This window comes from Spirosoma aerolatum, from assembly GCF_002056795.1.
In the GTDB taxonomy this organism is placed as follows: Bacteria; Bacteroidota; Bacteroidia; order Cytophagales; family Spirosomataceae; genus Spirosoma; species Spirosoma aerolatum.
In genome coordinates this window covers 7,800,075-7,857,745 of the sequence record NZ_CP020104.1, presented here as the reverse complement: position 1 = coordinate 7,857,745, position 57,671 = coordinate 7,800,075, and the positions used below count along the sequence as shown (strand labels likewise).

48 protein-coding genes (2 of these 48 cut by a window edge) are annotated in these 57,671 nt (G+C 47.9%); 18 read left to right on the top strand and 30 right to left on the bottom strand.

The genetic code is table 11. The annotated features are described in order from the left end of the window. The 7 genes from B5M13_RS32765 to fusA form a co-directional block, all read right to left on the bottom strand. A protein-coding gene (locus B5M13_RS32765) for an aspartate kinase (protein WP_080059654.1) crosses the window boundary here: on the bottom strand, nt 1–174 show its 5' portion. It extends 1,068 nt beyond the left edge of the window; only the first 174 of its 1,242 coding nucleotides appear in the window; it begins with the start codon at nt 172–174; its stop codon lies off the left edge, out of view. Nucleotides 175–324: 150 nt separating this feature from the next. Continuing rightward, nucleotides 325–2,259, bottom strand: a complete 1,935-nt coding sequence (gene dxs / locus B5M13_RS32760; RefSeq protein WP_080059653.1) for a 1-deoxy-D-xylulose-5-phosphate synthase — start codon at nt 2,257–2,259, stop codon at nt 325–327. A 224-nt stretch (nt 2,260–2,483) separates the two neighbouring features. Beyond that, complete coding sequence (locus B5M13_RS32755) at nt 2,484–3,404, bottom strand: rhomboid family intramembrane serine protease (protein WP_080059652.1); 921 nt, start codon at nt 3,402–3,404, stop codon at nt 2,484–2,486. Between the two features lie 2 nt (nt 3,405–3,406). Continuing rightward, entirely contained in the window at nt 3,407–4,186 is a 780-nt protein-coding gene (locus B5M13_RS32750) for a rhomboid family intramembrane serine protease (RefSeq protein WP_080059651.1), read from the bottom strand. Between the two features lie 36 nt (nt 4,187–4,222). Then, complete coding sequence (gene mutL, locus B5M13_RS32745; RefSeq protein ID WP_080059650.1) at nt 4,223–6,268, bottom strand: DNA mismatch repair endonuclease MutL; 2,046 nt, start codon at nt 6,266–6,268, stop codon at nt 4,223–4,225. Nucleotides 6,269–6,510: 242 nt separating this feature from the next. Then, a complete protein-coding gene (gene rpsJ / locus B5M13_RS32740) occupies nt 6,511–6,816 on the bottom strand; it encodes a 30S ribosomal protein S10 (RefSeq protein WP_020596417.1) in 306 nt (101 codons plus the stop codon). Nucleotides 6,817–6,926: 110 nt separating this feature from the next. Continuing rightward, entirely contained in the window at nt 6,927–9,044 is a 2,118-nt protein-coding gene (gene fusA, locus B5M13_RS32735) for an elongation factor G (RefSeq protein WP_080059649.1), read from the bottom strand. A 214-nt stretch (nt 9,045–9,258) separates the two neighbouring features. Between fusA and B5M13_RS32730 the strand changes: the two genes are divergently transcribed. Then, complete coding sequence (locus tag B5M13_RS32730; RefSeq protein ID WP_080059648.1) at nt 9,259–11,034, top strand: ABC transporter ATP-binding protein; 1,776 nt, start codon at nt 9,259–9,261, stop codon at nt 11,032–11,034. A gap of 72 nt (nt 11,035–11,106) precedes the next feature. Here B5M13_RS32730 and B5M13_RS32725 read toward each other — a convergent pair whose 3' ends face one another. Beyond that, on the bottom strand, nt 11,107–11,784 hold the full coding sequence (locus B5M13_RS32725; RefSeq protein WP_394334303.1) for a LexA family transcriptional regulator: 678 nt from the start codon (nt 11,782–11,784) through the stop codon (nt 11,107–11,109). A 156-nt stretch (nt 11,785–11,940) separates the two neighbouring features. Between B5M13_RS32725 and B5M13_RS32720 the strand changes: the two genes are divergently transcribed. Next, the gene (locus B5M13_RS32720) at nt 11,941–13,206 is read left to right on the top strand and encodes a DNA polymerase Y family protein (protein WP_080059646.1); all 1,266 of its coding nucleotides are present in this window, start codon (nt 11,941–11,943) and stop codon (nt 13,204–13,206) included. A gap of 119 nt (nt 13,207–13,325) precedes the next feature. On the opposite strand, the gene B5M13_RS32715 is transcribed toward B5M13_RS32720, so the two are convergent. Next, a complete protein-coding gene (locus tag B5M13_RS32715; protein ID WP_245859624.1) occupies nt 13,326–14,183 on the bottom strand; it encodes a pirin family protein in 858 nt (285 codons plus the stop codon). A gap of 53 nt (nt 14,184–14,236) precedes the next feature. Beyond that, a complete protein-coding gene (locus B5M13_RS32710; RefSeq protein WP_080059645.1) occupies nt 14,237–15,055 on the bottom strand; it encodes an Fpg/Nei family DNA glycosylase in 819 nt (272 codons plus the stop codon). A gap of 361 nt (nt 15,056–15,416) precedes the next feature. Here B5M13_RS32710 and B5M13_RS32705 point away from each other — a divergent pair, with 361 nt between their 5' ends. After that, nucleotides 15,417–16,352 (top strand): hypothetical protein, encoded by a 936-nt coding sequence (locus tag B5M13_RS32705; RefSeq protein WP_080059644.1) that lies wholly within the window; start codon nt 15,417–15,419, stop codon nt 16,350–16,352. 74 nt (nt 16,353–16,426) lie between these two features. Here B5M13_RS32705 and B5M13_RS32700 read toward each other — a convergent pair whose 3' ends face one another. Continuing rightward, nucleotides 16,427–18,979: a TonB-dependent receptor gene (locus B5M13_RS32700; RefSeq protein WP_080059643.1), complete on the bottom strand. Its 2,553-nt coding sequence runs from the start codon at nt 18,977–18,979 to the stop codon at nt 16,427–16,429. Nucleotides 18,980–19,121: 142 nt separating this feature from the next. Further along, nucleotides 19,122–19,841, bottom strand: a complete 720-nt coding sequence (locus tag B5M13_RS32695) for a hypothetical protein (RefSeq protein WP_155297373.1) — start codon at nt 19,839–19,841, stop codon at nt 19,122–19,124. Between the two features lie 409 nt (nt 19,842–20,250). Here B5M13_RS32695 and B5M13_RS32690 point away from each other — a divergent pair, with 409 nt between their 5' ends. From B5M13_RS32690 to B5M13_RS32680, 3 genes are all read left to right on the top strand, one after another. After that, complete coding sequence (locus B5M13_RS32690; protein ID WP_080059641.1) at nt 20,251–21,309, top strand: sensor histidine kinase; 1,059 nt, start codon at nt 20,251–20,253, stop codon at nt 21,307–21,309. A 53-nt stretch (nt 21,310–21,362) separates the two neighbouring features. Then, the gene (locus B5M13_RS32685) at nt 21,363–22,586 is read left to right on the top strand and encodes a PQQ-dependent sugar dehydrogenase (RefSeq protein ID WP_245859622.1); all 1,224 of its coding nucleotides are present in this window, start codon (nt 21,363–21,365) and stop codon (nt 22,584–22,586) included. A 69-nt stretch (nt 22,587–22,655) separates the two neighbouring features. Then, nucleotides 22,656–23,369: a LytR/AlgR family response regulator transcription factor gene (locus tag B5M13_RS32680; RefSeq protein WP_080059639.1), complete on the top strand. Its 714-nt coding sequence runs from the start codon at nt 22,656–22,658 to the stop codon at nt 23,367–23,369. Between the two features lie 26 nt (nt 23,370–23,395). Here B5M13_RS32680 and B5M13_RS32675 read toward each other — a convergent pair whose 3' ends face one another. From B5M13_RS32675 to B5M13_RS34560, 5 genes are all read right to left on the bottom strand, one after another. Then, nucleotides 23,396–23,830, bottom strand: coding sequence for a hypothetical protein (locus B5M13_RS32675; RefSeq protein WP_080059638.1), 435 nt, complete (start codon nt 23,828–23,830; stop codon nt 23,396–23,398). Then, nucleotides 23,827–24,699 carry a transglutaminase domain-containing protein gene (locus B5M13_RS32670; RefSeq protein ID WP_080059637.1) on the bottom strand — a complete coding sequence of 291 codons (873 nt, stop codon included), beginning with the start codon at nt 24,697–24,699 and terminating at the stop codon, nt 23,827–23,829. The genes B5M13_RS32675 and B5M13_RS32670 overlap by 4 nt, the downstream gene beginning before the upstream one ends. A 110-nt stretch (nt 24,700–24,809) precedes the next feature. Continuing rightward, the gene (locus B5M13_RS32665; protein WP_080060180.1) at nt 24,810–26,435 is read right to left on the bottom strand and encodes an OmpA family protein; all 1,626 of its coding nucleotides are present in this window, start codon (nt 26,433–26,435) and stop codon (nt 24,810–24,812) included. 133 nt (nt 26,436–26,568) lie between these two features. Further along, the gene (locus B5M13_RS32660) at nt 26,569–28,863 is read right to left on the bottom strand and encodes an ATP-dependent helicase (protein ID WP_080059636.1); all 2,295 of its coding nucleotides are present in this window, start codon (nt 28,861–28,863) and stop codon (nt 26,569–26,571) included. A gap of 126 nt (nt 28,864–28,989) precedes the next feature. Then, nucleotides 28,990–29,271 carry a hypothetical protein gene (locus tag B5M13_RS34560; RefSeq protein WP_317046966.1) on the bottom strand — a complete coding sequence of 94 codons (282 nt, stop codon included), beginning with the start codon at nt 29,269–29,271 and terminating at the stop codon, nt 28,990–28,992. Nucleotides 29,272–29,595: 324 nt separating this feature from the next. Between B5M13_RS34560 and B5M13_RS32650 the strand changes: the two genes are divergently transcribed. The 3 genes from B5M13_RS32650 to B5M13_RS32640 all read left to right on the top strand — a co-directional run bounded on the left by B5M13_RS32650 (nt 29,596) and on the right by B5M13_RS32640 (nt 31,910). After that, nucleotides 29,596–30,156 (top strand): RNA polymerase sigma factor, encoded by a 561-nt coding sequence (locus B5M13_RS32650; RefSeq protein WP_080059635.1) that lies wholly within the window; start codon nt 29,596–29,598, stop codon nt 30,154–30,156. Between the two features lie 88 nt (nt 30,157–30,244). Next, on the top strand, nt 30,245–30,862 hold the full coding sequence (locus tag B5M13_RS32645) for a hypothetical protein (protein WP_080059634.1): 618 nt from the start codon (nt 30,245–30,247) through the stop codon (nt 30,860–30,862). Continuing rightward, nucleotides 30,843–31,910 (top strand): hypothetical protein, encoded by a 1,068-nt coding sequence (locus tag B5M13_RS32640; RefSeq protein WP_080059633.1) that lies wholly within the window; start codon nt 30,843–30,845, stop codon nt 31,908–31,910. The genes B5M13_RS32645 and B5M13_RS32640 overlap by 20 nt, the downstream gene beginning before the upstream one ends. Here the strand turns inward: B5M13_RS32640 and B5M13_RS32635 are convergent, their stop codons facing one another. Both B5M13_RS32635 and tpiA read right to left on the bottom strand, forming a co-directional pair. Next, entirely contained in the window at nt 31,911–32,429 is a 519-nt protein-coding gene (locus tag B5M13_RS32635) for a cupin domain-containing protein (protein ID WP_080059632.1), read from the bottom strand. It lies immediately after the preceding gene. A gap of 95 nt (nt 32,430–32,524) precedes the next feature. Next, a complete protein-coding gene (tpiA, locus tag B5M13_RS32630) occupies nt 32,525–33,289 on the bottom strand; it encodes a triose-phosphate isomerase (protein WP_080059631.1) in 765 nt (254 codons plus the stop codon). 237 nt (nt 33,290–33,526) lie between these two features. Here tpiA and B5M13_RS32625 point away from each other — a divergent pair, with 237 nt between their 5' ends. Next, nucleotides 33,527–34,789, top strand: coding sequence for an aspartyl protease family protein (locus tag B5M13_RS32625; protein WP_080059630.1), 1,263 nt, complete (start codon nt 33,527–33,529; stop codon nt 34,787–34,789). Between the two features lie 4 nt (nt 34,790–34,793). Here B5M13_RS32625 and B5M13_RS32620 read toward each other — a convergent pair whose 3' ends face one another. Both B5M13_RS32620 and B5M13_RS32615 read right to left on the bottom strand, forming a co-directional pair. Then, nucleotides 34,794–35,831 (bottom strand): sensor histidine kinase, encoded by a 1,038-nt coding sequence (locus tag B5M13_RS32620; protein WP_080059629.1) that lies wholly within the window; start codon nt 35,829–35,831, stop codon nt 34,794–34,796. A gap of 97 nt (nt 35,832–35,928) precedes the next feature. Continuing rightward, nucleotides 35,929–36,636: a response regulator transcription factor gene (locus B5M13_RS32615; RefSeq protein WP_080059628.1), complete on the bottom strand. Its 708-nt coding sequence runs from the start codon at nt 36,634–36,636 to the stop codon at nt 35,929–35,931. A gap of 303 nt (nt 36,637–36,939) precedes the next feature. On the opposite strand from B5M13_RS32615, the gene B5M13_RS32610 reads away from it, so the two are divergent. Then, nucleotides 36,940–38,091 (top strand): AI-2E family transporter, encoded by a 1,152-nt coding sequence (locus B5M13_RS32610; RefSeq protein WP_080059627.1) that lies wholly within the window; start codon nt 36,940–36,942, stop codon nt 38,089–38,091. Between the two features lie 48 nt (nt 38,092–38,139). Here B5M13_RS32610 and B5M13_RS32605 read toward each other — a convergent pair whose 3' ends face one another. The 7 genes from B5M13_RS32605 to B5M13_RS32575 form a co-directional block, all read right to left on the bottom strand. Then, nucleotides 38,140–38,769, bottom strand: a complete 630-nt coding sequence (locus B5M13_RS32605) for an LON peptidase substrate-binding domain-containing protein (protein WP_080059626.1) — start codon at nt 38,767–38,769, stop codon at nt 38,140–38,142. Between the two features lie 21 nt (nt 38,770–38,790). Then, the gene (locus tag B5M13_RS32600) at nt 38,791–39,576 is read right to left on the bottom strand and encodes an isochorismatase family protein (RefSeq protein ID WP_080059625.1); all 786 of its coding nucleotides are present in this window, start codon (nt 39,574–39,576) and stop codon (nt 38,791–38,793) included. 65 nt (nt 39,577–39,641) lie between these two features. Next, nucleotides 39,642–40,388: a hypothetical protein gene (locus tag B5M13_RS32595; protein WP_080059624.1), complete on the bottom strand. Its 747-nt coding sequence runs from the start codon at nt 40,386–40,388 to the stop codon at nt 39,642–39,644. Between the two features lie 31 nt (nt 40,389–40,419). Next, nucleotides 40,420–41,088, bottom strand: a complete 669-nt coding sequence (locus B5M13_RS32590; RefSeq protein ID WP_080059623.1) for a hypothetical protein — start codon at nt 41,086–41,088, stop codon at nt 40,420–40,422. A 12-nt stretch (nt 41,089–41,100) separates the two neighbouring features. Beyond that, a complete protein-coding gene (locus B5M13_RS32585; RefSeq protein ID WP_080059622.1) occupies nt 41,101–42,057 on the bottom strand; it encodes a DUF4097 family beta strand repeat-containing protein in 957 nt (318 codons plus the stop codon). Further along, entirely contained in the window at nt 42,054–42,665 is a 612-nt protein-coding gene (locus B5M13_RS32580) for a hypothetical protein (RefSeq protein ID WP_080059621.1), read from the bottom strand. Before B5M13_RS32580 ends, B5M13_RS32585 begins: the two co-directional genes overlap by 4 nt. After that, the gene (locus tag B5M13_RS32575; protein WP_080059620.1) at nt 42,662–43,192 is read right to left on the bottom strand and encodes an RNA polymerase sigma factor; all 531 of its coding nucleotides are present in this window, start codon (nt 43,190–43,192) and stop codon (nt 42,662–42,664) included. Before B5M13_RS32575 ends, B5M13_RS32580 begins: the two co-directional genes overlap by 4 nt. Nucleotides 43,193–43,326: 134 nt before the next feature. On the opposite strand from B5M13_RS32575, the gene prmA reads away from it, so the two are divergent. The 4 genes from prmA to B5M13_RS32555 all read left to right on the top strand — a co-directional run bounded on the left by prmA (nt 43,327) and on the right by B5M13_RS32555 (nt 52,725). Then, entirely contained in the window at nt 43,327–44,157 is an 831-nt protein-coding gene (gene prmA / locus B5M13_RS32570) for a 50S ribosomal protein L11 methyltransferase (protein WP_080059619.1), read from the top strand. 29 nt (nt 44,158–44,186) lie between these two features. Then, a complete protein-coding gene (locus tag B5M13_RS32565) occupies nt 44,187–49,199 on the top strand; it encodes a hypothetical protein (protein ID WP_080060179.1) in 5,013 nt (1,670 codons plus the stop codon). A 156-nt stretch (nt 49,200–49,355) separates the two neighbouring features. After that, nucleotides 49,356–51,704, top strand: coding sequence for a PDZ domain-containing protein (locus B5M13_RS32560; RefSeq protein ID WP_080059618.1), 2,349 nt, complete (start codon nt 49,356–49,358; stop codon nt 51,702–51,704). Between the two features lie 85 nt (nt 51,705–51,789). Then, nucleotides 51,790–52,725 (top strand): CPBP family intramembrane glutamic endopeptidase, encoded by a 936-nt coding sequence (locus B5M13_RS32555; RefSeq protein ID WP_080059617.1) that lies wholly within the window; start codon nt 51,790–51,792, stop codon nt 52,723–52,725. 92 nt (nt 52,726–52,817) lie between these two features. Here B5M13_RS32555 and B5M13_RS32550 read toward each other — a convergent pair whose 3' ends face one another. Beyond that, nucleotides 52,818–53,207: a DUF1398 domain-containing protein gene (locus tag B5M13_RS32550; protein WP_080059616.1), complete on the bottom strand. Its 390-nt coding sequence runs from the start codon at nt 53,205–53,207 to the stop codon at nt 52,818–52,820. A gap of 90 nt (nt 53,208–53,297) precedes the next feature. Then, nucleotides 53,298–54,065, bottom strand: coding sequence for a response regulator transcription factor (locus B5M13_RS32545; protein WP_080060178.1), 768 nt, complete (start codon nt 54,063–54,065; stop codon nt 53,298–53,300). A 432-nt stretch (nt 54,066–54,497) separates the two neighbouring features. On the opposite strand from B5M13_RS32545, the gene B5M13_RS32540 reads away from it, so the two are divergent. From B5M13_RS32540 to B5M13_RS32530, 3 genes are all read left to right on the top strand, one after another. Next, nucleotides 54,498–56,231, top strand: coding sequence for a GMC oxidoreductase (locus B5M13_RS32540; RefSeq protein ID WP_080059615.1), 1,734 nt, complete (start codon nt 54,498–54,500; stop codon nt 56,229–56,231). Between the two features lie 104 nt (nt 56,232–56,335). Further along, nucleotides 56,336–57,502, top strand: coding sequence for an alpha/beta hydrolase family protein (locus B5M13_RS32535; protein ID WP_080059614.1), 1,167 nt, complete (start codon nt 56,336–56,338; stop codon nt 57,500–57,502). Between the two features lie 45 nt (nt 57,503–57,547). Further along, nucleotides 57,548–57,671 carry the start of a Gfo/Idh/MocA family protein gene (locus B5M13_RS32530; RefSeq protein WP_080059613.1) on the top strand. 1,253 nt of this gene lie beyond the right edge of the window, so 124 of the gene's 1,377 nt are visible here — the first part of the coding sequence; its start codon is at nt 57,548–57,550; its stop codon lies off the right edge, out of view.

Below are 57,671 nucleotides of genomic sequence, written 5' to 3'. Positions count from 1 at the left end.
TTGGTTATTGTGATTAACATAAGACCGAACGATGGTTTCGAGTGCATTTGTTGTTTTACCCATCGCCGATACCACAACAACTACATCGGCTGCCTGTGTCTTTACGATTTCGGCTAGATTGCGAACCCCGGCTGCATCTTTAACCGACGCTCCGCCAAATTTGAAAATTTTCATATTGGACCTATAAAGAGCGAAATCGGATCGCCGAAGTGGAGTGAATGAGTGAAAGAGTGAATCACCTACCGGACGATTAGTGCTGCCGGAGAGGTTTCGCTCTGTCACTCATTCACTCCACTTCGGCGGTCCGATTTCGCTCTTTTAAAACTAGACCGCTACTATACGGCCTGTAAAAAGTAATTCGCGAACCGCTTTAGCAATACCTTCCGGATCGAAACCGCATTCGCGATGAAGCTCAATTTGCTCGCCGTGTTCGATAACCTCATCGGGAATTCCGAGCCGTTTGACACGGGCCGAATAATCGTTGTTGGCCATGAATTCGAGCACAGCACTGCCGAAACCACCCATCAAGCACCCATCTTCAACCGTCAGGACGCGGTCGAAACGGCTAAAAATTTGGTGAAGCAACTCCTCGTCAAGCGGTTTTACGTAGCGCATGTCGAAGTGAGCAGGCCGGATACCTTCTTTTGCCAACAGTTGTGAGGCCTGAACCGCATAATTACCAATATGACCAAGGGTGAGAATAGCTACCTCTTCACCATCAGAAATCATGCGGCCTTTGCCGATTACCTGTTTTTCAAGGGGCGTTCGCCAGTTAGGCATAACGCCTTCGCCCCGAGGGTAGCGAATCGTAAAGGCGCGTTTACCCTGCTGGACTTCATCCGATTGGGCTGTATACATCATGTTGCGCAACTCCTGTTCATTCATTGGAGCTGCAATGATCATGTTCGGTACGCAACGCATATACGCTAAGTCGTAAGCACCATGATGGGTAGGGCCATCGGCACCGGCAAAGCCAGCCCGGTCCAGACAGAAAACAACGGGTAATTCCTGAATACAAACATCATGGATCACCTGATCGTAAGCCCGCTGCATGAAGGTTGAGTAGATGTTGCAGAACACTACTTCGCCCTGGGTTGCCATACCGGCCGAGAAGGTTACGGCATGCTGTTCGGCAATCCCTACATCGAAGGCACGCTTAGGCATTGCCTTCATCATAATGTTCATCGACGAACCCGACGGCATAGCCGGAGTTACGCCTACAATGCGCGGGTTTTGCTCGGCGAGTTCAACCAATGTATGGCCGAAAACATCCTGGTATTTTGGCGGCTGGGGTGTATCGTAAACTTTCTTCTGAATAACTCCCGTTACCTTATCGAACAAGCCGGGCGCATGCCATTTCGTCTGATCTTTTTCGGCCGGGCCATAACCTTTGCCTTTTACGGTCAGGATATGTAGCAGTTTAGGCCCTGGAATTTGTTTTAAATCGCTTAAAACGCTGACCAGATGATCAATATCATGCCCGTCGATAGGCCCGAAATAGCGCAGGTGTAACGACTCGAAGAGGTTACTCTGTTCCAGTAATGAACTTTTGATTCCCGACTGAACCTGCGAAACCAATTCCTGAGCCGTTTTGCCGAGCTTATCCATCTTGCCCAGCAGATTCCAGATCTCATCTTTAACCTTGTTATAGGTTTGTGAGGTGGTAATATCGGTCAGGTATTCGCGCAGAGCACCCACGTTGGGGTCTATACTCATGCAGTTATCGTTCAGCACAATGAGTAGGTTACTATCGGTAGCCCCAGCATGATTCATGCCTTCGAAGGCTTCTCCCGCTGTCATGGCCCCATCCCCAATAACTGCAATATGATTCCGTTGCGTATTGCCCTGAAGCTGTGAAGCCACAGCCATACCTAAAGCAGCGGAGATAGACGTTGAGGAGTGGCCTACGCCAAATGAGTCGTAAGGGCTTTCTTTCCGTTTAGGAAACCCGGAAATGCCTTTGTAAAACCGGTTGGTATGGAATACATCCCGTCGACCAGTCAGAATTTTATGTCCATACGCCTGATGACCTACATCCCACACCAATTGATCATCGGGTGTATTGAATACGTAATGAAGCGCTACTGTAAGTTCTACTACCCCCAGGCTAGCGCCAAAGTGGCCTCCATAAACAGAAACATCATCGATAATAAACTGGCGGAGTTCGTCGGCAACCTGAGGTAAGCGAGATTTATCGAGTTTACGAAGATCGTCGGGAGTATTGATAGTGGCCAGAAGACTGCCAGGGGTAATCAACATGATAGTAGCAGATAAACGTCTGTCTTACACAACACTTATACAGAATAGAATGTTCTTTAGAGAATTGCTAACTGTATTCTGACAACGAAACTAACACATTTTTTTGATAACTATAAAAAATCTAAGCCTCTGTATCTCTGGATATATACGGAGACAGCAGAGGCTTAGATTTTAGGAAGAAAGGATTGGGTATAAACAGGGTGCCGAAACAGCGTTGATAAATACTAATTCCGTTGGCTGGCGCGGAAGAGTTTTTGCTTTTCTTCCCGAGTTAAACTTTCATAGCCAGATCGTGAAATTTTATCCAGAATCATATCGACTTCATCCTGATCCGGTACCGACATGCTTGAGGATGAACTTCCCGACGACATGTATGAACTCGTCTGGGCGCTGGCGCTGCTACGTTGCCGATAGGATACCTTAACGGCTGGTTTGGGCTTGAACAGATTACTCCAGCCATCGGCAACCCAATAAATAGGACGGCCCAGGTCAGTACCATTTTGCAGCAGTTTAACGTACACAAAGCCCATCATCGCTCCGCCTAAATGAGCCAGGTTACCTCCTGCATTTTCACCAGCTGACTGAGCTATCGATAGAACAATGAAGAAGAAAACAATGTATTTAATGCGGACCGGGCCAAAAAACAATAGATGAAACGTATAATTTGGTAATAATGTAGCAGCGCCAACCGCTACCGAAAAAGCAGCAGCTGATGCGCCAAGAAGTGGGAGACCTGCCCGGTCCTGGAAGTAAGGCACCAGGTTGAACATCGCCAGAAATAGTAGTCCGCCTGCCAGCCCCCCCATAATGTATAAACCGATTAGCCGCCGATTGCCAAGGTATTCGTCAATCAACCGACCAAACCAGTATAAGAACAGCATGTTGTAAAGAACATGGAAAATATCCTCATGGGTAAAAAAGTAGGTAAATAGAGTCCAGGGTTTATGCAGAAAGGCGTTGACCTGGCCTGGCATCGTAAGTTGATCCCGGATTAAGCCATAAACGTCAAAATGGCCAGCAATCTGTAGGCCCACTCTGGCCAGCAGAAGTACCAGAAACACCACCGTGTTAATCAAGATCAATTGCACCAACGTATTGTTGGGCTTATTGAATTCGGTTCGAAAGTCGTCGAATAACCCGCTCATCACTAATAAAATGTTTTGCGCTGGGAGGCCCAGTATTTTACCAGAATAAATGCAAACAGCATACCGCCAATGTGAGCGAAGTGAGCAACGTTGTCGGCCTGCGACTGATAGATACCTGAATATAATTCCATCGCCCCGGAAAATATAACGATGTACTTTACTTTGACCGGTATAGGTGGAAACAATAAAAAAAGCTGAGTGTTTGGAAATAATAGACCGACACCCATCAATACGCCGAAAACTGCACCAGAAGCGCCCACCATGGGCTCGTCAACCTGACTCGTAAAAATCTGATTCACGTATGATACGCTCATCTGAAGAAGTTTACTATCGTTAGGAAAACTTTTAAATTTCTCAATAAATGGCTCTAGCTGATCGTAATAGGAAATCGCATGCTGATCAACAAAAGCCGAAAAACTCTCAAAACCAGGAGCTGCCCGATATGCCTCTACTGACATATATACGTCGTGCATCTCAAAATAGTTTACACCGGAAAAAAGCAATGCCGAGCCCAGACCGCAAAAAAAGTAAAAGAACGTAAAACGGCGTGGTCCCCAGAAATGCTCCAGCATCGGCCCGAAAAAAAATAACCAAAGCATGTTGCTGAAAATATGCCCAAAGCCACTATGCAAAAACATATGTGTCAGCAACTGAATTGGATTGAATTGGTCTGAAAGAAACGAATGGAGGCCAAACTGTTCAATAATGGCATCATTCGTCACTAGAAAGACCAATACGTTTAATATTAACAGAGCACGAACTACGGGAGTAAGATTAAACATTTTATATCAACTAATTTATACTGATTAACTTAATAATCAGCGCAAGAGGCCAGCAATTTTATCCAACGTAAGCACAACCGTTATTGGTTCGCCCGTAGGAGTGTAACTTGGGTTTGTTGAGGCAAATAATTGGTTTACTAAAGCGCGACATTCGGTTGCACTCAGGCGCGTTGCACGGTGTATCGCCGACCGTCGGGCCAGCGACCTTGCCATGGATTCCACCTTGTCTAACTTTAAACGACCTGTGTCGGCCCGAAGTTGTGCCAGCAAATTAGCAAACAGCTCTTCTTCATTCTCGCCCATGGTTAAGGCTGGTATGCCCCGAATCACGAACGTATTGGCGCCTAGCTCGTCAAATTCAAAACCCAGGTTTGTCAGGTCTTGTTTCAGGTCGATTGCCAATTGAAAATCAACGGGAGTTAGCGTAATCGTCTTTGGAAATAATAACTGTTGAGATGACCCGTTTTGTTTGGTCAGAGCCGTATGAAACTGGTCGTACAGAATTCGTTCATAGGCTCTGCGTTGATCAATTAGCATTAATCCTGACTTGATAGGGGCTAAAAGGTAACGATTTTGCAGTTGAACAATATTTTCATCTTCGATCAATACAGGGCTATCTTTTTCCTTAGACGTTAGGCTTACCTGTAGTTGATTGGCTCGACTGCCGAGCGTGATGGGTTCAGATTCGGTGGGTGGCTGATCGACTGCCGAGCCTGTAGTGCGTGCCGGGCCTAACCAGTCTCCCGATGTGTTGGCTGGACGGGTTGTTTGTTCTGAGTCGGCGACTCCCTCATATAACGTCTGCCAGTTGTTGACCGACGGGCGGATAGGAGGCTTTGGCGACAGATTGAAACTACTGCCAGCGGCTGAATCCAGCGAATCATCGCGTCGCAAACTTCGTTCTTTGACGGGCTGGCTGTTTCCCGCTGCCCAGGATGGACTGATAGGCCGAGGGGCCATAGGCTCAGATGAACTGGCTTTTGAGACAGGAGCAGGCGCTTCAAGGTCCGATTTACCAGACTGCTTCGCTGGATTTGTGGTAACACCAGCCAGGAAGTTGACATCAGAATCAAAATCGAGCGACGGAGCCAGATTGTACAGGCCTACGGCTTTTCGGACTGCAGCCATCATAATTGCATAGACCGATCGTTCATCATCGAATTTAATTTCTGTTTTGGTCGGATGGATATTGATGTCGATATGGGATGGGTCGATCTCGATAAACAAGACATAGAAAGGGTGACTCCCTTCGGGCAGCGTACCTTCGTAAGCACCCATAACGGCATGGTGGAGATAGTTGTGCTTTATATATCGATTGTTGACAAAGAAAAACTGCTCATTGCGCGCTTTTTTAGCGGATTCAGGCTTGCCGATGTAGCCATGAACGGTTACGTAAGGCGTTTTTTCCTCACAGGAGTTCAATTGCTCCCGGTAGCTCTTGCCAAACATATCCACAATTCGGCGGCTCAGCTTTCCGGCAGGCAGGTTATAAATTTCCTGATCGTTATGAAAAAGAGAAAAAGCTACTTCGGGATTGGCCAGCGCCACATGCTGAAACTCGTCGATAATATGACGCATTTCCACAGAGTTCGACTTAAGGAAATTACGCCGGGCGGGTACGTTAAAGAATAAATTTTTTATGAGCAGGTTAGTGCCGGGTAGGCAAGTGATCGGCTCTTGTGCCTTAATGTCCGATCCTTCAATCCGAATGAGGGTTCCTAATTCATCTTCCGCCCGGCGCGTCCGCATTTCTATCTGCGCAACAGCTGCAATGGAAGCCAGCGCTTCGCCCCGGAAGCCCATTGTCCGAATGCGGAACAGATCGTCCGACGAGCGGATTTTAGATGTGGCATGGCGTTCAAAACTCATTCGGGCGTCCGTTTCAGTCATACCAACCCCATCGTCTACAATCTGAATCAGGTTTCGGCCTGCCTCCCGGATAATTACCTGTACAGATTTCGCTTTGGCATCGACTGAGTTTTCGAGCAGCTCTTTAACCACCGAAGCGGGTCGCTGCACAACTTCGCCAGCCGCAATCTGGTTGGCGATCGAGTCGGGCAGTAGCTGTATGACGTTTACCATAACGAGTAAAATCTTCCTGTTCTGTTGTTCACTGTATTCTTACAAGATACAAAAATAACAGGCAGATTGGTGTTATAATTCGGATAAATAGTGAGCAGCGATTAAGTTTCTTGATTATGTTTTTATTGATGAGCCCTCGTCGCTCAACGAGTGGCTGGGGATACGTTAACAAATAAAAAATGCCGCTCATACGAAACCTAATCAGTTCGTACGAGCGGCAGTAAGCCTTTTTCTGAAATTCGTTAGACTTTGATTTCTACGTCAACACCGCTAGGGAGTTCGAGTTTCATCAGGGCATCAACTGTTTTAGCGCTGCTGCTGTAGATGTCAACTAACCGTTTGTAGGTGCAAAGCTGGAATTGCTCACGGGCCTTTTTGTTAACGTGGGGCGACCGAAGCACCGTATAGATTTCTTTGTTGGTTGGCAGAGGGATGGGGCCGCTAACAACAGCACCCGTCGATTTAACCGCTTTCACGATCTTTTCTGCCGACTTGTCAACCAGCATGTGGTCGAACGACTTCAGCTTAATGCGAATTTTTTGGCTCATTGTGTTGTGGTTCGTTAAGTGAAACGTGTACGCCGAAAGAACCATTTACTCCGACGACACAAAAAATGGGCAACAAGTTAAGCAACCTGTTGCCCAGTATCTAGTAAGGCTTATGCCTTCACAGTACCTTTTTCTTTAGCGACTACAGCATCCGAAATGTTCTGCGGTACTACTTCGTAGTGCGAGAAGGTCAGGTTAGCCGTAGCACGACCCGACGACATCGTACGCAGATCCGTCACGTATCCAAACAGTTCCGATAGGGGAACGTCAGCCTTGATCACCTGCGATCCGGCTTTTGAATCCATACCTTTCATCACACCGCGACGACGGTTGAGGTCGCCCGTGATTGGACCGGTGTATTCTTCTGGTGTCAGAACTTCAACGGCCATGATCGGTTCGAGCAGTTTCGGACCAGCCTGACGAGCTGCTTCACGGAAGCCCAGACGAGCCGCCATTTCGAACGACAGCGAGTCGGAGTCAACATCGTGGTATGAACCGTGGAACAACCGAACTTTCATACTTTCAAGCGGGAAGCCAGCTAGCGGACCGTTTTTCAACGATTCTTCAAAGCCTTTGGCAACTGGCTGAATGAATTCGCGGGGAATTACACCACCAACGATACCATTCTCGAATTGCAGACCGGGTTTAACCGAGCCATCCTCTTCAGGATCGCGGGGCCCCAGTTCAAATACGATATCGGCAAACTTACCGCGACCACCCGTCTGTTTCTTATACACTTCACGGTGTTCAACGTTTTTGGTCAGCTTTTCTTTGTAGGCTACCTGTGGAGCACCCTGATTTACCTCTACCTTGAACTCACGACGCATACGGTCGATGATGATTTCGAGGTGAAGCTCACCCATACCCCGGATAATGGTCTGGCCGGTTTCTTCGTTCGACTCAACTTTCAGGGTTGGGTCTTCTTCGATCAACTTACCAATTGCTTTCGAGAAGTTGTCCTGATCGGCGGTTTTCTTCGGCTCGATTGCGTAACCAATAACTGGATCGGGGAATACCATCGATTCCAGAACGATTGGGTTCTTTTCATCCGATAGCGTATCACCCGTTTTGATGTCCTTAAATCCAACTACAGCACCAATATCACCAGCTTCCAGACGTTCAATCTGATTTTGCTTGTTGGCGTGCATCTGGAAAATCCGCGAAATCCGCTCTTTGTTGCCCGAACGGTTATTCAGGATGTATGAACCAGACTCCAGAACACCCGAGTATGAGCGAACAAAGCACAAGCGACCTACGTAAGGGTCAGTAGCAATTTTAAACGCCAGCGCAGAGAATGGCTCCGAAGTAGATGGCTTCCGGGAGATTTCTTCGCCTGTGTTCGGATTGGTACCTTTGATGCTCTCCTTGTCCAACGGTGAAGGCAGCAGGGCCATCACATAGTCAAGCATGGTTTGCACTCCTTTGTTTTTAAACGAAGAACCGCAAAGCATCGGAACGATTTTCATGGCGATGGTCGCTTTGCGAAGCGCAGCAAGAATTTCATCTTCCGAGATCGACTCAGGATCCTCGAAGTATTTCTCCATGAGGTGATCGTCGAATTCGGCAACGGCTTCGAGCAGTTTCTCCCGCCATTCGGTGGCTTCGTCCAGCATATCATCTGGAATGGGGACAACCTCGAAGGTCATGCCTTTGTCGGATTCGTTCCAAACGATACCCCGGAAGTTAACCAGGTCAACAACCCCTTTGAAATTGTCTTCTTCGCCGATCGGTAATTGAAGCGGAACAGCATAGCTGCCCAGCATTTCTTTTACCTGCTTGCAGACATTCAAGAAGTCGGCACCCGAACGGTCCATTTTGTTCACGAAGCCCAAACGAGCCACGTGATAATTGTTGGCCAGACGCCAGTTGGTTTCTGACTGTGGCTCTACACCATCAACGGCGCTGAAGAGGAACACCAGCCCATCGAGTACACGCAGCGAGCGGTTTACTTCAACGGTGAAGTCAACGTGCCCTGGAGTATCGATGATGTTGATATGATACTTTTGATTGCGATAGGTCCAATCGACAGTGGTAGCAGCCGAGGTGATCGTGATCCCCCGTTCTTGTTCCTGCTCCATCCAGTCCATGGTAGCAGCGCCATCGTGTACCTCACCAATCTTGTGGCTTACCCCGGCGTAATACAGAATCCGCTCGGTGGTGGTTGTCTTACCCGCATCAATGTGGGCAGCGATACCGATGTTTCTCGTGAAATTTAAATCGCGAGCCATTAGCTTGTTATACTGAAAGTTATGTTTTTCTAAAATCGAAGGAAGGGCATTCACCAACAAAGTGGGTACCCCTTTTACAAATCAGGACGCAAAATTACTGAATTTCAATTAGAAAACCAACCCCTAGGCAAAGAATATAATCGAAACTATTCTAGGTTTTTGTCCATTGTGCTCCTAGAATCTGTCTTAGGAAATAAGGCATTACCTTGGAATCATGCAAAATCCGTATATCGCCTTACTGCGCACGGCCTGGACGTATGCCCGACACGAAAAGCGACAGTATGTGCTGGTCTATTTTCTGTTCGTCATGGCCAATGCAGTAGCCGCTTTACGACCATTATTATTTGGCTGGTTTATCGGTGAACTTCAGCAACAAGGTACGTCAATTTTAAAATTGGGGTGGCTTTATGCAGGTGGATACATGGGACTGGAAGTACTGGAATGGGTGTTTCATGGCCCCGCTCGGGTTATGGAACGAAAGCTGGCGTTTAACCTGAGTCGGAATTTTCTGGACGAGTTGTTTCACAAAACACTGCATTTGCCGGTCGGCTGGCATAAGGATCACCACAGTGGAGCGACCATCAATCGAATTCGTAAGGCGTACGATGCCCTGAAGACGTTTTTTCAGGATGGATTTATGTATTTGCAGGCCCTGGCTAAATTTGTCTTTTCCTTTGGGGCTATGCTCTATTTCTCTCCCGCCTTCGGACTGATTGGTGTGGGCCTGGGTATACTGACTATCTGGATTATTCTCCGGTTTGATCGCCCATTTATCGTCGCCCTGGACGAGACGAATGAACGGGAACATGTGGTTTCATCAACGCTTTTCGATAGCCTGTCCAATATCATTACCGTTATTACACTTCGGTTGGAACAACGAATTCAGGATAGTTTGATACATAAAATAGCGGCTGTTTTTCCTCCCTTTATCCGGCAGGTAAAAATCAATGAATGGAAGTGGTTTGTGGCGTCGATGCTGGTTGGCCTTATTTATGTTGTGCTGGCTACGGGCTATGTTTATCAGCATTATGAGCCGGGTCAGGTGTTTCTGGTGGGGGGATTGGTAACCCTATTAGGCTATGTGAACCAGTTTACCAGCGTGTTCAACGACATTGCCTGGCAGTACACGCAAATCGTGCAGTATAATACCGATGTGCAGACAGTACGATCCATTAATGAAGCGTATGTCCGTTATGAACGCCCTGAAGATGCGAGTTTGCCGGAGGGCTGGCAGACTATCGACATTACCGGGTTGAACTTCTCGCACAGTCGTCCGGCAGGGAGGACACAAAAAGCGGTTCATCTGAACGGACTGGCAATTCGCCTGAGCCGGGGAAAACGGATCGCCTTTATTGGGGAAAGTGGTTCTGGTAAAAGTACGTTGCTAACCCTGCTGCGTGGCCTGTACATTCCTGAACCAGGGTTGTCGGTTCGGGTTGATGGAGCTACTTATCTGGATTTGAATGCCGTTGCGAATACTGTAACCCTATTTCCGCAGGAACCAGAGATTTTTGAGAGCACAATTGCCTACAATATCACCCTTGGATTGCCCTTTGAGGAAAAAGATATACAGGAAGTTTGTCGAGTCGCCCGTTTTGATGAAGTCGTACGTCGATTACCTAACGGACTGGAAACGAATATTCAGGAAAAAGGGGTGAACTTATCGGGTGGGCAACGTCAGCGACTGGCATTGGCACGCGGTATATTAGCCGCTCGTGCCAGTGGTGTTGTGTTGCTGGATGAACCGACGAGTAGCGTAGATCCCAAAACGGAACTTCAGATCTATCGGGAACTTCTGCGGGAGTTTGCCGATAAAGCGGTTGTATCGACCTTACATCGGCTTCATCTACTGCCGTTGTTCGATTATATCTATATCATGCAGGATGGCCGGATCGTTGATGAGGGTACTTTTCCGGAACTTCAACAAAACAGCGCTAATTTCCAGGATATGTGGGCGCACCAGAAGGATGTTGAGAAAGTGGTCAGGTAATGGGTCAAATAAGTCAGGGGTAGTCAGTAACTGAACTAATTGCCTGACCACCCCTGACCGGGTAGGAGTTTTTTATTCAACTGGCGCTTCTACGATTGAGACGATTTTCCAGATACCCCGAATATCCTGTAAGGGAACTGTCACGTTACCGCCGTTGGGGTTGTCGGAATGGAGTGTAAGGTATTTACGGGTCAAGAGCTCGTTATCCCGAATGCGTTTAACGACGAAATAATCCCGATACATCACTGCATAAACCCCACCTGACTGGTATTCCCAGTTACTGTCACTGACCGGAACCGCCAGAACTTTAGCACCGTGGATCAGTTGAGGACTCATGCTATTGCCCGAAATTTCGAGTACTACAGCCTGTTTTTGGTTTTTCATGACTGCTTTCCGAACCCGGAAAGTCTCCATATCCGCCCCATTGATTCCATCGGCATAGCTTTCCACGAAGCTGGCGTAAAACTTGACCGGGATGAAGGGTACCTCAAGAGTATCATCGTCGGACGTCATTAGCCGCACATTTGTTTCCGGTGTATTTAAGACTGGTAATTTTCCCCGAATCAGAAAGTCGGAACTGATTTGTGGGTAGCAGGTCAGCAAACTCATAATCGTATCGTACGACGGTTTGGCCCGACCGTTCAGAATATTATAAAATTTAGAAGGGTTTTCGCCTAACTCCTTAGAAATCTGGTAGATCGTTATGCCCAGGGCATCGAAAACCTGCTTTAGTCGGTCCTGAATCGTCACAATACAGCTAATTTTTTGAACAATTTATTGGATATGATAGTCTGGATAGTTGGAAATTATAATACAAGTAAAATATATTGCAGTTGTATTATAAAGAACATACTACAAATATAGACGTATGCTAGTACTGTAAGACACTTTTCTATCCAAAAATTAATGAAACGGAACCGATTGGGCACACACACGCTGCCAACAGTACTTTTTGTCGATATGAACAGCTTTTTTGCCTCGTGTGAGCAGCAGGTAAATTACTGGTTACGTGGTCGGCCAGTGGGGGTGTGCGTATATACAGGGCGGCACGGTTGCGTGATTGCTCCATCTATTGAAGCCAAATTGCGCGGGGTGAAAACCGGAATGCGACTGGACGAGGCAATCGTACTCTGCCCGGATTTAGTACCCATTGAAACGCATCCCAATCGATACCGTGAATTCCATGTCAAAATCATCGACGTACTTCGGCAATTTTCAGACGATGTGGTGCCCAAGAGTATTGACGAGGCCGTGGTGGATTTAACAAACTACCAACTGGTTTATAAAGATGTACGACAAACGGCTTTAGCAATTAAACAGGCTATACGCGAAAAAGTGGGCGATTGGCTTCGGTGCTCGATCGGTATGGCTCCAAATGTGTTTCTGGCCAAACTGGCATCGGATATTCAAAAGCCCGACGGCATGACCCTTATTACGCCTGAAACCATTGACGATGTACTCCGTTCATTAACCCTAACCGATTTGCCGGGGATTGGCCAGCGTATGGCAGCTCGTTTGCAGGCAGGTGGTGTACTTACGCCGATCGACCTGCGCTACGCCAAACCAGAGCACCTTCGGGCTGTTTGTCAGAGTATTGTGGGATGGCACTGGCATCTACGGTTAAATTTTGGCGGAGAAGTTGACTTTGATACAGTCGAAGAGAATAAAAGTATGTCAGCCATGCGAACTATCTCGGCCGATCAGCGGTACTCTCCCGAGCGACTGGATGAGTTGTTACAATCGCTTTGCCTGACGCTCGAACGACGGATGGTTCGTAAAGAGCTATTCTGTCAGGATTTATCGTTCTCCTGCCGCTATCATTCGGGCAAGACCTACAACTATGAAGTCCATTTTTCAGAGCCAAAGCAGGATGGCCCCGAACTCTATCGAATTATTCGGGAGCGGTTGGATAAATTTCAGGCTGCTCATCGGTGCGAACCTGTTCTGAACGAACAGTTACGAAGTATGTGTGTGGCTGTTTTTCGGTTCATTCCTGCTGAAGTCGTTCCGCTTAGTTTATTTGAAAATGATAGCCGTAAAGCCACACTTCGTAAAACGCTGTATGAACTGAAAACAAAATTTGGTGCTGATAAGCTGATGCGAGCTACCGAACTGCGCGACAATCCCGTATATCGGGATGTAATTGGCTTCGGGAATATCAAAGACTTATAACATATTGTCGGATGCGGTCAAGAACAATCATAAGTTGTCATGTATTGTCAAGAGGAGTCGGGAATGGTTGCTCTGTTGCTTTCAATTCCTGACTCCTCTTGATTACACCCGATTATTGCCTAGTGCAAAACGCCCATACGTCCGGCCTGAAAGTCCTCGAACGCTTCCAGAATTTCTTCTCGCGTGTTCATCACAAACGGTCCATATACTGCCATTGGCTCCTGGATGGGTTCTCCGGCCAGAATAAGCAACTTTGTATTGTCAGTAGCCGAAAGAGAAATGCTGTCGCCATCCTGATTCAGGAGGGCAATCTGTCCCCGATCAATTGGCGTTGAATTGAGCGTTGCCGAACCCCTTAATACGTAAACCATCAGGGCGTACGATTGAGGAATTCTTAAGGTTTCGATCTGCCCCTGATTCAGCGACAGATCAGCTACAACGACTGGGCTAAATGTGTTGGCTGGACCTTGTAAACCCGCCAGTTCGCCCGCAATGACCCGCAACTGACCACCGCCCGCTAATGTAGACGTGGTGATGGTTGAGGCTGCAATATCCTGATATCTGGGTGGATTCATTTTGTATTGCGCCGGTAAGTTGACCCATAGCTGTACAAAATCCAGTCGGCCACCCTGACGGGAAAAGGCACGCTCGTGTTTTTCTTCATGAATAATACCTGCCGCAGCCGTCATCCATTGGACATCACCGGCAAAGAGTTTTCCATGATTTCCGGCCGAATCGCGATGTTCTAAAGCGCCTTCGTAAACAATCGTAACCGTTTCAAATCCCCGGTGTGGGTGTTGATCCACTCCCTTGGGGTATTCAGAAGGCTTTACCTGCATTGGGCCATGATGGTCCAGAAGCAGAAACGGACTAAAAGGGCGCGAGCCTTGTGGATGAAATGCATTCAGACCAATGAAGCCATCCCCAACGCTATTGGGGGTAGCCGTGCGAATATCAGAGATTGTTCGTTGTATCACCACTTTAAATGTCTATACATTTAATACATCAACATGATTTTTGTGGCATAAGTTCAATGGAGGAACTGCTCGCGGGGGCAGAAGAAGGTAGTGCGTCCACCAACTACCGAGCGCTCAATTCGGGTATGACAACGAGGACAGAATTTGTGCGCTTCGACATCATCGTAGGGTGAATTGTCCCACTCGCGAACGTGAATCAGAAAATCAATAGGGAAATCACGATAGGTAGCTTCATACTGAATAGCGGTATTGAGAACAAGGCGGATAGCGTTGTGTAACTGGCTTATCTGAATCTCACTGAGCGTATCGGCGCGTTGCTCAGGATGAATCCGTGCCTGAAACAATACTTCATCGACAATCCAGTTGCCCAGCCCTGCTACCACACGTTGATCGAGCAAAACAGGCTTGATCAACGCTTTTTTACGCCGGACCTGTTCGGTTAATTCGTCTACAGATATGGCAAGTCCATCCGAACCAATTTTCTTTCGGTTCAGGAATTCGTCTATGTTTTCGATCAGACCTATCCGCTCGAATTTCCGAGGGCATAAGAAACCCAGATTGAAGCCATTTGTAAATTCGAATACGATTCGGGCAAAGCGCGGTCGGTCGATAGACGAGTGATAGTATTCCAGATCACCCGTCATGCCAAAGTGCATGTGAACGATAATACCCGGCTGGTCGGTGCGTATAAACAGGTTTTTTCCCACCCGCTCCGTTCCGACGAATTGTCGGCCTGTAAGCCTTTCCTGAAGCGTATGGTAATCTGTAGTGAGCAATTTTTTATCTTCCACCTCAATGTGGCTGATAGGCTGGTAAAGCGATGAAGTTTCGAGGTATTGGCGTCGGATCTCGACCTCTGGAAGTTCTGGCATTCGGATTTGGCTTTAGACGTAAACCTTCTGTGCGTCAGGCTTGTTTTGGGTTACAGGATTTAGCCTACTAAGGGTATATGCTTACTATAGAGCAAATAAGATATTTATCGAACGGTCTATCTGTCTGATAATCATTATATAAATTTGCGGTGTTTTATAGGTACTATTTAAACCTTTTTTTAACTCCGCGAGTTGTTCATTACAATAGGTTGCCGTAAGCTGGCGTTCCGGTAGTGTCGCTCTTAAGTCGAACCTAAGATTTTTCATTCAAACAAAAGCTTGAATGTAACAACCTCTACACAACCGCGAAAGCGGCTTTTTTAAGTTTGTGCATGTTTAATCGTTAAACTGAAAATTTGCAATGGAAAATAATGCGCCCAAGTCAAAAACAAATGGTGCTCTTCTGGCAGCTCTGATCATTATGACGGGTTTAGCCGGTGTATCGAGTTATCTGTATTTTGATCAAAAGAAGGTTTCTGAAAACCAGGAAGTAACCATATCAGAACGCGTTGAAGAACTATCGACCACTCGCGTTAAGCTGGATTCGATCTCAACAGCGTTAGATGCTAAAATCGCTGAAGTACAGAAATTAGGCGGTGATGTGTCAGAGTTGGAGAAGATGAAAGTGCAACTAGAGCAGGATAAAGCGGCTTTAAAACGTGGTAACCGGGTTTCGATTGCTAAGTATGAAGCTAAAATCAAGCAGTATGAAGCCTTCCTGGCGGAGAAAGATACGTTAATTGCTGGTCTGCAACGTGAAAATGTTACGCTGGCCACGAACGTAAAAACGCTGGATGAAGAGAACACGGGGTTGAAAACAAATCGTCAGCAATTACGGGATTCTGTGAACACATTCGTTGCGCAGAATAACGAATTGTCCACCAAAGTAACTCGAGCTGCTGCTTTGAAAGCGCAGAATGTAAAAGTATTCGCGGTTAATTCGAAAGGCAAAGTGAAAGAAGACGATGCCTACAAAGCCAAGAAGCTGGACAAAATCAAAGTAGTGTACACGCTGCTGGACAATCCGCTGACGAAAGAAGAAGCGAAAGATGTTTATGTTCGGGTGCTTGATCCTGACGGCGCCGTCGTCTCCGATATGGCTAATGGCTCTGGTACATTTACCGTTGACGGTAATGAAACCATCTATACTACGAAACAAACGGTGAATTACACCAACAACAATCAGAATGTTGAGTTGCTGTATAGCCGTGGTATTCCTTATAAGCCTGGTAAATACACTGTAGAACTGTACTCGGAAGGTTTCCGTATTGGTTCGGGTGAATTTGCTATCCGCTAATTGGTTAAGCAGATAACCGAAAAAATCGCGTTGCCCGACGGTAGCGCGATTTTTTTGTGAAGTAACTTGATACATCACTTTCTGGGCAACTCCCATATCAGGTTTGTGTAATAGAATCCTCCTACGGCTGGCCCTCCAATAAAGGTGTAGTAAGGTTGATTGAATAGGTTGGTACCACCTATTTTGACTAAAACGCATGCTTTGCGGAGTTGATAACTGAGTTGTGCATCTACGGTGTTGATGGCTGGCACCGTCCCTGTAGCTAGTTCTGATTGCCACAGGAAGCTGCGTTGATATTTATAATTGATAGAAAAGCCAATACCATTCCAAAGGTTTCCGTTCGTAACGGTTAGGTTGGTAATCCACTGGGGTGTGTTAAAGGCGCTTTCCAGCCCGTCCCCATTTTCGGCCCGGTCGAGTTTTGCAAAGGATGCATTACCGCCCAGTGCCCAGTTGGTTGTCAGGCTATAACGCAGGGCAGCGCTCGCGCCATAGTTGTACACGCGGGTTTGTGAATTGGTCCAGAGCCGATACCGATCCTGCATCGTTGAAGTCGAAAAATAATAGGCCAGCGAGTCGGAGTTGCTTCCTTTAGGAAGATTGGCATTAACCTGTGCGATAAAATTTCGATAGGCGCTGTAATAAAAATCAACATCCACATACAGGCGTTGTGCGAACCAGAGCCCTTTATAGCCGATCTCAAAACTATTGATTTGCTCGGGTTTAAGGTATGTATAGGGGCTTGCCTTCAGGAGCCCTTTGTTTTTCTGAATAGCCTGACTGGTGGATAGGCCGTTGGTATTCACATCGGTTGTAATGGCTGCCTGAAAAGTATTGATGGACGTGACTAGATAGGTATTTTCGTAAATACCTTTCGACATGATCGGAAGTCCGCCGACGCGCTTGACACCGCCCGAATTGACATTTGAAAAAGCCTCAAAAAGCGATGGGAACCGATACCCATTCTGATAAGATAATCGGAGGTTATGGGACTCGGTAGGGGAGTAAACCAGTGCCAGTCGAGGGTTCAGCCGAGGGTCAAAATAGGTATTTTTATCGAGCCGTAGTGAGCCAGTCACTTTTAGTCGGTCGTCCAGAAAGTTGCGGCTGGCCTGTACAAAACCACCTTCCTTTCCATAAACCAGATTATGCCCAGGGTTGGTTGGATTGATGAAATAGTTGCCATCGGGGAAGACGACATAACGCCGGAAATCGAAGCCCATCAGCAGATCAATACCTGTCTGTTGTCGAAAATTCTTCCAGAGCACTTTGGTTGGCTCCCACTGCCCTTCAGTATGGTATAGCCAGGATTTAACTTGTAAAGCAGCCCCAATATCCCAGTTGTTGATTGCTCGAAGGGTACTAATCAATGTATTAAATGCTGCTGTGCCCGGAACGGGTCGGCCCCGATCGGCAAATGATCGGGCGTCGCGGAGCGCATCAGGAACTGTCATATCGGCTTTGGTGTCGGTGTTGAACTGACTGGTAAAATCAGCAAACCATTGATTATCCGATTTGAATGATTTATCGATGTTCTCCGCCATCGACCGGATGTTATAAGAATCACCTGTATCTTCCCGAGAGCGATATGCGCGGATTTGTACGGAAGGCGATGTAAACGTCAGACTGTGTTGATCCAGCGCATAATTTTCCAGTCGAAAGCGGTTAGTGCGCTGATACACATTGTTAAGCGTAGCTCCCTGATATGTGTACGCAATTTCGGTGGTAGGGTTGAAGCGATAGTGGAGCGAAAGGTCGCCCCGCAGATTCAGCAGCCGATAGTCGGTAACCTGAGATTCATAATACCCCGTGCGGGCTATGCTGTACCGTTTGCCGCCTAGTGTTAAGGTTCGTCGGTTAGCCGATTCGTTCCCATAGCTATTCACCGGGTCTAGTGCCGGGTTGTCCGCGCCCAGCAGCCCTAAGGAGCTGTTTCCCGTTGGATTCAGATCCATCGAATTAGCGGCAATCCAGTCATACCCGCGCTGATAGACCAAATTGACTTTGAAGGCAAACCGATTGCCTATGCGCTGGGCGTAGCGTAGGCTGGTATGGGAATATAGCTGCGCTGAAACGGACACATCGGCTACATGGTTGAGGCCGGTTTTTTGCCCAATACTCAGACCGGGTGAATCGAATGGGTTCCGCGTGATAATATTGACCAGCCCATTGAGGGCATTCATACCGTACAGCGCCGACGCAACACCGGGCACCACTTCCACACGTTGAATGTCCAAATCAGAGGGAGCTAAAGCACTGGCAATGGGAGCGCCGATATGGGGAGCCTGATTGTCGCGACCGTCGACGAGCTGCACAAACCGAACGTTGGTTGTATTGGCAAAGCCCCGTGTGTTGTACACCTTAAAACCCAGGCTGGAGGTCAATACCTGAACACCTTTCAGATTCTCAATGGCATCGAAGTAAGAGGGTTGAGCCGATAGTCGAATGCGTCGGGCATCCAGCACTTCAATACTTACCGGAGATCGTAGAATCGATTCGGGTACCCGTGAAGCCGAAACAACAACTTCAGCCAATTCGCGTGAACGTAAGGTATCTGGACTAGGTATTGTATCACCCGCGACATGCGTAGAAGCAAAACCTAGCCAGAGAAGTGTAGAGTTGAGCATATAGGTTGTACAATCGAGCTACCAGTCGTTATGTTTTTACAAATATAACGACTGGTGTGATACGTTGACTGATCAACCTGGTTTGTTTATCCCGTGCATGTTATCTATCGGAAAAAGTAGCATAGAGTTACGGAAAACGTGATCACAAACTGATCGGCATTGGGGTGAATTGTTGTTCGCTGGTAGCCGGCTTAGGAAATAAGTTAGGCTGCTGGGGGGCAACGAGTTGGGGTTGCAAGATAAAGTTGGACCGAACATTCTGCCTCTTTACTGCATAGAGAAACCGTTTCTGAGCGATATGTACGATGACCCGGCAGATAGTGTCGGGAATAGGCGCTAAATCGAGTCGTCGGCTGTACGAATATAGGTTACTGAATTCTTCGTAGAGCGGCCGGTTATACTGATCGACGATCTCAATTTTATAGCGTAACCGTTCGGGATTACTGATCAGCAGGTGTAATTTACCCGCTTGACTTATATACGCGTGAACATAATATGAAGCAGGAATGGGTGCATTAGTCGTATCAATATCAGGTCGGGGGGCCGAGCTAGGTGGACGCAGGTTGGCTTGTTCAGAAGGTAAGAGTTCTGTTTTGATGCGGGTAGTTAAGAGCTGATTGGCTACTAACTGAGCCAGCAATTGATCGAACTGTTTCCGGTTTTTGCGGCTGAGCCGTACCCATTGTCCCGGCAGGTTTTCTTCATAAAGTAGCCGACGATCAGCGCCAAAAAATTGAATCTGAGTGCTTCGTGAAGCAGCCTGGGTTTTCAGCCGCCAATAGCCCCGGCTGGAGTCTGGTTCATTTATGGGGTATAATGCATATGGGTCAGGTTGAGCTTTTATCGAGTATGAGCTTGTCAAAAGAAAAACTACGCCGATCAGCAGTAAATCAAAACGAAGATTCGTGCGGATGGGACATTTGACTAGAAAAGATAGATAGCGTTGAGTTGCAAACCGAGCTGAGATGTTGCTTTGTCTGTACAGGGCGATGGAATGATTGTGCATACTCGTTGATGGATTTAAATTCGACGTTGTATTCCCGTCGACAAATCAATCGGTTAGCCTGATACAAAACGTGCATTTTAGCCTAACGACAGGTCTGCTTGTCCACATGACTCCGTAAGCGCCAGAAGTGCAGTTGGTCGAGTAAATCGTGTCATTGGTCGAGTAAGGCTTCCGTTGAGGAGCTTGTCAACGCTATTGGGCAAATTAATTCTAAACGAATCCTCCGACGCTGTAATTTCGAAGCCTGAATGCAAGCATTGTGAAGATGGTTCAATTGCGGACGCTTAACCAGGACGGACGACCTCAGCAAGAAGCCTTGACGCAGGGGCTTTTCTGGATGGGCTATTTTCTGTTCGAATGGCTCAACACAGGAGCGTACATGGACAATTTCCAGCAAAGCTTTCGCCAGATAGCGCTGAATATTCCATTGCTGCTGATTGCCGGATACTGGCATCTGCTTATTACCGTACGGCGGTTTTTGCTGGCCGGTCGTATGACCAGTTTCTGGTTAAGCCTGATTGGCGGAATCATCGTGTTCGGGCTTTTGCGCCGGATGACGAACTATACATTTCTGTATCCGGTCTACTACCCGGATGGTCTGCAAAAGCCACTTTTTTACTGGCCAAAAGTGCTGGCTGAATCCATGCAGCTTCATTTAGTGGTTGGCCTTTTTGTGGCTGTCGAGTTGGTTAGGCACGCGTTGCGCCAGCAGCAGCTGAGCGAAACGTATCGACGGGAAAAGCTATCGGCCGAATACCGATTGCTACAATCGCAGGTACAGCCCCACTTTTTGTTCAATACACTCAATAACCTGATTTCGGTTTCGATACACCAGCCTGCACAGATGCCGCATCTACTGCAACGGCTGGCCGGACTGCTCAGTTACCAACTGCATGAAAGTCACCGCTCTGAAGTGCCAATCACCAAAGAAGTCGGTTATCTGTCAGATTATATTGCATTGGAGAAGATCCGGTATGGCGATCGACTGGACGTACAGACAAACTTTGATGAACTGAATAGTCTGAATCAGGTGATGATTCCACCTATGCTTTTATTGCCGTTTGTCGAAAACGCGTTCAAACATGGGGCGGCTCAAACGGAGACGGCTTGCTGGATTCAACTACATTTGTCGCAGCGTAGCAACCGACTGGTTTTTTCTGTCGAAAACTCGGTGCCTGATGATGTTGTCTATCCCGAAACGTCGGGGCTAGGATTAACGAATCTTAAACGACGGTTGGACATCTTATTTCCAGGGCAATATGAGCTGGTGACGTTGCCCGAAGACAGTCAGTTTTTGGCCGTCCTGAAATTCAGCTTAACTTAACGCGCTAATCAACTAAATATTAATTACCCTAAAGTATTTAACGTTAATTAATCATGATAAAACGAATGATAGTGCCAGTCGGCAGTGTAGGCTTACTTCTGATTGGTCTTACGATGGACGCCTGTGGTCAGCAAACGGCTGGCAGTGGTACCGCATCCGTCGAAACAAAAGCGCCTAATTCAACGTATAAATCGGCTTTTGCAGGTCAAACACGAATCGCAGGCACAAAGACGACAACGCCCTACGAAGGCAAAGTACTAACCGAAGCCCTTACAAGTCCCTGGGGTATAACCAGTCTGCCTGATGGTCGATTGCTTATCACACAGCGGGAAGGTTCCATGCGCATCGTTACAACGGCCGGAAAAGTGAGTGACCCTATTACGGGTTTACCAGCCGTAAACTCATCTGGTCAAGGCGGTCTTCTGGGCGTTCGGGTCGACCCCGATTTTGCCACGAATCGCATGGTGTACTGGGTATTTTCAGAGCCCCTGTCTGATGGAAATCTGACAGCCGTTGCAAAGGGTAAACTGTCGGCAGATGAGAAGAAAATAGAAAACGCTACGGTCATCTACCGGGCTACCCCAGCCTATAAAGGGAATTTGCACTATGGTGGCCGGATCCTGATCGATAAGCAGGGCAATCTGGTGATTAGTACCGGCGAACGGTCGGACCTCGTAACGCGTCCACAGGCCCAATCCCTTAATTCCGGTTTAGGCAAAGTGATTCGCATTACTAAAGATGGTAAACCCGCTTCGGGCAATCCATTCGTGGGTCGGGCCGACGCGCGTCCTGAATTATACTCCTACGGGCATCGGAATGTACAGAGCCTGGCATTTCATCCGGTTACGGGCGATCTGTGGGAAGGTGAGTTTGGGCCACGGGGTGGCGATGAAATCAACCGGATTCAGCCGGGTAAAAACTATGGCTGGCCCACTATTACGTATGGGATCGAATACAGTGGCCAGAAAGTAGGAGAAGGTATTCAACAGAAAGAGGGGCTCGAACAGCCCGTTTACTACTGGGACCCCAGCGTTTCGCCCAGCGGTATGACGTTCTACAGCGGCAACAATGTACCGGAGTGGAACAACAACCTGTTTATTGGTACGCTGAGTGGCATGCACGTGTTACGACTGGTTATCGAGAACAACAAAGTAGTTGGTGAAGAACGACTATTGTCGGACCAGCTTCAGCGTTTCCGGGATATTACTCAGGGGAAAGATGGGGCTCTGTATGCCGTTACCGATCAGGGGCGGTTATACCGAATCGATAAAAAATAAGGCGTTGTTATACGGTTATCAACGGATGGTCCATTCGGGTCAGTTCGTTTCAAACTACTGTCCGATCTGATGGCTGTTCGTTGTTTTGTACTGGATGATGAGCCGCTGGCAACCGACCTGTTAAAAGAATACATAGGTCGGTTGCCAGATTTTCAACTGATGGGCGTATCGAATAGCCCAACGCGTGCTCTTCCATTTCTTCAGCAAACGACCGTCGATGTCTTATTTCTCGACATCCAAATGCCCCGCCTGACCGGTTTCGATCTGTTACGACCGTTAGGCTATCGGCCTAAAGTGATTTTCACTACAGCTTTTCGGGAATACGCATTGGATAGTTACGAGTTCGATGTGGTAGACTTTCTGGTAAAGCCTATTGCCTTTGAACGATTTCTGCAATCGGTTGGTAAGATCTATCGGTTTATGCCCACTAAACCCGCGCAGACTGAAGCGCCTGAATTTGTTCGCCCTGCTAAGAACTACCAGTATTTTAAGGTCGATAAGGAAATGGTAAAGATCGATCTGGACGATATTCTATGGATTGAGAGTCTGAAAGACTACGTCAGGATTCATACCGTATCTGGTCCATTAGTCTCCTATTTACGTATCAGTTACCTGGAAGAAAAACTCCCTCCCGATCGCTTCGCCAGAATCCACAAATCGTTTATTGTATCGCTGGACCACATTCAGGCTATCAGTGCCAGTTATATCCGGGTCAATAATGAAGAATTGCCCATTGGCCGGATCTACAAAGCCAAACTCGACGAAGTGCTCCAACGTCGATGAAAGCGTGAGCCGTTGCTAAAGCCCGCTTATTGCTTAACACCGACAAACTCACTGATTGAGCCATCCTGAGCAGACAGCCGCAGAAGTTGCCCTTGTTTTTCCATACCACTATTGGTGAATACGCGATCGGTTTGTAGGGTACCTATGCTGGTATTGGCTACTTTTAGCTCGACTCCATCTGATTTGCGCTGTAGCCGCACATGCGAAATGGCCTTTGTCTGGGAAGAAGGATACGGTTTGGTGAGCAGCAGGGTTACATTGCTATCTGACTCCTGTTTTAACTCAACGTATGGCATTTGATTGGGCGAAAGGGCCACATACGATGGGTCGAGGTAAAAATTAGTGTGATAGGTTCCAACTGCTTCGCTGGCAAGGGAAGTGGTACTCGGCTGAATATCAGACTCGTGCTGACAAGCCGTCAGTATACCGATCAGAGCACAGAAAAGCAATTGTTGTTTCATGGTGTATTGGTCGTTGGTTGGTTAGACCCAACAGATGCCGAAAAGGTTGGAGCATCGTCAACTTTTTTTTCTGTTTCGTGGATTTCTGGCTGAGCCATATCAACCCATACCTTCATATCGTTGAGTTTCATTGGACCAAACTGCGTCGTGAAGGCTACATCGGCTGCATCGCGCCCATAGGCTACCGTTATTCGATTACCACGTGGTTCGTTCTGAGTAGCATCAAACGTAAACCAACGCCCGTCGACGTAGGCTTCAAACCAGGCGTGTAAGTCCATAGGATCAAGCTGGTATAAATAGCCAACGACCATACGGGCCGGAATATTTAGCGATCGGCAAAGAGAAATACCCAAATGGGTGAAATCCCGACAAACACCGATTCGGTTATTGGCGGTATCTACAGCCGATGTGCTGGCATCGCTGGTGCCATACTCGTATTTGATATGTTCATGAATCCACTTTCGGATAGCTTCGGCCTGGTCGTAGCCTGGTTCGGCATTGGCGGTAATTTCAGCGGCCAGATTGCCCAATTGGTCTGACTGGCAATAACGACTGGGTAGGGTATAATGGAGCACGTCGTCGGGTAAATCTTCGACAGGCGTGTACGGTGCGCCTGGTGCTACATCGATCAGATCGGCGGTTTGAACGGTAGCTGAAAAATGAATAGAGAATGGCCCTGCCGGCGCGACAACCCGCTGACAAAGGTTGCCATACATATCGGTAAACTCCGTGACATTGACCGTTGGGGTAATCTGATACTCTTCCCGGATAATCCATTGCCCTGCTCCCGAGCGTGGGCGCAGCATTAATATTAAAGGGGTTGGCGTTTCGGCGTCAAAATAAAGTTCACAGCCTGCATTCAGTTGCATAATGATTAGAAAACCTAGTTGCGTGTAGTTATACAATGTTAACTCAAACAGGCTTTTATGGTTGCATTTTTCAGATTTTTATCTGCTCATAGCCAACGTATATCACCGCTTTATTTCTTGATAATGACAAACTCCACCCTTCGGTTTTGCTGACGACCTGCTTCGGTATCGTTTGTGGCAACCGGTTTGCTTTCGCCAAAGCCTTTACTACCTACCCGATCGGGTTCAATACCTTTGCTGATGAAATACTCCCGAACGGCATCAGCCCGGTCTTGAGAGAGTTTGTTATTGATTTCATTCGAGCCCGTGTTATCGGTATGGCCGCGAACCTCAATCGTCATTTTAGGATTCTCATTCAGCGTAGTCACTAATCGATCAAGCTCAGGGCCCGATTCAGGACGAAGTTCCGATTTGCCTGTATCGAAGAAGATGTTGTTCAGGCGAATAACTGAGCCTTCTTTGATAGGGGCCATTTTAACAGGATCGCTTTTAATTTCCTGAAAGCCTTTAGCTTGCGTCAGATCAATATTTATACTTTCGGAAATGAAATCTTTTGCAATGGCCCGAACAGAAAATTTCTGGCCGTAAGGAAGCACAATTTTATATTCGCCCGTTAGCGGATCAGAAGTAGCCTCACCAACTTCGGCACCATCAGGTAGTGTCTGGTAAACGATGCGGGCTTCAATGGGCTTGCCGGTAATCTGGTCAACTACTTTGCCGCTGATCAACGCAACTGGATCGGGCCGGGTGGCGTCCGTTTGGCCCGCTACTTCTGATCCACTACCCAAACGGCTGGGTTGATTCGTCGGTCGGTCATCAGTAAGCTTAACCCGGACAATATCCCCTTTGCCAACCGTATTTTTAAAGGTGGTCAGATACGCATAATCACCTGAAGCTGAAAGCGTATAATACGCGTCATAGCCATCGGTATTCACCTTTGGTCCCAGGTTGACCGGCTTGGTCCAGTGTTTCCAGGTTTTATCGACGCGCTTGGTCACATAAATATCGTTGCTACCCAGGCCGCCATCCCGGTTGCTGGAAAAATACAGCGTAGCACCGTCAGGAGCCAGAAAGGGCGTGGTTTCGGTAAATTTAGTATTCACCTCAGAGCCCAAATCCATTGGTTTAGTCCAAGAGCCATCTTTTTGGCGGAAGGAAACATAAATATCATCTTCCTTGCTGTTTTTTTTCTCGCTGAAAGCCATGATCAGCGTTTTGCCATCGGCCGACATAAACCCGCAGTCGAATTGCCCTTTGCTCATTCCGACATAGCCCGGAATATCAATCTTTTGCGGGGGCGACCAACCAGTAGCTGTTTTCTTACTGATCGAAAAGCCGCGTGTTTCGTAGTTACCGTTGTTGTATTGCCCCTTTATGAGCATAGTATTGCCATCGGGCGTGATGCTATAAGCGCAGTTATACTCGTCTTTGTTTAAGGGAAATCCCATGCGTCGGGCTGGTCCCCATTTGCCACTGACTGCATCCAGATCGGAAAACCAGATATCCTGGCTGCCTTTAGTGCCATGGGTGTTGTTGGGGTGGCTTATACGGGCGAAATATAATGTTTTCCCATCCGGCGAAATAACTGGATTGATCTCATTATATTCAGAATTGACCTGATTGCCGAGGTTTTCAACAGCGGGATTAGTCAATACTGTCGAGTCTTTCTTCGCCTGTCCATACGAGTGACCGGTAAGGGAGAGAAAAGCTGCGACAATAATACCGTGGGCATTCATGAGAATTGTAGGCAATGGGAGTAGAATACTTTGAAAAGAACGATAAGAGAGGACGGTTTTGTATGAAATATGCTCGTGAACGATCATTCTAAGGTTTGATTGCTCACGAGCAAGGCAGATACTACATATTATCCTACGTGACTACTCGTAGCTTGGCGAAACTCAGCAATAACGTCTTTTCGCCGACAACATCGAACAGAATTGTAGCCTTACGTTCGGTGCCATTTACATCGACCTGTTTTACGGTTCCAAATCCAAACTTAGCGTGTTCAACGCGTTGGCCCGAAGCCAGATCAGCGGTGTTGCTTGGTGCAAAATCAGGCGAGGGTGTATGCGTAGCGGCTGTTTGTGGCGTCTGTGTACGGGCGGTTTTCTGCGCCAGCGACCGTACAAACGCCATCGAACCCGTCGAGGTGCTTTCGCTACGATCGCGTTCGGGCCGATCGAAATCCATCCGACTGGGAGCTGAGCGTAGTTTCGACATTTTCAGATACCGCTGGTCGATTTCCATCAGGAATCGGCTGGGTTCACACATTTTCAGTCGTCCGTAATGATAACGCGTTTCGGCATACGACATCGTCAGCCGCTTTTCGGCACGAGTAATCGCTACGTAAAAGAGCCGCCGTTCTTCTTCCAGATCGTTTCGGCTTTCAAGCATCATCTGGCTGGGAAACAGGTCTTCTTCCATACCGACGATGTGTACGTTTTTAAACTCCAGTCCTTTGGCTGCGTGAATGGTCATCAGCGTTACTTTGTCATTATCACCGTCATCCTCTTTTTCGTCAGCAGAGGTTAGCAACGAGACTGATTGCAAAAACGCGGCCAGACTTTTCTCTTCGTTATCCGGGTTATCGACAAACTCCTTGATGGCGTTCAGCAATTCCTGTACGTTTTCATAGCGGGCCAGCCCTTCCACGGTTTTGTCTTCATACAATTCTTTCAACAGCCCCGATGCCTTGGCAATGTGCGATGCCACTTCGTAGGCGTCTTTCTGGTCGAGGAGTAGCTTGAAACTCTTGATCAGATCGGCAAAGCCCTCAATAGCAATAGCAGAACGGCCAGCAACGTGTTTGGTGATTTCGGAGACTATTTCCCAGATCGAGTCTTGCTTTTCGGCGGCTATCACACTGATTTTCGCCACGGTAGTATCGCCAATACCGCGTTTCGGCAGATTAATGATCCGTTTAAACGCTTCTTCATCCTGCTGGTTGACGGTAAAGCGCAGATAAGCGATCAGGTCTTTAATTTCCTTACGCTGATAGAACGACAGGCCACCGATAATGCGGTACTTGATGCTCATCTTGCGCAAGGCTTCTTCAAAGGCCCGTGACTGTGCGTTGGTGCGGTACAAAATGGCGAAGTCGTTGTTGGTCAGCGATTCGTTCATTTTGGTTTCGAAAATGGCCGATGCCACCAGACGGCCTTCCTCGTTATCCGAAGAGGCTTTGATTACATCGATCAGTGGCCCTTCTTCATTGTCAGTGAAAACGTGTTTTTCCAGTTGCTGCTTATTGCGGGCAATGATCGAATTGGCCGCTTCAACAATCGTTTTGGTTGAGCGGTAGTTCTGCTCCAGCTTCACGATCTTGACATTCTCTTTGCCATAATCGCGCTGGAAATTCAGGATGTTTTCGATGTTGGCTCCCCGGAAGGCATAGATACTCTGAGCATCGTCGCCCACTACACAGATGTTCTGATGAACAGCCGCCAGTTTGCGGGTAATCAGGTACTGCGAAATGTTCGTATCCTGAAACTCATCGACCATCACCTGCTGGAACTTATGCTGGTACTTATTCAGAATATCCAGGTGATCGCGGAAGAGTACGTTGGTGTTGAACAGCAGATCGTCGAAATCCATGGCATTGGCAGCAAAACAGCGAACACTGTACTGCTTGTAAATTCGGCCGATATGTGGCATCCGAGCCGACTCGTCATCTGCCTGAATCACAGCGTTATTAAGATAATCGTCTGGCCCTATCAGTCGGTTTTTAGCGCCTGAAATCCGGGAAAACACACTATTGACACGGTACACTTTATCGTCGAGCCCCATTTCTTTAATGATGCTGCGCAACAAGGATTTTGAGTCGTCGGTATCGTAAATGGAGAAGTTGCTGGTATAGCCAATGGCGCGGGCTTCGATCCGAAGAATCTTGGCAAAAACGGAGTGGAAGGTCCCCATCCAGATGTTGCGGGCTTCCGTCCCAACCACTTTTTCGATCCGGTGACGCATCTCACCAGCCGCTTTGTTGGTAAACGTAAGGGCCAGAATCCGAAAGGGGTCAATGCCGTTTTCAATCAGGTAAGCAATCCGATAGGTTAGTACGCGGGTTTTTCCCGAACCAGCACCGGCAATAATCATAAGCGGTCCATCGCCGTGCATAACGGCCTGCCGCTGTGGGTCATTCAATCCAGAAATATAATCAACCATTCAGCTCGTCTCTATCCTTCTATAACAATCAAAACTACGAAATAATTTGGTAGGGGACAGCCCGAGACAGGACTGGACGGAATAAACTTTTGGTTCACAGAAACCTGTTCGTTTTCTTGAATAAAATCAGAGGAAAGGCCCCATATCGATGCCCATTACTTCCGATACGGATGAATTTGTAGCAACTCCACCATCGCCTTTTCGGTACCGTAACCACTCGTGCGTTTTGTAATTGTAGACAAAGCCTTCCAGGATGCCGTAGTCGTTATCTTCGATAAGATAAATGATTTTTCGTAGGTCATTACGTTGCCCATTGTTCTGGCATATTTCTATGATAATCTTCGTTTCTTCAGCGGTTTTATCGTACAAAATTACGTCGGGTACGGCATGACCAGGCCCTTCATCCAATGGCGTTTCAGGGAGAGGTTCCAGAATAATTCTCTTTTGTTGGTAATATAATAGCCCTAATTCAAACGTTAGTTTACTGATGACGCGCTGATGCTTAAAAGGAGAATCTGGGCCATCTTCATGGGCTATAAACTATAAACGGCTGACCTTCCTGAGTTTTGTACATAGTGATAAATGCTTTCATAGGGCCAAGCTACATAAAAACAGCCTTTAAACGATGTGAGTGCAGAAACGATGACTTTTTCTGAATTATTGTGCAACATTCTCAATTTACCTGCATCTTTCTATCGATAATAACTTAAACGTTGGGAAATACTGAAGCTGTTGGAACCTAAACCGTACCCCGACCGCCATGCTGATCTGGTCAAACGCTGCCAACAGGGCGAGCGACGGGCGCAGTATGAACTTTATCAGCATTACGTAAAGGCAATGTATAACGTTTGCCTGCGGATTCTGAATCATGAAGCCGAAGCTGAAGATGTATTGCAGGAAGCCTTTATGGATGCATTTAGTCATATAAGCTCGTTTCGGGGCCAGAGTACATTCGGGGCCTGGTTGAAGCAGATTGTAGTGAATAGGGCTATCAACCATCTTCGAAGCCGTCGGCTGGAGTTGGTCGATATGGAGTCGAATCGATTTGGCGAAGATGATGGGCCTGACTTTGCCGACCCCGAACCGTATGACGAAGATGGGGTTCAATTAGAAGTAGATCGGGTCCGAAGGGCCATGCAACTGCTTCCAGAGGGCTACCGGGTGGTGCTATCGCTTTATTTATTTGAAGGGTACGACCACGAAGAAATAGGCAACGTGTTAAATATCAGTGAAACAACATCCAGAACGCAGTACTTACGAGGAAAAAAACGTTTACTTGAATTGTTAAACTAGTTGTGAATGAGTTAGTAAGAGTTGACTAGGGCAAACCCTGTGGAGGGTATTCGCTCTTTCACGCTTTCGCTCTTTCGCTTATTGAACTATGAAAAAGGATAACCTTGAACGTTTTGTGCGCGATAACCGCGAGGACTTTGACGACAAAGAGCCGTCGGTTGATCTGTGGAAAAAGATTGAGGCTGGCCTTGATAAAGCTGGTATGGATGGTCCGCCGATTGTCCAGAACAATGGTTCACCGTTTGTGGCGGTCCACAAAAACCGCCCAGCTTCAGGTGGACGGCAAATAGGCTGGCCTACGCTCGATTGGCGAGTGGCTGCGTCCGTTGCGGTATTACTATTGGCTGGCTGTTTTCTGTACATGAATAAGCAGTATGGGGTAACCCGCCAGCCTGAACTCGTAGCGGCCAATCCGACGTATGCGAAAGAAGTAGTACAATACACGCGATTAATTGACGATAAACGCGCCGAACTAAAACAACTGACCGAGGATAATCCCGCCCTGTATCAGGAATTTGCGATTGACCTGGATCGGCTCGAAAACTCCTATCGGGCACTCAAGGCTGATCTGCCTAAAAACCCGAATCAGGAAGTGTTGATCCAGGCCATGATACAGAATTTACAGCTTCAGATCAACTTACTTAACGAACAATTGCGTGTCATTGATCGCATTAAAGACCAGTCCCATGAAACGAGTCCTGTATAGTGTTTTACTATGCCTTAGTCCATTAGTTACACGGGCTGAGGGGCCGGTTCTGCCCGGTACGGTTGAAACCACCGTTGAAAAGAAGAAAACCATCATTAAACTATTCGACGTTGATAGTAAAGACAATCTGGTCGTTGACAATCAGTTTGGGCAGGTTACAATAGGGTTGTGGGATAGACCGGAAATAAAAATTCAGATCACCATTGTTGCTAATTCAGATTCGGACGAGCGTACCCAAAAATACCTGGATGCGGTATCGATTGAAGAAAAACGCAGTGGCAACCAGATTACCGTTCGCACCAATTTCAGCCAGAGTGCCATATCGAACTGGAGCTTCGGGAAGTGGAAAGATGATGGCGAACGGAATTTTGTACGCATCAACTATGATGTGATGATGCCCAAGCAGAATGCGCTGACACTGAAAAATAAATTTGGCAATACCTCCATCCATTCGTTTCAGGCTCCGCTGACGGTATATACCCGATATGGCAATTTTATAGCCGAAGAGCTGGCTAGTCGGCAAAACGACATTGATGTGGCCTATGGTAAAGCCAATATCCGGTATATCGACGCTGGTAAACTGGATATGGCATACGGAAGTCTGGAACTGCTAAAAGCTAATGACCTGACGCTTACTAATAAAGGCGGTAAAATGACCATTGGCGATGTGGGCAAATTAAACGCCGACATTAATTATTCTGGAGCTAAAATTGGTAACCTGCGCGAATCGGGTAAAATTAAACTTAGCTTCTCAGGAGGCTTTCGAATCGATCAGTTATCTAAAAGTGCTGAAAATGTTGATATTCAGGCGTCTTATTCATCCGTAGCGTTACCTGTCGACCGAAATAACGACTGCGATTTCGACGTAACGGTTAGCTATGGCAGCTTCAACTACCCATCCAATTCAACCTGGCATTTTAGCACCCAACCCGACGATGATAACCGGAGGGGGGCAAAGCTGACCAAGCAGTATGTCGGTAAAGTCGGTAGCGGTTCGGGCACCAAAGTCCGTGTTGTGGCCAAGTTCGGGAATGTAAATTTCCAGTAATCAGAACCGCTCCTGCGGCCCGGCGGGATTTAGTTTCTCAATGATTTCTCGGTGCTGGGGGAATTCCTGTAGTAACTGGTTTCGGTCGGCAAGTTCGAAATCGGCGAAATCGAAACCGGGCGCTACCGTACAACCTACCAGCGAGAATTCAGTTCCGTCGGCTGGTTTTGAGCCAAACCAACATCCTGCGGGCACTACGTCCTGAAACACCTCTCCCTGATCAGGATTATTACCCAATCGAATTATCCTAAGCGTACCGTCGGGATGTATAATAAACACCTCTAGTGGGCCTCCTGCGTAGAAATGCCAAATCTCGTCGGATTGGATACGGTGAAATGCAGAAAAGTCCTTTTGTTCCAGTAGGAAATAAATGGCGGTGCAAAACGATCGCTCACCACTGAATCGGCTCGGTAGGGCTGTGCGCCCAATTCGTTCGGGTGATCGATACGTTTCAGCGTAATACCCGCCCTCGGGATGTGGAGCCATGTTGAAGGCCCGAACGTAGTAGGCGGCTGTCATAATTTAATTTTGAATGATAGAGTGATTGAATGATTGAATAAATAAACCAAGAATCTATTCAATCATTCAATCACTCTATCATTCACTCATTAAGTTTATTGTGCTGCTTTTATAACTGTAATAAAGTCGGGAGCTTTTAGAGACGCACCACCGATTAAACCACCGTCTACATCGGTCTGGGCGAACAGTTCGGCGGCATTTTGGGCATTGGCACTACCACCGTATAAAATGCTGATGTCCTGGGCAATAGAATCGCCGTATTGACTGGCAATATGCTGACGAAGTTCAAAGTGCATATCCTGTGCTTGGGCTGCCGACGCTGTCAGGCCAGTACCGATAGCCCAGATCGGTTCGTAGGCGATAACGACCTTTGCAAACGACTCGGCCGACAGATGGAACAGACTTTCGGTAATCTGATTCTTTACGAAGCCAATGTAATCACCGTTTTCGCGAAGATCGCGGGATTCGCCACAGCAAAAAATAGGCGTCAGGCCGTTTTCCAGCGCAATGTTTACTTTGGCGGCCAATTGAGCGTTGGTCTCCCCGAAGTATTCCCGGCGTTCACTGTGGCCAAGAATGACGTAGTCAACGCCAATCGATTGCAACATGGGGGCCGAAATCTCACCCGTGTAAGCCCCTGAGGCTTTCTCATGGCAGTTCTGAGCACCAAGCGCGATGGAGCCGCCCGATGGTATTGCTTGCCGGGCTGTAGCTAAATAAACAGCGGGTGGGCACAGTACAACCGTAACATCACCCGTTACTTCAGCATTCACCTTGTCGACTACTTCCGATACAAGGGCCATAGCCTCATCGGTCGTCTTATTCATCTTCCAGTTGCCAGCAACTATTTTTTTACGCATAACCGATTAATAATGAGAGTCGAAAACAATGTTTCGGGTTAGTAAATAGCCCTTATATTGCCTGAAATTTTTAGCGAAATTAGGATTTTGAACGGAATGCACCACGTTAAAGGCGGCTAAAGTTGCCCGGACAGTAAATAAGTGAAAATAACTAACCGGTAGTCAATAAACTTAGTATTCAATTTTTGTGTTATTCGGATAAAAAATGCGTAATTTCAATGTAGCAAATCTAAAGAAATGAAAACGCTGTTGCTGGCCTTAGGGTTGTTACTGTCCGGTTGGGTTGCGCGGGGGGATGATAACCGACGTGAGCCCGACAAAGATCGGTACGGCTTTTTTATTGCTGGAAATCGGACCTGGACTCGTATTCCGTTTCAGCTTCATTCAAATCTGATTGTTGTGCCAGTACGGATCAATGATTCGGATACCCTGAACTTTATTCTGGATACTGGGGTCGCCAACACAATTATTACTGACCCAGCAGCTTTTGCAAAGCAGAAACTTCAACTAACACGTAAGGTTAAGATTAGTGGCGCTGGAGAGGGTGGGAGTCTGACGGCTTCTATTGCTATTGATAATAGCCTGACGATGGGTGGCTTACGGGCATCGCATCATAATCTGGTTATTCTGGACGAAGATATTCTCAAACTGTCGGAATATGTGGGTGCGCCTGTGCATGGTATTTTTGGGTATGAAATCTTTGCCAATTTTGTGGTTAATGTTGATTTTCAGCGCCATGAGCTAATGATCATGAAGCCAGGGCGCTATAAATACAGCAAGCATAAAGGCGATCGTTACCCCATCACCATTCAGGATACCAAGGCCTATACCGATGCGCTGTCGGTATTTGATGGCGAGAAAACCTTGCCGCTGCGTGTCGTTCTGGATACAGGGGCTGGCCACGCACTCCTGCTCGATCGGTCACGTAGTACGGCCGCTATGCCAATTCCAGAGAAAAGCATTCGGGCGCAACTGGGTCGCGGGTTAAACGGGGTCATCAATGGGAGCGTAGGGCGGATTCAGAAAATTCGGTTTGGGCGTTACGAAATGGATAATATTCTGGCGTCGTTTCCCGACAGTATGGCTTTTGGGATGAAGCTCGTCAATATGCCCGAGCGACAGGGTAACGTAGGCTGCGAGTTGTTACGTCGGTTTAACGTCACCTTCAATTATCCCGATCAGTACATCGTGATGAAGCCCGTTAAGCGACTGATGCGCGAGAGCTTCGAGCACGATATGAGCGGTCTGGAGCTTCGTGCCAAAGGAGAGAGCTTCCGTACCTATTATGTCGATAAAATTCTGGATGGGTCACCAGCCGCAGCGGCTGGGCTGGTAGAAGGAGATGAGCTATTGTTTATCAATAATACATCGGCCAGAGATATGACCATCAGTGAAATCTACAAAATACTACAGAAAGGCGAGGGCAGAGAAATATCACTGGTTGCCCGTAGAAATGGGCAGCTTATTATTGCCCATTTTGCCCTCAAGCGGTTGATTTAGAAAATTACACGTCCATTTTGTCGAGCTTGAATCGAAAGGTAGTGCCTTTTTCGACCTTACTCATTACGGTAATTTTCGATTTATGTGCATTCAGAATGTGCTTTACAATAGCCAGGCCCAGACCAGTTCCTCCACGTTCTTTCGAGCGGCTTTTTTCAACCCGGTAAAATCGCTCAAATATCCGGCTTAAGTGTTCGGGGGGGATACCAGGGCCATTGTCGCGGACCGATACGATAATGTGCTTTTTGTCTTCTTCAAGATGCACGATCACTTTGCCGTTGTCATTTCCATACTTCACTGCATTTTCGATCAAATTGGTCATAACCTGCATAATGCGCTGAACATCAGCTTTTACCCAGACAGGGCCCGGCTGTGAGGTCTTGAGAGAAAGCGATGTATTTTTGGCTTTAGCAATGGTTTCGAGCTGGTCAAAGATTTCCTGAATTACCTGCGTGAAGTTGACGCGTTCGAAGCTCATTTTTACTTCGCCCGTTTCCAGTTGCGACAGCGCCACCAGATCTTTTACCAGCGCATCCAGCCCATCGAGACTTTTGGCGGCTTTCGACAGAAATTTATCTCGAACCTGCTCGTCATCGACGGCCCCATCAATCAAGGTGTGAATAAAGCCCTGCGCGGCAAAAATGGGGGTTTTCAACTCATGCGACACATCGGCCAGAAACTCCCGGCGAAATTGTTCCAGCCGTTTTAGCTCATCGATCTCTTTCTGCTTCTTGGCGACGTAAACGAAGATTTCGTCGTTGAGCTTCTTAAACGGATTGCTGTTCTTGATAATCGATTTTCGGGAAATACTAAAGTCGCGAATTTTGAGCTGGTGGATGGTTTTATACATCTTGTTGACTTCCCGAAAAACCAATAACTCAATGGCGTAGAGTACCAGGAAGAACGAAATGGCAAACGACGAAAGCCCGACTACAAACAACATACTGCTCGTAACGCCTTCGACAAATGTGAGGAAAGCGAGTGTCAATGCCGAAATCAGGCAAGCCAGTAAAAGAGCAATAATGCGGGGACTGAGGGACATTGTGTAAAGATAAAAAGAGCGAAAGAGTGAAAGAGCGAAAGAGTGAAAATTCAGCAGAGGCCATTTTCACTCTTTCGCTCTTTCACTCTTTCGCTCTTTATTCAGGCTGGTCGGTAAACATGTAGCCTACACCTTTCAGCGTTCGGATGTGGGTATCACCGATTTTTTCGCGGAGCTTGCGAATATGAACATCTACAGTGCGCTCAAGCACATAAATATCGGCTCCCCAGATTTTCTGAAGTAACTCTTCCCGGCTGCATACCTTATTGGGATGTTGCGCTAAAAAGAACAAAAGTTCAAATTCTTTCTTAGGCAGTATAACCGATTTGTCGTTCTGCGTAACCGAGTAGTTTTTGCGGTTGATCAGCAGATCGGCAATGGTAATTTGCTCACCCGGATCGGCCTTCTGGGCTTCGCGCCGAAATAGGGCATTGATTCGACTCATCAGCGCTCGGGGCTTGATGGGTTTAGTAATGTAATCGTCGGCACCTACATCGAAAGCCGCTACTTCGGAATACTCTTCCGAGCGGGCCGTCAGATAGAGGATGTAGGTCTGGCGTAACTCAGCGATCTCCCGGAGCTGGCGACCCGTTTCGATGCCATCTAGCTGAGGCATCATAATATCCAGTAAAACCAATTCGGGGAGATAGCTTTTAGCGACGTCAATAGCTTTCCGGCCATCGAACGCTGTACGAACTTCGTAGCCTTCTTTAAGAAGGTTGTATTCGAGCATCTCTACGATGTCGGCGTCGTCGTCTACGACTAAAACGCGATGAAGGGGTTGAGCAGCTTTTGCAGCACTCATGCGAAGTTAAATTGTTGAGAATGATCTACTTCACTTGTGGCGTTTAGTAGTTGCCTCCTATTTGGCAGCCCGAAGTTACATGACTTATCCACAACGTTACCAACTCTAAATGCATCCTTAACAAAAACTTAACAGCCTTAACCGCAATTAATAGCTGCTGTTCCTGTCTGATACTAAGATAATTAGATAAGCCCTAAAGTGTATAAGTACTCAAACTAAAGTGGGTAATTGGTGGTTGGGGGAATAGTTGATCCTGTAACCAATAAACCGATTGCGGGATTAGTTTGATTTACATTCACTACTATGGACACACGTTCTCCTGAAATTCAATTGCCTTTCTACGCTAAAGTTACATGTATATTATTATCCTTAGTGGTAATTGTATATGGTTTGCATGTACTGGAAAACCTGTTGATTCCATTAGTTTTTGCCATCCTGTTTGCGGTACTGCTTTTTCCGCTCGTAAAACGGCTCGAAAATTGGAAAGTGCCTCGAATAATCGCTATAGTCCTTTGTTTATTATTGGCGCTGACCATCCTGACCGGTTTGTTCTATGGCATTTCAATTCAGCTCAGCAATTTTAGCGAAGTGGTGCCTAAGTTTGTTCAGCGCGGCAATGAATACATCAATAGCATACAAAAGTTCGCTGATGAACACTTAAACATCGACAAACAACGTCAGGTCGATGAAATACGGAAGTACCTCAATCAGGCCCTTTCCGAAGCCGGTGTGATTGTGACAACCACCCTGCTCACTACAACAAATATTATAAGCACGCTTTTCCTGATTCTGCTGTTCGCCTTTTTCTTCCTGCTTTACCGCGATTTTTTCCGAACCTTCTTCTATAAAATTTTCAGCGATGCCCGTCGCTCTAAGGTCGATGGCGTGATGAGTGGCATTTATGAGGTCGTAAAAGATTACATGGCTGGATTGTTTTTGGTCATTATCATAATCGGTACGCTGATGACGGTCGGTCTGTTGATACTTGGAGTCGATTATGCGGTGTTCTTTGGCTTCTTTGGGGCCTGTCTGGTCTTGATTCCCTACTTTGGCCTTTCGCTGGGTTCGCTGATTCCAGCAGCGTACACGCTGGTTACGCAGGACAATCCGTTTAAGGCGCTGGGTGTTGTTGGCGTTTTCCTGTTTGTGCAGGCCTTGGAGGGGAATTTTATTACACCTTATATCGTCGGATCAAAGGTGAGTATCAACCCATTAGCCGCTATTATTGCACTCATTCTCTGGGAAAATGTGTGGGGGCTGCCAGGGCTGGTATTGGCCCTGCCTATGACGGCCATTATAAAAGTGATTTTTGATGCCATCGATTCGCTAAAGCCCTATGGATTCCTGATTGGTGAAGCCGAAAAGCCACGCCCACCTATAAAAAATCTTCAGGAACTAGCCGAACAATTACCAAAACGAACCAAGAAAATTGGCAAAGTGGAGGAGAAAAAATGAGCGATTAGCGAATTACTACTATGAGCTTTTTATTCACTCAATCGCTCATTAAAAATTGAGCGGATCGAGGTTTTTGAAATGACCGTTCATACGAATACGTTGCTTCGTGCGTTCCATGTCGGACACTACAGGCAATACGGTATTCAGATGCTGGATCAGGAAAAGCTGCCGTTCGGCCTCACTTTCCAGGGTTAGCAGTTCATATTCCTGCTCGATTGATAAACCTACTTTGTGCGCTACTTTATACGATAAGTTTTCGGCCCTGGGGTTATAATCTGTCTCGATCTGGAGCAACTTGTACAACCGCTCCAAACGTTCGGCCAGGGCGGATGCATGTGCACTAAAATTATCTCCCGACTCGATCAGTTCTACTTCGCCACCCGCATACAGTTTACCGGCAACGGGGTTTTCAAAATTGACCAGTCGGAAAATCCGTAACCCTTTCGTTTTTATATCCATCCGACCGTCTGGGTAGCGTTTATGCAGGGTCGTAACGTGCATTTCTGTACCAAAGCCCGGAAGTTTGTTATTGATGAAGGCTGGAATGCCAAATGTGCGCTCTTCTTCAAGGCATTCGTCGATAAGCTGCCGGTAACGGGGTTCGAAAATATGCAGATTCAAATCCTCGCCAGGATACACAACCAGATTGAGCGGAAACAGTGAGAGCACTTTTTGCATAGGTCCGAAAAGTACAGCTTTTTACTTAAAAACCGTATTCGATTCCATAAAACGGACAGAACGGGTTCGCGCTTCAGTATAAATTGGATCGGCGAGGTGGCCCAGGCCTGTTACATCCGACATGCAATCCGTTAAAACGACTAGCTTCGGAACCAGTTCGGGGGCGAAATCCAGGATTTGTTTCAAACTATTGGCTACACAGTGCGACTTGGCTTCGCCCATCAGGTAAATGGTATCAAACCGGGCTAAGTCAGCAATTAGAGACGTATTCAGTTGGGTTTCGGAAATGGCCGGATCTGGAACCTGTGCCCGAAAAATACCAAAATGCTCGGAGAGCGAGTAGAGGCCTTTTTGTACGGCTACATAATCGCGATTCCGTTGATGCGACCAGTCTTTCAGCGCATCCAGCAATGTATCGTGGAGGGCGGCACCGTGTGATCCAATCAAACAGTGTTCGGGCCAGATGAAGTGATCGAATTGTCCATCCGCTTCAAGATCGTGTACGTATTTTTTTGCTTTCTCGGCCGAAAATCGGGGAATCCAGCGACCCGTGTCAACAGCATCGCCCGTAATACGTGTGAAGGGTGCCGGATGAGTCCCGTTCGCATCCTGCCAGAATCCGGGATGGGCAATGTCCAGAATGTGGTGGGTGTCGAGTGTTACAACAATATGGTCAATTTGCTGGGCATGGGCTCGAATTAGAGTCGCTATTCGGGTGATATCCTGCTCGGCTCCTGGCACAAACAAAGCACCCTCTGGATGGCAGAAATCAAACTGGGCATCGATAATCAGAAACGCATTTTTCATTGGGGAGTACCGTCATCAGAATCATGTTTAACGATACTCAAAGGTAAGGTATAACACACGAAAACTTATAGACCCAGGCCGAACGAAAAGCGTACCATCGCCTGTACTGGATACCGGATTCCCTCATCGCGCCCATATAGATAAGCCGCGCCTGCAACCAGATTATAGAAGTAAAAGCGAGTTCGTATACTATGGATACCTATTCCCAGTAAGGTAGCCTGCCGAAACGGATTAACGGTTATTTTCTGGCTCGGCCCCGTACCTTCTATGGATAGCTTGTCATGAAAAGGCAGAAGGGCTCGTGTCGTGATATAAAATTGGCGATAGAAATTGTTGGCAGATTGGCCTTTTTGGATCGCTTTGTTAATAAGTGGATAATAATTGATTCCGGCCTGGCTGAGCCAACTACTTCCTGATATAGGGTTCTGCGGTGTTCCGGGAGAAAACTGCCAGCCTACTCCACCCATGAGCGCCCAGGCAGGTGTCAGCTTATGCTCAATACCAGCCCATAAGCTAAACAGACTTGTTTGTTCGGTAACCGGGCGAGGATCTTTAAAAAGAACAATACCTGCCCTGTATGGGTATTCCACGCCGATTTCAATCAACGTGACTTCCTGACGACTGCGTCGAAAAAGTTCTTTCATTAACTTCTTCTCTTTGCCGGTACGTTCAGGATCAAGCTGTAATGTCGAATCAGACGATAATTTTTCCTGTGAGATTTCGACTCGCGTGGAGTCGGCCTGTCCGTAGCTGTTTAGGGTTAAACAGACAATAGTCCAGCAAGCAATACAACAAGCATACCACGTTTTCATGGTTTATAAATTGGTGAGAAGGGTATAACAATTACAAACCGAAGCCTATCAGAATAGACGCCTGAATGCCAACAGGCATGGGATTGAGACTACGGATGGTATAGCCAGGACCGATGTTAGCATCCAGATACCCAAAGCGGCTTAACCGACGCTGAGTGCCCAGTCCAACACCCAACCAGGCATGGGTTAAGCCGCTAGCCGGAGGGTCGAGAGAATTCGATGCCCAAAGCGGTTTAATCAGATGCAGGGTTAGGTATTGCCCCGAAAAATTGTTCGCGCTCTTGCCCTGCCGTATTCGGCGATTCATGACAAAGTACCACCGTCCAGCTACTTCTCCCGATACACTGGCTTCTGTAAGGGTTTTTGCCAGCCGCCGATAGTAGGAACGAACCGAAATAAGGATAGAAAAAGCAGGTGTCAGCTTTTGTTCAACAGCAACCTCGTTTCGAATTGACCATATAGGATCTGGGGTTGCTCCAAAACTCGTCGGCATACCACCCAGCTTGATCAGTGTTTTTTCTTCAATCTGGGACCGGATGAACCGATTATAAAGGGCCTTGATCCGTTTCGTGTTCGATGATGTCGGTTGGCTTGCAATTTCCTCGCTGTACACAACGCGTATGGAATCGGCTGACTGCGCCAAACTTCCGCACGCCATCAAGCTGATCAGGAGTATTAAAAAGGGTAGGGATGGGTTCATGGGGTTTGTGGCTTAACGTCGGTCGACGAGTGTTTTTTCGCCCTGGATAACAATCGGGCTGTAACGGTTCTGAATGACGATCTCGGGTTTTTTAGCCGAAGTTTGATACCGGAAAGTCTGCTTGTTTTTAGCCTTGACAAGCTGATCGGCGAAGTTTTCAGGGACACGAATGTCGGCTCCTAAGCTGGTGACATCGAACCAGAAATCGGTCAGGCGTTTCGTGGCGACCAGGATATCGGTGCGTGTTGCATCAACGTTCAGGGCATCGAGCGTAGGGCTTGGCAGAAGCGTCAACTTTCCAAAGCTGGTCTGGAGCGTTACATTTCCGCTTACATCCTGTAGGGATATCTCTGCTTTTTCGGCCTTTACGTTTAGCATCGCATCAAGCCCCCGGCCATCAATATCCCCATAGTCTGATTTTATGGTGAGTTTGCCTCGGATGTCATCCAGCGTGAGTTTGCCAAAATCAAAAGTCAGACTGGTGTTACCATCCAGATTCGTCAGATTAATATCACCAAACGAGTTGGTTACGGTTAAAAAGGCTTTGGCCGGAAGACTGATTTCATAAACGGCTTTCAACTGACTTTTTAGTTTTCCAACCGATTGAGGAATGACGAAGCGATTCGACAAGTCAACCTGCCCATTGACAGACTGCAGAGCATATTGGTGATAGGCTAATTCTCGTTCGGCTGTAGCGCGGTCGGGGTGTTTGGCAATAAGCCGTAACCGTACCGAAATTGTTGGCCGGGCCCAGCCCTTAATCATGACATCGGCTTTTTGGGCGGTCAGTAAAACAGGCTGATTTTCTATATAAGGAAGCTCCTTGTCGATGATTTTTGTAATAACCTGCACCGACTGCGCATAGCCATTTACGCCCAAATTGATGCAGCCAATCAGCCAGATAAACCACCGGGTTGACCAAACAGCTAAAGCGGGTAGTCGTGCCAGCCTAAAAACGCCCGTATTCATGACTCCAGTAGGGTTAGCAGTTCTTTAGTCACTTCGGCTCGCTGTGTTTCCAGTTTGGTTTGGGCGCGTAGTAAGGTTGGATCGTCACCAAAAATTTCCCGTTCCTGTTCAATACGTTGCTGTTTAAGTGTCAGTGCTGTAAGTTGTTTCCGCAACTCATGAACTTCGGGCCGCTGGCAGACGGATTTTTGTTGGGCGCACCGCTTCGCAATAAGGGCTTCGGTTCGGCTGGTTGTAGCTGGCCAGTTGGTGTTTGTCGATTTTTGGGTTGAAACAGGCTTGATCGATTCCGTGGCATATTCGATATGGACTTTTTCGGGCATTTCGGCGGGCCATACGGACCATATTCCTACCATAAGCAATGCAACTGTAGCGGCCAGACTAGCCCATTGAACGCGTACATCCTGCCAAAGTGGGCGAATTTTGACAGTATCGCTGACAGATAGATTCGCTTCAATGGAATTCCACAGATCAGGGTTAGGCTCATGCAAGGGTAGTTCATGGCTCAACCGAGTAAAAAGCTCATCGGCCTGCAAATTGGCTTCGATGCGATCCCACAAGTTATCGGCTGGGTCGTATTCGGGGAGTTGAGGCAGTGAGTCGTTCATGATAGTCGTTGTCTTAATAGCTTCTTCGCATAACTCGTCTGCGATTTCGAGGTGCCCTCCGTTATGCTGAGCAGGTCAGCCACTTCTTTATGGGTATATCCTTCTACTTCAGTGAGTAAGAACACCGTGCGAGCCCCATCGGGTAGCGTACGAATTGCCGCGTCTAATTCATCGCCCGTAAGTGTATCGCGAAATGGTGCTGGGTAGTCATGTACGTGTTCGTCTAATGGTAAAAATCGACCTTCAAGCTGTTGTTTTCGGAGCGTCTGACGAACCACAATGGTTTTGATCCAGGCCCCTAATGTTGACCGGAAGGCGAATTGATCCAGGTTTCGAAATACCTCAACGAAAGCGTCCTGCAAGGCATCGCTGGCGTGGTCGTAGTCGTTAATAATTCGGTAGGCCGTCGAAAACATAGCCCGCTTATACCGTTCAAACAGAAGCCGCTGGGCAATCCGGTCGTTGGCCCGACAGCGGTCGACAAGCTCGTGTTCAGATAGATCGGTCGGTATGGCCAAGCGGAACATGGTTTTAGAGGTGCTTCAGACTAAAGTGATGCTGGAGGTTGAAATGGTTGGAAAGTAAGTCAAAAAATAAAGAGAAGCAGGCAGATACGGGTCTTGTAACGCGAACAAGTTAGCCTTTTTCGTTACTTTGAGGTATGAATTATATTGAACTACAACTGCATCTGTCGCCCGATTATTTCGACATTCTTACAGCCGAATTAGCTGAGCTAGGTTTTGAATCGTTTGTGGAAACCGACGAAGGGTTAAACGCCTATATCGTTGAATCTGATTTTGAGGAATTAGCCATCCAGGAATTGATTGAGAAATACGCAGCCCAGACTGCAATAGCCTATGAAGTTAGTTCGTTAGAGAAACGAAACTGGAACGCCGAGTGGGAGCGCGATTACGAGCCGATCGAAGTGGCGGGCCAGGTCCGGGTCCGGGCGTCCTTCCATTCGTTGGACGCCCGATTTCGTTACGACATTGTCATTAACCCGAAAATGTCGTTCGGAACGGGCCACCACGAAACCACGGCTATGATGCTGGAGCAACAGCTTAGCCTCGATTTTGCCGGAAAAACGGTACTCGACGTGGGTAGTGGAACGGGGATTCTGGCGATTCTGGCGGTTAAGATGGGGGCTAGCGCTGCACTGGCCTTCGATATTGAAGAATGGGCGGTTGAAAATGCCCGCGAAAACGCCGAACTTAACGACTGCTCGCAGGTTACCGTATTTCAGGGGACGATTGCTGATGTAAAGGCCGTCGAGCCCTTCGATATCATTCTGGCGAATATCAATCGGAATGTATTGCTAGCCGAAATTCCTACCTACACAACACGGTTAATGCAAAATGGATACCTGATTGTCAGTGGTTTCTATGACAACGATGCGCCGGATATCGAGCAGAAAGCCATAGAGTCGGGATTGACGCTGATTAAGCAGCTAACCAAAAACCAATGGACTTCTTTAGCATTTATTAAACGCTGATGGGGATGTATCCCGGTCGGCCTTCGGATATGAATCGTATTTATTACAGCCTGATTTTAACACTACTAATGCTGACAGCTTCGTTCGGCCAGGCGGTTCGAATTTCGGATAAACCCGATCAGTTTGTGGCCGATGTTCAGAAACTAATGGCTACGGGCGGTCCTGCAGGAGTCCGGGCGGGCACCAACTTACAGGCCATCTGGTCCGAAAACCGCCTGTCGGCCCAGCAGCAGGAGCGTGTTATGGCCTTGAGCCGTAAAATGAACCAGAAGCGTTTACCAGCGGCTACTATTTTTACACCATTTTACGAATCACTGTATCTGGCCACTCAGCAACAACCTGCTACCAACGTCGATGGCCTGCTAACGATCTCGGAAAAGCTGTTCGAAACTACCGATGCCAAGGTGTTTGCCCGGAGTCTGGAAACGGTTCGGCGGTTTATGGATCGTCGAGAGCTATATGCCAGTAATTACAACAAGTTGTATGCGCAGGGTGGTACATTTGAGTTTCGGTTTGTCGAAGGGCTAAAATCGCTGAAACCAACCGACATCAAAACGGCAGAGGACTCCATTGCAGCGGCAAAAGCGGCTGCCGAACGCTCTCGCTTCGATGGGTGGGATACGCCAGCTCCCTCCGATTCAAGCCAGCCGCGTTCGGCCGGGCCCCAGTATATCCCGCAGCGTCGGCCATTGCCCTCAGTATCGGGCGTGCTGATTACACTCAAAGATGTATCGCTGGCTATTGTGGCCAATGGCGACTCGGCTATTCTGGCTAATACCAATGGCGATATGATGCTGAAAGATGGCGTGCTGGTTGGGCAGGGCGGCAAATTTACCTGGGCTACCGCCGGACGACCGGATATTTTTGTGACGTTGAGCGACTACGCCCTGACGACCATGAGTCCGCGTCTGCAAGCCGACGATGTGACGCTGACCTATGAGAAAACACCCCCAATCAAAGGGGTATTCGAGTATGTCAGCAGGAAAAAAGGCGGGCCCGTTACTTATCCCCGGTTTATGTCGTGGCAAAACGATGTCAAACTGCCCGATTTAGGGCCCGATGTTGAGTACAAAGGCGGGTTAGCGCTGTCGGGTACGCAAATGGTTGGGGCGTCGGCCAGTGGATTTCCGGCTCAGCTAACCGTCAAATACAACGGTAAACCCGCCCTCAAAGCGACCAGCCGTCGGTTCGATTTTGCCGTCAACGATATGCCTCCTGCCGATTCTACTCAGGCTGGTCTGGCTGCATCGGGCTTTAATACAACCGAACCTGTTAAAACAACGGGTACTCGTTCTACTCAGGCAAGGCCCATGATTTCGGCTAATTCGGCTGCCTTTGTCGGGTACATCGATACCGATTCAATTACCCATCAGTCTGTAAAATTCCGGTACGATAAAGCTCAGCGCATTGCCTGGCTCGACCGTGAGCAGCACACCGATTACGCCCGAGTTCCCTATGCCGACTGGTATCACAAATTTTACATCATGCCCGAAGTGGTGCGTTGGGATTTACCCCGTCGGAAAGTGGATTTCTATCAGGTAGGGGCCAAACGGGAGGTGCCTGTACGCTTTGAATCGTTCGATTATTTCCATCCCCAACGTTACTCTGATCTGACCGTCGATTATGGCTTCCACCCCTTACAGATTGTTGCTAACTTCGTTTCTACCAAAAAACAGCAGACCTTCCTGGATGACGATATCACCCAGTTTGCCAAAAATGTAAATGCGGGTGCGTTGCGGGGTGCGCTAAATCGAATGGTGCTGGAAGGCTACATCGACCGTGACCCTAAAACCAGTATGATGCGCCTGAGCCGCAAAGGAGTGTTATACGTGCTGGCCTATGCCCACAAGCAGGACTACGACAATTTCCAGGTACAGTCGCTCTTTGTGTCGAACGACAGCGTAAAAAACGCAACCATCGACCTCAACGACAAAATTCTGACCATTCGGGGAGTTCGTCAGTTCACGATGTCTGACTCGTTGAAAATTTTCGGTTATCCTTCTGACAAAATACTCCGGGTAGGTAAAGGTCGTGATTTTACCCTCAACGGACAGCTTAAAGCCGGTACGCTACGGTATGCGGGTCGCGACCTGAAATTCAACTACGATAAGTTCTCGATGAGTCTTAATAAGATTGACTCCATTACCTTCCAGTCGCAGAAGTTGGCCGCTCAGGGGAAAGAGGGTGAAATCGGGGGGGATATTAAGTATGAAAACCCAGGAACGGTTTTTCTGGCGGGCTCAGATAACAAGTCGGGTCAGATGAAGGGCAAGAAAACCACCCAGCGTCTGGTCATGCCCGAAGGGATGACGGTCTATTTTAATCAGCCAAACCGGGGAAATATCACGTACAACCAGAAAGTTTACTTCAAAATCCCGGCCATCGACAACGATAGTCTGGGCAAGGGCGATATTGCGTTTATGGGGACGTTCTACTCAGATGGTATCTTCCCGCCCTTTAAAGCGCAGCTCGTCACTATGCCCGACAATACGTTAGGTTTTGTTCATAAGGCTCCTGCAACAGGCTATCCGGTCTATGCCGGAAAGAAAGGAACAGCACCATCGACCGTCAAGTTTACGGGCGATCTGGTCATGGACAAAAGCGGGCTCCGGGCCGAGGGCGTACTCAATCACCTGACTACTACGCTTACTACCAAAGGAATTCTGTTTATGACGGACTCCCTGCTGGCATCGGGCGATAAAGGGGAGATCAAAGAAGGGCTGGTTGGGAAAGGCTATTTCCCGCAGGTTCAGCTCAATAATTTCAGCATGAAATGGTGGCCGAAAACCGATAGCATGGTCATCAACACGCAGAAAAATAACTTCAATTTCTACAGCGCTACGACCAATCTGGAAGGCGGATTACTGGTGCGTTCGTCTGGCTTATTCGGGCACGGAACCCTGCGTCGGAAAGACTCCGAGACAATCTCCAATAGCATCAAATTTAATAAAGACGGTTTCCTGGCCAGTGGAGCCCAATTCAAAATCGTTTCGGATAAAGAAGCGCCCGGAACGCCCGCCGGCAAACCGATTCTGTTAGGAAATGACGTCGATGTCGATTTCAACCAGACCAAAGGCCTTGTCGGACTGGCGATCAATAAAAAGGAAAGCGTCAGCGATACTGTATCGCCAAGTATAGAGTTCCCGTTTGCTGCCTACAAAACCAATATTAGCCGGGCGCAATGGAATGTAAATGCTAAAACCATTGCCATGAAGGGCGATGTGAAAACCTCACTCTTTACGGCCACCGCCGAAGAACAGGAAGGGTTGACGTTCAATGGGTCGGCGGCTTTGTACGATGTGGAAAAGCGGACCCTAAACATTAGTGGAGTACCTTATATTACGGCGGCCGATGCCCGGATTTACCCCGATAAAGGATTGGTGGCTATCCGGCGTAATGGTGAAATGATGGCGCTGAAAAATGCCCGGCTCGAACTGGATACCATCAACCTGTTTCACCGGCTCAAAAATGGTAATATTCAGGTGCTGTCGCGGACGCGGTTTGCGGGTGATGCTACCTACCAGTTTGCAACGGCTAAAGGCGACACCGCCAGCATCAAAATGGGCAGTTTCGAGTTAAAAGAAGCCCCGGTTGTGGCGGCTACGAATTCCGAAACAGCGTCCTTAACAGCCGATGCCAAGAAAACGAATCGGAGTGCTCCCCGTAATAAGCGCAGTGGGCCATCTAAACCCATGACAACCTATTTTACCGTAGCTCGTGCTGAAGTTGATGAGGCCGATAACCTGCAACTGGCTCCCAAAATGCTCTTCCGGGGGGGCATTGTGATGGAAGCGCCTAAGCAGGATTTGTCGATGGATGGCTTTATCAAACCTGCACTCAAAAAACGCAAAGACCTGATTAGTGACTGGATTCCGTTCAAAGAAAAGGTAGCCGAGCGGCTGGAAATCAAGGTCGATAAGAATCTTAAAAACGACGGCGGACAACAACTGGTAGCGGGTATTCACTTCCGGGCTGGTGGGGCTGGCGTATATCCAACCTTCCTGTCGCCGAAAGAAGATTCCCGCGACGATGATCTGTTTAGTGCTACGGGCATCATGCGTTACGACGAAAAGGACAAAGTGTATCGGATTGCCTCGAAAGGTAGCGATGCGGTGGCTACGGTCGATTCGGTAGCCAAAGCGGATAGTTCGGAAGACGCCGATGTCGAAAATGCCTATACCTTCAACGATGCGCGTGGGCTGATGACCTATAAAGGTAAGATGAACTTCATGAATACGGCTCCGCAAGAGTATCTGCTATCGTCAGGGTCGGCACGGATCAATATCGACAGCAGCCTCTATCGGTTCAATACGCTCATGGTTTTTGCGTTGCCCGTACCCGATCTGGTCACTGCGAGCATTGCCGATAAGATCGTCAAAACAAACCTGGAAGAGAAGAACGACGAAGCTGCGGACGACGATCTGAACCGTCTTTCTGATAAGTTAGTACCCCTGATTGGTCAGCAAGCGGTGGATGCCTATCGGGTTAAGGCCCAGAATCAGCACGTGCCGCTCAATCAGGCATCGCCCAAACTGAACGCCATGCTGGTTCTGGCCAACGCCAATTTGCGCTGGTCTCCCAAATACAACGCCTTTTACAGTACAGGTCAGTTGGGAGTTTCCAACATCATGGCCACGGATATTAACGCGCAGATGGATGGGTTCGTCGAAATTCGCAAAACAGGCAATGGCGATGAGTTCAGCATCTATCTCGAATCATCGCCAGATGTTTGGGTGTACTACGATTACAAAGGCGGTAATGGACCGGGCGCTATTGGTCAATTAGCCATCATCACCTCAGAGCAGGAAATCAACGACCGACTTTTGGCAGGTTCAAAAAACTCCAGTAAAGTCGCTTTGGAAGTTGTTCCGGCAACGGTCGATGAAAAAACGCTTTTTGTTGATCGCTATCTCGATCAGTATAAAACAAAAGCTAAACCTGCCCCAAAACCCAAACTCCAGCCAGGGCAAAAGGTGGTGAAGGAAGAGAAAAAGAAAGACGAGAAGAAAAAAGACAAAGAAGCTGAAAAAGAAGGCTTTTAGCGCCTGTTCGTTTTCGACAGGATTTACAGGGTGAAGAGGATTAGTGTTGAAAATGTCCCGTTCCGATAATCCTGTAAATCCTGTCGAAAAAACGCCTGTTTCGTACTTTAAAAGTATGTTTGCTCTTTAATCATACGTATCGACTTCGTACCGGAAATGAGCAAACGCATTGTGCTGGTAATCATCGTTATTGTCTGGGCTTTTGGCCTACTACATGCCCAGACGACGATTTACATTTCTCCAACGGGAAACGATGCACAACCAGGTACATTGGCCGCCCCCTTGGCTACGCTCGAAAAAGCACTCGAAAAAGTAAAAAAGGCTCCCAAGAAGCAGGTTCAGATCCGTTTGCGGCAGGGTGTCTATTATTTGCCCCGAACCCTACGCATCGATGCCCGAACGCTTGGCAACAGACAGTTGCTAATCAGCGCCTATCAGAACGAACGGGTGGAGTTGAATGGTGGGCGACAGTTGACCCTACAGTGGCAGAAAAAAGACGATAAGGTTTGGGTGGCTCAGGTGCCGGGCGAGCCGTTTGAACAGCTATTTATCAACGGGCAAAAGCAAATTCTGGCCCGCTATCCCAACTACGACTCTACGGCTCATGTGTTCAACGGAACCGATTCCAGTGCAACGATTCCAGAGCGGGTTCGTCGGTGGAGCAATCCGGTTGGTGGATACATGCACGCGCTTCATCGGTACGAATGGGGTGGTTTCCACTATCGAATCACTGGTAAATACAGGGATACACTGACCTACGAAGGGGGCTGGCAGAATAACCGCCCAATGGGAATGCACCCCAAAGAGCGGTTTGTTGAGAATATTGCTGAAGAGCTGGATGCTCCCGGCGAATGGTTTTACGACAGAACCGCCCAACAGCTTTCCTTTATACCACCCGTCGGCCTCGATCTGACGAAAGCGACGGTAGAGGTATCCCATCTGAAGGCACTTATCGAACTGGTTGGCCTGCCTGATTCACCGGTGCGTAGTGTACGTATCCGAGGGCTTCGCCTGGTCAACACCGAGCGCACGTTTATGGAAAGCTACGAACCATTAGTACGCAGCGACTGGATGATCTACCGGGGAGCGGCCGTCTATCTGGAAAATACCGATAATTGTCACCTGGAGGATTGTGAATTGACCAACCTCGGTGGCAATGCCGTGCTGGTGAGCGGGTTTAACCGACGTGCCCTGATCGAAGGTTGCCACATTCATCATATAGGTGCCACGGCTATTGGTTTTGTGGGCGATACATCAGCCGTTCGGTCGCCCGCATTCCGGTATGAATGGTTTGTGCCTTACACGGCTATGGATTTGCGGCCTGGCCCTAAAACGAATCGCTACCCGGCCCAATGTACAGCCGACAATAACCTCATTCACCATATTGGCGAAATCGAAAAACAGGCAACAGGTGTCGAAATTTCGATGGCTTCCGACATTACCGTGCGCTATAATACGATTTACCAGTTGCCCAGAGCCGGTATCAACATTGGTGATGGCACTTGGGGAGGGCATGTAATCGAGTACAACGACGTGTTTGACACGGTCCTCGAAACGGGCGATCATGGTTCGTTCAACTCCTGGGGACGGGATCGGTTTTGGCATCCCAACCGAAAAACGATGGATAGCCTGGTTGCGGCTCACCCCGAACTGGTTCGGCTCGATGCCCTAAAGCCAGTCATTATTCGAAACAATCGGTTCCGCTGCGATCATGGCTGGGACATCGACCTGGACGATGGGAGTAGTAATTACCTCATTTATAACAACGTACTACTCAATGGCGGGCTGAAGTTCCGGGAGGGATTTTACCGCATTGCCGAAAACAATGTGATTGTCAATAACTCGTTTCACCCACACGTGTGGTTCAGAAACAGTGGTGATGTTTTTCGGCATAATATTGTCATGCGCCCCTACTTTCCGATTCAGGTCAATGATTGGGGGAAAGAATTGGACTACAATCTGTTCCCCGATCAGGCAGCGCTTCAGAATGCCCGGCAAAACGGTACCGACGCGCACAGTCAGTTTGGGGAGCCTGAGTTTCTTCAGCCCAGCCAGGGCGATTACCGGGTTCGCACAGCGAGTCGGGCCATTGCTCTGGGTTTCAAAAACTTTCCCATGAACCAGTTTGGCGTTCAAAATCAAGCGTTGCGTTCGCTGGCGCGTTCGCCCAGACTTCCCAACATAACGACTACTGTTCAGGAGGAAAAAAACGCTGAAACAAGCTGGCTGGGTATAGTAGTCCGCAGTATACATGGCCTGGGCGATCGGTCGGCTTTTGGGCTTCCCGACGAGTCGGGCGTTGTCGTGCTGGATGTGCCGAAAACTAGTAAATTGGCTAGTTCGGGATTGCAAAAGGGCGATGTTATCCGAACTGCCAACGGCATGACTGTAACGACAGTTGCGGAATTGATGTCTGTTCAGCAACAACTCCATTACATGCATACCTTACCCGTTCGCGTTATGCGAAATCAGCAGCTTCTGAATCTAAGTCTCCCGCTTCGATGAAGGGGCAGATGTCTTTAGAAATGAATAGGAGGTTGGATCATATCAATCTTTCCAGTTACTTGCGCTAGTCCCTAAAATTAACCCCGTGAAAGCCCTTTGGCAAGACCTTCGCACCCATTTTCGCATCAACTTTCGGCCTGGTCTGTACGCAGTTACTGCCCTTTGGCTGGCTATACTCCTCACCGTCAATTTCTCGCTCGATCTCGAAGATTCATACATCGATTCGTTTCAGGGTAAACCCATCTGGCCAGTACTCTATTTGGGCTTATATGCAACGGCTTATTACGGGAGTGTCTGGCTCTGGACGTATTTTAACCGCCGACCTGATATCTGGCGTAATCGTGCGTTCTGGCTTCGTAGCGGAGTGGCGTTGGTTTTCTATTCCATATATGCCGGATTCTATGCCCATAGTCAATGGAGCCAGCAGCTTTTTGGCGGACAGATATACGTCTTTGCCTATTATTGCCTGCATAACCTGCAATCGCTGCTAACGATTGTGTTGCCGCTAGCGCTGTTCTACAAATTCCTTGACCCTTATCCAAGTAGTTTTTATGGTATGGCCCCCAAACGGAAAGGGTTAGCGCTGTATGCCCTCATGCTGGCGCTGATGATTCCACTGATTACCTTGGCATCTTTTCAGCCTGACTTCCTGGAGTCGTACCCAACCTATCGGGATACCAATGCCAATGAATTTTTCGGGGTGCCTGAGTGGGTTACGGCTCTTGTTTATGAACTCTGCTACGGCTGGGATTTTGTGCCTACCGAACTCCTTTTCCGGGGTTTTCTGGTCATTGGCATGAGCCGGGTGCTGGGGCATGGTGCCGTGTTACCGATGGTAGTCTGGTATTGCACTATCCACTTCGGGCGACCGTTGGGAGAGGCCGTTTCCTCCATATTCGGCGGCTATTTACTGGGTGTGCTGGCCCTTAGCACGCGTAGCATCTGGGGGGGATTGCTGATTCACATAGGCATTGCCTGGGGTATGGAGATTGCCGCCTTTTTGCAAGGGGCAAACCACTAATTCACTTGTAAAAAATGTTTGCAAACCTTGGTTTAGTCAACAGTCAGATAAAGTGCTGACTAAGCACATCCTTCTCATATCGCAACGTCGGTTTAGGCCGGAATTTGTTCTACCAGTACTTGGTTACCGAATTTGTCGAAATAGGTGCAGGTCATGGTCTCCAGATTGACAAACCATTTTTCGATGCCCGTGTCGGCGCAAGCCCTACAAAACGAATAGTAGTCAGTCTGGCCTTGCTGATGGATACGCAGGGCATAGGCAAACGTTTCTTTATTGACGGTATCTGTAATGGATAGTTCAGCATACATAGGATACGATGATGTCTGGTAGTGGTCGTCGCCAACGTAATCGGTATGGCTGTCAACGACCCAGGTTTCAAAAGCCTTCACACCTAATTGTTTGATTTCCTGAATGTAGTTAGGGAAGTCGGCCCCTGATTGAACCTTAGCATGAGCTGCTTTAATTTGCGCTACTGTAAACATGATTCGTTGCTGTTAAACGATTGCCTGAATGATTAGTCTGGCACAAAGGTCTAACAAACAGGAGGGCTGGAATTGTAAAAAATCGTTTATCTAATCGGCTCGTTTAATCCGTTCGGGGGTTTCGCCTGTGTATTGCTTAAAGTCTTTGATAAAGTGCGCCTGATCGAAAAAATTATGCTCGTAGCAAATTTCGCTCAGCGATTTTATGCTGGTTGTCAGGTCATTGAGGACGGTATTGAAGCGAACGAGGGAGGCAAATTTTTTAGGTGTTGTACCTACCAGTTTCCTAAACCGTTTTTCCAAAGGACTTTGGCTAGTCGCTAATTTTTGGTTGAGTTCCGAAATCCTGATCGTGCCTTTTGATTGATAAATAAGCCTCACTGCTTCAATAACCAGCTTATCGCCTTGAATCATCTTGAGTTGAGAAAGCAGGAAGCGTTCAACAACCTGTATGCGTTCGCTATCCGCTTGGGCCTGTGCTAATTTCTCTTCCGTTTCGCTAATCGTCTGTCTGCTGAAAAGGGTATCGAGCGAAATACTTTGGTTAAATAGCTCATTGGCCGGGCAGGATGTAAAAAAAGCCAGACCAACTTCTGTGAAAAAGACGAGAATCGTTCCTATATCGGCCGAGTTTTTGAACACCTGAACATGGTCGGAAAGCCCCGTTATACCTGCTGTCGATAGGATTTTTGACTGGCTCTCGGTAATAGTGGTTAATTGCCCCTGATACTGAAATCCAATGACCAGACTGGTCGATGGAAAGATTTTATAGGTACTCTCCAGTGTACTTTCTGAAATGACAAAGTGTTTTATATAAGGCTTCAGGGGATCAACTGGTATAACCTTGTCAAATCTCATTCTGGCGGTGGGCATTAGCCTATAATTTCTCCCCGTAAAGATACCAATAGTTTGCTGCCTTATCTATTTACTTTTATAATTATTATAGTAATAACGTCTTGATAAACAGGTGTTTATTTGGCTTTTTCTGCTTGCCCATTTCAGGCTGGAAAAACACTGGCATGAATAACCCAGACTCGAACGTTATATACAGTAGAAGTTGCTGGTTTATCTGGCTCGAATGCGATCTTTGTACTGTTTTTGTAACGTATCTAATTTCTAATAAGTACTCAAACGAAAATAGTTTAGCGTATGCTGCAAGGACGTTTCTGTCATCCCGAGGAACGAGGGATCTTCGGAGATTCTCTTTTAGCTAGTCTCCGAAGATCCCTCGTTCCTCGGGATGACAGAAAATAACCTAATGTATTTTCATTAATCTACTTAGCATTATTTATGAGTTCCTTTCATCAACAGCCGCCCATTCCATCGGGTAAAAAATTCGATGCAATCGTCGTAGGGTCAGGTATTAGCGGAGGATGGTCGGCCAAGGAACTTGCTGAGAAAGGTTTGACTGTGCTGCTCCTCGAACGGGGCCGCATGATCGAGCATGTCACGGATTATCATACCGCTACCAAAGCGCCCTGGGAGTTTCCGCATCATAACCTGTCGGTACCCCTGGAGACGCTTAAACAATACCCCATTCAGAATCGAACGGGTTTTACCATAACCGAAGCGACGCACCAGCATTTTGTCAATGATCTGGACAATCCCTATGTCGAAGAAAAACCGTTCGACTGGATTCGCGGGTATCATGTCGGCGGGCGTTCGCTCATGTGGGGGCGCTACTCATTCCGATTCTCGGATCTCGATTTTGAAGCGAATGCCAAAGAAGGTATCGGAACCGATTGGCCAATTCGCTATAAAGATATCGCTCCCTGGTACGATTATGTCGAGAAGTTTGCCGGTATTGCCGGAAACCGCGATGGCCTGCCGCATTTGCCCGATGGTCAGTTTCAGCCAGCTATGCCCGATAATTGTGTCGAGCAGCATTTCCGGAAATCAGTCAATGGCCAGTTTGCGGATCGGAAAGTGATCTCAGCACGGGCAGCTCACCTGACGGCCCCTACACCAGAGCAAATGGCTTTAGGCCGGGCCAAATGCCAATACCGGAACCTGTGTATGCGGGGCTGTCCGTATGGGGCCTATTTTAGTACTCAGTCGGCAACCTTACCCGCTGCCCGACGTACAAAACGGCTCACCGTTCGGCCACATTCGATTGTCAACTCCATTATCTATGATGATAAAACCGGCCGGGCAACGGGCGTTCGGGTGATCGATGAGCAAACCCACCAATGGCATGAATTCAGGGCGAGTATTATTTTTCTGAATGCATCGGCATTAGGCTCAACCTACATCCTGATGAACTCGAAGTCGAAGCGGTTTCCGAACGGGATGGACGATAGCGGTCAGTTGGGCCGAAACCTGATGGACCATCATTTCCACGTAGGAGCCACCGCCGATTACGACCACGATCTGGATAAGTACTACTACGGGCGGCATCCGGCCGGGCTCTATATTCCGCGCTTTCGCAACTTACCTGGTCAGGCAGGCCAGTCGTTCAAACGTGGGTATGGCTTTGAAGTATATACGGGCCGCGAAAATTGGGATCACGCGTTTCAGCTCGACGGTTTCGGGGCTGACTTTAAAGAGAAGGCCACGCAGTTTGGCCAGTGGAAAATCACGCTGGATGCTTTTGGCGAGTGTATGCCCTACGAAGACAACCGGGTTTCTTTGACCGATGAAGTTAAGGACAAATGGGGCCAGCCGGTTCTGAAAATGGATGTTCATTACCGCGAGAACGAAACCCTTATGCGAAAAGATGCACACGATCAGGCTGTACTGATGCTCGAAAAAGCGGGTTTCTCCAACATTAGTGGTTTCGACAGTCAGGCGCATCCGGGGCTGAGTATTCACGAAATGGGAACGGCACGCATGGGTACATCACCTAAAAACTCGGTCTTCAACAAATTCAATCAGCACCATGCCATAAAGAATGTATTCTGTACCGACGGAGCCAGTATGACCTCGTCGCCCTGTCAGAATCCGTCATTGACCTACATGGCTCTTTCGGCACGGGCTGCCGATTATGCTGTGAAAGCGCTAAAACGGGGTGATATTCCGCGCTAAATCGGGTTTTTTAGCGTCTTCGGGCAGGCGAAGGAGTAAGAGTTTACAAAAGCCTTCTTTGGGTTTTGCTACCCTATTCAATCCGTTCGCTGTCAAGAAGAACCATGCGTATCCAAAATTTATTGATCTGTTACCTGACAGGGCTGGTGGGTGTGATGGCACAACCCAACCCTGCCCGACCCGATTTGTGCCAGGGAGCCTATTTTACGGAGGAGGAAGGGGCCAAAGCGTTACAGACCTTCGCCGGTACCTATCATGATCGCGCCAGTTGGGAAGCTCGTGCAGCGTTGATCCGAAAAGGCATTCGGGAAGGGATGAAACTACCCGACAAGCCGAAGTTTGCTCCGCTTCAACCCATCCGGCATAGTCTCCGGCAAATGAATGGGTACACCGTTGAAAACGTCGCATTTGAAAGCTTGCCCGGACTTTTCGTAACGGGGAATCTATACCGTCCATTGAACGTCAAAGGCCGAGTGCCGGGTATTCTTTGCCCCCATGGGCACGGAGGCAGTCAGAACAACCGCCTGATGGAATACACCCAGCAGCGTTGCGCAACACTGGCGCGGATGGGGGCTGTTGTGTTTGCGTATGATATGCTGGGCTATGGCGATTCGAAGCAGACCGACCATAAGATTGCCGAAGCGTTGACCTTACAGACATTGAATGGAATGCGGTCGCTGGATTTTCTGACCAGCCTGCCTAATGTCGATACGGACCGGATTGCTATGTCGGGCGAATCAGGAGGAGGAACGCAAACGTTTGTACTGACGGCACTTGATCCGCGTATTAAAGTCTCAGTGCCCGTGGTGATGGTATCGGCCCATTTCTTCGGCGGCTGCGTTTGTGAGAGTGGTATGCCAATTCATAAACGACCTACTCACCAGACTAGCAATGTCGAGATAGCAGCCCTGGCGGCTCCCCGGCCCATGTTGCTGGTTTCGGACGGAAAAGACTGGACTAAAAACACGCCATCGGTCGAGTATCCGTACATCCAGAACATTTACGGTTATTACGGAGTAAAAGACCGGGTCGAAAATGTCCATTTGCCTACCGAAGGTCACGATTATGGTCCTAACAAACGATTAGCCGCCTATCAATTCCTGGCGAAGCATCTGAAACTCGATCTGGCGCGTGTGCAGAAAAATGGCCAGATCGACGAAGCTCCCAATACAATACTGGACCCAACCGATTTACAAGTCTTTACGGCCGAACACCCACGACCTACCCGCGCTGTTGTGGGCGACGATGCCGTGATGGCGCTTCTCAAATAAACTCTCATACAAACCCAGCTCTAGCAGCCTAAATCCTCAACTTGCATGGATAATTTTAATATCAATCGCCGTCAATTTATACAAGGCTCTACCGCTTCGCTGGCACTATCGACCTTTGGTGCCCGAGGACTGGATTTAATTAACCCACCCAAAGCGTATCGAGTAGCGT

Coding starts and splice junctions, on each gene's coding strand:
- dxs (WP_080059653.1), bottom strand. CDS start 2,259: ATGTTGATTACCCCTGGCAGTCTTCTGGCCACTATCAATACTCCCGAC.
- B5M13_RS32755 (WP_080059652.1), bottom strand. CDS start 3,404: ATGAGCGGGTTATTCGACGACTTTCGAACCGAATTCAATAAGCCCAAC.
- B5M13_RS32750 (WP_080059651.1), bottom strand. CDS start 4,186: ATGTTTAATCTTACTCCCGTAGTTCGTGCTCTGTTAATATTAAACGTA.
- mutL (WP_080059650.1), bottom strand. CDS start 6,268: ATGGTAAACGTCATACAGCTACTGCCCGACTCGATCGCCAACCAGATT.
- rpsJ (WP_020596417.1), bottom strand. CDS start 6,816: ATGAGCCAAAAAATTCGCATTAAGCTGAAGTCGTTCGACCACATGCTG.
- fusA (WP_080059649.1), bottom strand. CDS start 9,044: ATGGCTCGCGATTTAAATTTCACGAGAAACATCGGTATCGCTGCCCAC.
- B5M13_RS32730 (WP_080059648.1), top strand. CDS start 9,259: ATGCAAAATCCGTATATCGCCTTACTGCGCACGGCCTGGACGTATGCC.
- B5M13_RS32720 (WP_080059646.1), top strand. CDS start 11,941: ATGAAACGGAACCGATTGGGCACACACACGCTGCCAACAGTACTTTTT.
- B5M13_RS32710 (WP_080059645.1), bottom strand. CDS start 15,055: ATGCCAGAACTTCCAGAGGTCGAGATCCGACGCCAATACCTCGAAACT.
- B5M13_RS32705 (WP_080059644.1), top strand. CDS start 15,417: ATGGAAAATAATGCGCCCAAGTCAAAAACAAATGGTGCTCTTCTGGCA.
- B5M13_RS32700 (WP_080059643.1), bottom strand. CDS start 18,979: ATGCTCAACTCTACACTTCTCTGGCTAGGTTTTGCTTCTACGCATGTC.
- B5M13_RS32690 (WP_080059641.1), top strand. CDS start 20,251: ATGGTTCAATTGCGGACGCTTAACCAGGACGGACGACCTCAGCAAGAA.
- B5M13_RS32685 (WP_245859622.1), top strand. CDS start 21,363: ATGATAAAACGAATGATAGTGCCAGTCGGCAGTGTAGGCTTACTTCTG.
- B5M13_RS32680 (WP_080059639.1), top strand. CDS start 22,656: ATGGCTGTTCGTTGTTTTGTACTGGATGATGAGCCGCTGGCAACCGAC.
- B5M13_RS32675 (WP_080059638.1), bottom strand. CDS start 23,830: ATGAAACAACAATTGCTTTTCTGTGCTCTGATCGGTATACTGACGGCT.
- B5M13_RS32670 (WP_080059637.1), bottom strand. CDS start 24,699: ATGCAACTGAATGCAGGCTGTGAACTTTATTTTGACGCCGAAACGCCA.
- B5M13_RS32665 (WP_080060180.1), bottom strand. CDS start 26,435: ATGAATGCCCACGGTATTATTGTCGCAGCTTTTCTCTCCCTTACCGGT.
- B5M13_RS32660 (WP_080059636.1), bottom strand. CDS start 28,863: ATGGTTGATTATATTTCTGGATTGAATGACCCACAGCGGCAGGCCGTT.
- B5M13_RS32645 (WP_080059634.1), top strand. CDS start 30,245: ATGAAAAAGGATAACCTTGAACGTTTTGTGCGCGATAACCGCGAGGAC.
- B5M13_RS32640 (WP_080059633.1), top strand. CDS start 30,843: ATGAAACGAGTCCTGTATAGTGTTTTACTATGCCTTAGTCCATTAGTT.
- B5M13_RS32635 (WP_080059632.1), bottom strand. CDS start 32,429: ATGACAGCCGCCTACTACGTTCGGGCCTTCAACATGGCTCCACATCCC.
- tpiA (WP_080059631.1), bottom strand. CDS start 33,289: ATGCGTAAAAAAATAGTTGCTGGCAACTGGAAGATGAATAAGACGACC.
- B5M13_RS32625 (WP_080059630.1), top strand. CDS start 33,527: ATGAAAACGCTGTTGCTGGCCTTAGGGTTGTTACTGTCCGGTTGGGTT.
- B5M13_RS32620 (WP_080059629.1), bottom strand. CDS start 35,831: ATGTCCCTCAGTCCCCGCATTATTGCTCTTTTACTGGCTTGCCTGATT.
- B5M13_RS32615 (WP_080059628.1), bottom strand. CDS start 36,636: ATGAGTGCTGCAAAAGCTGCTCAACCCCTTCATCGCGTTTTAGTCGTA.
- B5M13_RS32610 (WP_080059627.1), top strand. CDS start 36,940: ATGGACACACGTTCTCCTGAAATTCAATTGCCTTTCTACGCTAAAGTT.
- B5M13_RS32605 (WP_080059626.1), bottom strand. CDS start 38,769: ATGCAAAAAGTGCTCTCACTGTTTCCGCTCAATCTGGTTGTGTATCCT.
- B5M13_RS32600 (WP_080059625.1), bottom strand. CDS start 39,576: ATGAAAAATGCGTTTCTGATTATCGATGCCCAGTTTGATTTCTGCCAT.
- B5M13_RS32595 (WP_080059624.1), bottom strand. CDS start 40,388: ATGAAAACGTGGTATGCTTGTTGTATTGCTTGCTGGACTATTGTCTGT.
- B5M13_RS32590 (WP_080059623.1), bottom strand. CDS start 41,088: ATGAACCCATCCCTACCCTTTTTAATACTCCTGATCAGCTTGATGGCG.
- B5M13_RS32585 (WP_080059622.1), bottom strand. CDS start 42,057: ATGAATACGGGCGTTTTTAGGCTGGCACGACTACCCGCTTTAGCTGTT.
- B5M13_RS32580 (WP_080059621.1), bottom strand. CDS start 42,665: ATGAACGACTCACTGCCTCAACTCCCCGAATACGACCCAGCCGATAAC.
- B5M13_RS32575 (WP_080059620.1), bottom strand. CDS start 43,192: ATGTTCCGCTTGGCCATACCGACCGATCTATCTGAACACGAGCTTGTC.
- prmA (WP_080059619.1), top strand. CDS start 43,327: ATGAATTATATTGAACTACAACTGCATCTGTCGCCCGATTATTTCGAC.
- B5M13_RS32565 (WP_080060179.1), top strand. CDS start 44,187: ATGAATCGTATTTATTACAGCCTGATTTTAACACTACTAATGCTGACA.
- B5M13_RS32560 (WP_080059618.1), top strand. CDS start 49,356: ATGAGCAAACGCATTGTGCTGGTAATCATCGTTATTGTCTGGGCTTTT.
- B5M13_RS32550 (WP_080059616.1), bottom strand. CDS start 53,207: ATGTTTACAGTAGCGCAAATTAAAGCAGCTCATGCTAAGGTTCAATCA.
- B5M13_RS32545 (WP_080060178.1), bottom strand. CDS start 54,065: ATGAGATTTGACAAGGTTATACCAGTTGATCCCCTGAAGCCTTATATA.
- B5M13_RS32540 (WP_080059615.1), top strand. CDS start 54,498: ATGAGTTCCTTTCATCAACAGCCGCCCATTCCATCGGGTAAAAAATTC.
- B5M13_RS32535 (WP_080059614.1), top strand. CDS start 56,336: ATGCGTATCCAAAATTTATTGATCTGTTACCTGACAGGGCTGGTGGGT.